We start from the raw sequence: 57671 nt of genomic DNA on the forward strand, positions 1-57671 counted from the left end.
GGTATTGAAGTATTTAAATTCAACATGTCACAGTAATGCTCCAGTTTAGTAAGACTAGCCCTACACTTCCCTATTCTGATCCACCACGGCTGCCCCCCATCCACAAAGCATCACTGACCAAACTCCACTCCAAGAATTACCTGCCCACGGCATATGAGTCCGCAAGAGAATACAATTTGAAACAAATATCTTAGTCATTAAATGGAAGTGAAGAGGAATTAAATAAGGACAGTTATCCTCACCCACGAAGAGATTCACAAGAGTATTGGAAACGTACTAACAATAGTCAATAAAGACTCTGAGGGCAGGCTCTTCAAAGAAGAGGACAACCGGTACTCTCTCTGTAGCAGCTGAACTTTATTAGACGTCATATCGCACAAGTCTTGATTAGCACACTATCGAGCCAATCACCCAGCGATTGGTATCAAGTCCAGTATATTGGCAATCTAAGTTTCAGTTGCTTCAAGTTCTTTTAGTTGTACACCATTTGAATTTCTCCAACAAGTTAGACCATTAGAGTTACCCCCCCTAACAATACTACCTGCTGTACTCGGTGAGCCAAATTCTATGTCTTTGGTGAATATCAGATGGTCACCCCGCTCTTGCAAAAGACCCTTATCGAGAAGCTGCTCTCGTTTATCTCTCATTCGCGTTGCGGAAGGCCGATGCTCCAATACTGCCTGAGAACCTTCAAAAACTATAAACCCATTTGCTGTTCTTTTCCCTGTAGCCATTACCCCCCTAATCCTGCAATAAAGGAGTTCTTTAGTTTCACTTGTTTGATCTATTTTTTCGTTAAAATCAGAAATCCCAAGAACAGGTAATAACTGAAGACACTTTTGTAAAAATACATCCATTTCTGCTGCATCTGACTCGGGGAGTTTGGCACCGCTACTAGCCGAATTCACAACAATAGCAGAGCTATTGTCATTTGCTTTTCCAATGAACACCCCCTCCAAGTAACGAATATGAGCTTTTGTAAGGTTTTCATCTTTTGAAACAAAAACAGTTACCGAATTCCAGAAGTCTCTTGAAGAATGCCCTTTTAGCCGACTTGCAACATTCTCGGCCTCTCCAATATAGATGGCTCTGTCTCCACTCTTAGGATCAACGCCTGTGAGGAAATAAACCCCCGGGCTTGCCAGCTCGTCGCGCTTTAGCAGCTCAGATATTTCGGTTCGTGGAGCAGCTATAGCCTTCCCAGACCAATTGGAAAGCTCCGCAGTTCGCAGACCGTTAGGATTTCCATGAACAAGAAATAGCTTTATTGTTGTCGCTTGCAATGAAGCCCCCTTTGAAATTTAACATCGTGATATGTAACCCTGGACGCCTATCAAATAAAAGTATAAACCTCTTAGACTTAGGGCTGAAGAGGAAATTAATTGAAACGTTAAAAGTCAAATAGTCGAATTTGTATGAATATGGCTAAAGTAAAAATACAACTCAAAGGTTGAAGCAACCCCCCAATCTCTTGGAGCTTAATATCAATCCACCTTCACCTATTCTGCCGTACCGCCCTCGCGACCTAACCCACTCTTCCTCAACAGGAAACAACCATGTGGACCCAAAAGCGCTGAACCGACGAAAACCAATAGCTGGGATGAATGCATCAGCCACAGCTCTGGAATGTGAAAGGCAACCAACTAAAGATAGCTTCCACGCCGCAGGTCCCTCCCTACCCATCGAAGGGAGATCTATGTACGCATCAAAGGAGAACAAAAGTAGGCACTGGAAGGCAGTAGGAGCAGATTCACAATGGAGCTAGTTACACCCAAACCTCCTCCCCTATTTCATCATCATAGTAGCACCTTTGAGCGCACACTATTTCTATGATGGGCAATGTCGCAGCCATACAGTTACTTCCAAATGTATTAGAAAGCAGCTGTACACACTCTATAAGTGAAAAATCGACACTAACTGGGGAGATCAGCTGATCATCCAACACATAGCTAGCGTTGCTGCAATCTGTTTACACTAATTTTTATCAGTTACCTCTTCCCATTCATCCTCATAACCGGCTGAACGAAAATAGGCCATCAGCGTAATGATGATTTTCTCAAGGATATATCCACTACTCTCTCCTTGCTTTTCATCTTGCTTGTTAGACTCACTGACAGTTCTCCAGAAAAACTCAGCGAAGTGAATAGCCTCTTCTTTACTAGCCAAAGATCCTGAATTGATAATCTCAAGGCTTTTTTTATCATTGAGTAACTCTGCATAATGCAAAAGAAACTCTTTCTCCTCGGGCAATTTATAATTAATCATCCTATCACCTTCGTACCATCTCTTATTACACTCATACGATCAGCAACCATCTGGAGCTTTTGGACTAGTTGAGAAACCGTCATTTTCCTCGTTATGGTTAGGAAGTAGTGTCTATTATCTTTCTGATCTTGCACAAATTTCAGATCAGGCGGCAAATCTGACTTTTCCAAAACCCAAAATACGTCGATATTTTTCCCAGGATTTTTAGATGCTTTCAGTTTATATATTGATTTGAGGTGCTGCCAGTTTGCTGAAAAGCTGAGCCCCATCTGATTATGAGGAATCACCCATGCCTTACATGGACTAAAGCAATAATCACAAACTTGTATACCTTGTATTAGCTCTCTTCCTTTTGGAACATCTTGCTGCCGATAAAATACAGGACTCGCACCTTCAGGTATAGGGCGCCCAAAAACTGTTCCTTCATTCTCCGCAAGCTTCTTAATATAGTCTCTCAAATCCGTGAGTATCTTAAATTGTTCCATTATCTGCTTGAACATTCCTTTGAATTTAACATCACTAGTAGGTGAAACCCTGTACGCCCACTAAGTTAAAAGTATAAACCGCCAAGGGTATTGACTGAAGAGGAAAGTCAAACAAAAAATCATGGAGGCAGCTATTTATAGGAACTTAGCGCCACATATTCCTATTCTACCCCCACCGTTGCCGCACTCTCCATTCCTAAACAGACATCATTTGCTAATCTTCGCCACTAAGGAATGCCTACCCATAGCTTGAGTATCAATTGGAAACAAAAATGTTAACCCTATAGTACCGAATCAGCGATAACTTAATAATTGGTACAAATGTATCCCCCATAGCGCTGAAAGAGACAGACAATCAAGTAAAGGTAGGCATTCACACACCTAAATCCCTCCCCGTACATCCAAAAGAGATCTATGAGCGAACCGAAAGTTAAGCAATGAAAGGCGTTGAACGCATATTCCCAAAGAAAGGAAGCTCCAAAGAGCCGTTATTGATAGCTATCTTCGAGGTTGAGCGCTTCGAACTCATAAAACCCTCTCCCTCTCCCTCTCCCTCTCCCTCTCCCTCTCCCTCTCCACAACTATAAAAATCACTTCTCCAGAGAAAGTTAAAGACAACACAAATTAGAGTGAACAAGCAGCATAACTGCTTAGCAGAAGACTCTGATCGTTTTTCAACCTACTCTTCCTCATCACTACGATCTATTAGGCTTTCCGGCAAACCCAAGGTGCTATCTTTTTCAAGCTCTTACTTGATATCTTCAGGAAGTGGCTTGAACAACTCTTTTGCTCTCCCTTCAGCATTCCTTTTTACTTTCTCGTATCTTGGTTGGCGCATCATGAGATTCCGATCAGCAAGTTAAGGTTAATATAGTTAACCAATGAACCTGCTACGGAGCTTATAAATCAAGCAGGTAATGCAACTAACGAGCGAGTGAAATATCAACTATCTGACAGCTTTCACGGTGTATTTTCACAATCGGCTGACCACCGCCACGTCCATACTTTGATTCTTCCTTCGGAAGCACAAAATAGAAACGACCATCAATAATCAACTTGTAGTCCCCAATTTTTGCGCTTTTGGTCGGAAATTTTTTAGCAATTTCGGAAACCCCTTTTTCAAGCGCTAGTTTATCTGAACACAAGCAGGCTTTTGCAATATGGGAACAAACTGTCAATGCCATGAAAACTATTATTTTTATATTAAAATTAAAGAACACTTTAAACATAGCAAGTTACCTTGTATGTATGGCTACCCATTTAGTAATACAGCCTTCTTGTTGGAGTGAAACTGAAAGCGAATCTATCAATAAACACTCGTTAAGAGTCATTGACAGATGCCATTTCCTCTAATTTTCTTTTCGCAAACTTACCCCTTTCTGATACAGGGTGAGACTTATCTGAAGCAAACTTGTTAGCTAACTCCTTAGCAATAACTGCTTCAATTTTACCCAGCTCTCGTATCAAAATCTCAGCTGAAACTCGTCTAACAATAGATGAGCGATCATCAGATGATAATTCTAAAAAATCGAGTATAGGGATCTTGATGTCTAGTTTTCGTTCACCTACGATGGGCCTTACCCTACCTTCACAATAGCGTATATCTGTCCATTCCCATTTCCGGCCCTCCATCCATACAATACGGCCTTCAAATAAACTACGATATGCCTTAGCTCTAACCGAAGGCTGAACAGCTAGTCTCGCGATTTCCTCTAGGTTCTCATCAAGAATAAGGGTGCGCCCAAGCTGGGAAAAGAGTGACGGCATAGGCCCGGACGCTGACGAAATTAACTTACGTCGAAGCGACTCTGCTATATCCTTTTTACAAATGATTTGAAGAAGAATCTGCTTGTCTTCCTCCTTGATTCTGCCCCATGAGTTCCAATTTGATAGTGCAATACATAGTGCTTCAACTACGTATTTTGCATCAGTCAATTTTGCTATCTCAGGAAGCTTTTCCCTTGCAGCCTCACGCACTTGAGGCACCCAATCATTCAGCCTACGAACGGCAAGCGAGAAAAAGAATGTATTTGGCGCTCCTCCCGAAAGGGCTCGTAGAGCTTTCTCTCTTTTGTAACCATCCCAACTAATTAGGTCAAGCCAAGTTATTAGCTCCTTAGGTTTTGACCAAAGCTTCCACTTGGAAGGCGTGGATTCTCTTAATGCTGAAGAGAACTCTGAGCGTATAAACCGCTCCCAGTAGTCAAAACTGGAAAGCGATAACTGACTCGTCACATCAACTAATGCAGACATATCAGCAACAACTTTGCTCCCCGAATTTATCGAGTTCGCAAAGTCCTTAACTGCTGAAATAACTTTCTCTTCCATCATCTTCAACTGTTGCACCTATTTCACAGCTTGGTAACATCCAAATCAGCGGAGTTTCAGTTCCGCTGTATTATCTTATTTCATGTCCTACGCCATCTCTCTTAGCAAGTGAATGGATGTATTTTTTGGCAACCCCATTGAGCTTGCCAAACCATCTATACGATTAGCCACCATGCTAATCTCTGACTCGGCCATCCCTATCGCCTCACACACAGCAGGATAATCAACCTCAATTTTTCTATCTATGGCCGGGATGAATGGCTCGTCATCAATGCACTCAATTATTACTTTATCGCCCTTTCTAAACGCACGCGGACTTGGATGCCCCTCAATGGCTATGTAGAGATCGGTCTCTGACTTCAAGCGCACCCAGGACTCAAGATCAGCTATAGTCCCACAACATTGGGGAAGTAATTTATTTACCCCATTTAAAACTAGAGCAAAGCCGCCAAAGAACGCGCAACAATCTTTGACTTTAAAATCTGATATATGCAGCTCTATTGCGCGCGCCAAATTGTTGTCATTAAGCTTACTTAACGAATGAAATTGATGATCAGCTGAATATCCGACCAAGTCTCGATATCCACTTACTGTAAGTAGCTCGTCTCTTGCAGTCGAACTGCATTCTTTCCTAAGATCGTTAGCCTGATCTGATATTGGCAACTCTATTAATGCTTCTAATTTTACTTCCATATTAGTGCAATTCTGGATACCCACTAAATTGAAAGTATAAACCGCAAGAGCTATCAGACTGAAGAGTAGACTCAAATAAAACACCGTGGGACAGCTGGATCTAGAGGCCTAGCTTCGCATATTCTTACTCTGGACCTACCACCTCCTCACCCACCCCATTCCTCTAAGGGCTTCACTTATCAAGCTTCTCCACCAAGGAATGCCTACACTCGGCTTGAGAATCAGCACGAAATAAGCATTTTGACCATAAAGCGTCGAAACGGCGAAAACCTAAGAATCGGGACGTATATCTCAAGCACATTGCAGGAGATGGAAGGCATTCAAGTAAAGCTTGGATTCCACGCGCCCTCCCGTTCATCGCGAAGAAATCGATACTCGTATTTAAAATGGACAAAAAGTAGGCAGTGAGGAGAGTTTTCTATGGAAAGAGGCTCGACCCAATCCTCCTTTATAGGGATTTGGTCTGAACGAATACCTATCAGACTATGTGTTACTTTGAACTACACATCTACCTCCTTAGGAAAACCAGCCAAACCCAGTTTCTTAAAGGCTGAAGATAGATTCTCACGGTCCCTCTTCTTTAGAACCACTCGCGTCGAAACGAAGCGATTCATACCATGCATTATACCCACTTCTCCAGTACGCTTCTTCACCACCAACTGTTTGGTGACCTCACGTAGCGTAGAGATTTCTTCATCGGATAGATCTATTTTCATCTAATTCAGCCTCTATTCAAGGTATAAAATAATGAGATAGCTAGTTAAAGGTACCTAGCGCGGCATATTTCTATTCTACCCCCACCGTTGCCGCGCTCCCCTTCCTTATACAAGCTTCTCCACCTAGAAATACCCACCCATAGCTTAAAGCATCAGTAACAACCAAACAGGTCGATCCTACATCACCAAACCTTAAATAACCTAAAAATTGGCACGAATACCTCGATTACATTGCTGAAAATGAGTGCCAACCAAGCAAAGATAGGTACCCACGCTCTCTAATACCACTCAGTTCATTGTGAGAGATCATTTTACACATCGAAAGAGAACAAAAAATATGCAGTGGAAAGCACTAAGGACAGATTCTCAAAGGAAAGAGGCCCCAACAGAACCCCAATCTCGGTAGAGGTTCCGCCATATTAGGCAACGGTGTTTTACGCCGCGGTTATCGTACTAACTTATTTAAGTTGAGAATCTGGCTTGGGCGTCCTACTGATTTAACTTGTTAGCCGCATATCTCCCTGCCCATAGTGAAGCGTAAAAATATAACCACAATAAGCTGGGTAGAACCATCCAAAAATAAGCTTCAGCGACGCACAGAGCTACGATGACCGCAGTTATAACCAGCAAGAACAAGTAAAAATAATTAGACCCCTTAATTTTCTTGAATGAAATTATTCCGCCCACTTTAAATTTGCCATTCATGGCTAGTAAGTTAAGTAATGCCCAGCCAAACAATATAATTGCCAGGAAAGGGATACTCATAAGCGGTATTCCTATCGAGTCAGCCCACCAAGGATATGAACCACGATAAAATTCAAGGAAGATATCACCAACACTCGCTCCTACGGTTAGGGTAGCCGCACAAAAACCAATTAGCGCTACTCTTCCTTTAGAAGATGGTGCATTAACTAATTTTCCCTTTCTTAAAAGAGTAAAAATAGCTATACCTAGTATAAGAAAAGTAAACCCGTAATCTTGATACCGGTATTTCGGAGAAAGATACTCGTTTCGTAAATTATAAAACTGATTTGACGCATTTCTACCACCTAGTTCCTGCCAATCAAGTGCCATATACTTTCTGTGATACTCTTCCTCATTGGTATATGCAGGAATAGAAAATGAGTAAGCAATACTCAATAACGACAAGATTATAATTCCAATAGATATTCGCTTCATAGTAAGTTACAATTAATATATTCTTATCCAGCTACCGTGCACTTAGCGGGCCAACTGGATGTCGGTCTTAAATGCCTTAGCAAGTATTAGATACCCTCACACTTAAATTCTCTAAATTCAAACTTATTGGTTTCGAAATAAGTTTTTAAGCTAGAGATCGGTACACCGTGAGTAGGAAAATAGAATCCTCCCTCAAGTCTTACATATTTTGATTCTCGAATCTTAGGATACGTATCCTCTAGTGGTATAGCTAGCTCTCGATCTTTTTCCTGATACTTTAATGGCCTTATCTGTTCATAAATAGAGCAAGGAAACCACCACAGGTCTTCCTTTTCGTACACTGGAATTGCAAGGTCGCCGTTAATAAGCTTCGCTAATGGCATACGGTGATATCTAGGTAATATATGTGAATTCGACTGGGAGCCAATAAGTATGATTTCAGGTTTGTGTGACTTGAAATCAAAGCTCTGTAGCCCAAAATGCCCTGTTGTTGCCACCTCAATTCTTTGCGGCAACTCTTCTCCATAGATTTGATCAATAACCACATAAATAATTACTTGTGGCGGAGGATCGAGGAATACAACATTCTCCTTTGTGCACTCTTCAAACTGCTGCAAGTATCTACCCTTTAAAGGAACAGCAACAATCACTGATGGTGAAAGCTCTTCTTTTCCACTTCGGGATATTTCTGCACTTTGGAAGCACAACCCAAAAGTGAGTATTCAATGACAATTAGCAGTATAAGAATTCTTTTCATGGGCTTGCCTAGTGTATTGCTCAGCTGCCATCTAAATGACGCTGCTTTGTGTTAGCTTAGCGTACAGCACAAAGTGCGCGAAGTATTGTCGAATAAAGCAGCAATTTGTTAGGCAGAGCTGTTTTCATCAACCTCTTCCCAAACTGCTTTTGAATCCAAAAATAAATGCTTCTTTACTTTTAGCCTCTCAAAGCCAGTGTCAAGCAAGCTGACAGGAACGTACATAGCCTTATCATCGTTCTTCCCAGGTAAGGATGATCCACATTCTGAACAAAAACTTGTCTGCCAATCATGATTTGGCTTTATCCATGTTTTTATATGGTCTTTACCAGAAATCCACTCAAAATTTTCATTAGAAACCACCGTTACGGCTATTCCGCCCCCACCTGTAGCTTTGCGACAAATAGAGCAATGACATATATATACATCTTCGGGAATTACCCTAATTCTGAAATTTACGGCTCCGCAGTTGCAAGAACCTTTCGCTAATTCAGTCAACTTTATATCCTTTAGGTTTCACACACATGGCATGAGTAAAGCTGAAACATAGCGTTTACTTTCTCGTCATGCCCAAGCTTATCAAGCTCCTTACCTCACCGCATCCTTTAGTTCTTTCGTACCTGTATACATTGATTTAAAATTCTCAGCCATAGCTTGATTTACCCCTATTAATATAGTGGCACTACTGTCCCAGCAGGCTATTTCAAAAATAGCTTTTTCTAACTGAGGTTTTGGTTCAGAGGCATTCCAGTAATTAGGGTTTCCATCAACGTACGGTGGTTCAGCAATCACAAATCGGGTGCCGATAGGAAAAGCGCTGAATACTGCCCAAATGAACTGGACATCATTGCTAGTTATTATTTTCTCTAACTCAAGTCCAGGGTACCAACCCTCTGATATAACTAAACCGTTAGCTTCTATATCGCTGACAAACCAATCATAGTCATAGCATGAAATATTTAGAGCCGAGAAAATTTCCTTCATATTTGTGAAGAACTTTACCTGATCTGTTCTTTCAAGTATTAGGTTCATACGCCTTAAAGTTAACTGTCAATTCAAAAGTAACATCTATATACCACGCTTCTCCACAACTCTAAAGCTCGTCAGCCCTATAAGACAAAAAGTCAGTAGCTCAAATCAATTCACTGGGCTCCGACTGCCTAACACTCACCTTTTCCATTCTACACACTGCTGCCTCCGCACCTCGTCCTGCTCCTTCACTATTTATCACCTACCAAGCTTCCTCTCCAAGGAATGATCCTACCAACAGCGTGAGCTTCACTATAAACAAGTATGTTGACGATAAAATTCCTAACAGGTGAAAAACTAAGAGTTGAGACGGCCGTCTCGATTGCAGTACTGAAAGTGAAAGATAATCAAGTAAAGGTAGGCATCTACTCCCCAACCCCCTCCCTGTCCAGCGCTTAGAGATCTGTGTGCGTATTGAAAAAGCGCAAAAGGTAGTAATAGAAGACGTTAAGGACGGTTCCTCTAGGGCAGGAGGTTCCAACAAGGTCCTAGTCTCAATGAAGACGCCCCTTCTCAGACCACGATGCATAAGCTGTAATTATTGTATTATCGCCTGGTCCAGCCGCCACCAAAGTGGAGTACCGCTTGTTTAATAATGGAATCGCAGAGACCTTCCACAAGAAGGTGCATAGTATTGGCATCAACTAAAACCATTTATTATGTATATGCATTACAATACCGCATCTTGATTAAAAACAATGAGCGATGGTTCATCAAGGTTATTTTTACTCCGTCGAAAATACTCATGTTCCCAATGTGAACCGTACTACTCTATTTCGATTGCACACTTTTCTAGAAAATCCGAGAGTTCGAGCAGCTCGGCTGACTTTACTAAGAGGGTGATCTCAGAAAGTTCTAACGGACTCTCTTGCTTTGTATATTTCGTATATCCGTAAATCTCCATTTTTTTACGTACACTGGTTTTACCTTCATTAAAGCCCGCTGGAACCTAACCTAAGGAGGTCCAGGAGAATGCCGTAGAGCGATTTTGATATGGTCATTATGCGTGATTACTGACACATATAGCCTTGATTTTCGTCGAGAACACGAGCATTTGCGACAATAATCTCTGGGATAAAGTGAGACCAAGATTCAAACACTGAGAGCCCCGGCATGAGTGGGCAACTACTTGTGTAATGTAGCCTTCCGGAATCATCTACCATATATAGATCATATTTGATGATAGATTGTGATGAATTTTTTGCGGACATCATTGCATTTCCACCTGGTGCGGTCAGGGAAAATGACAGACTGCCAATGGACTCAGTTTCGCCAGTAATTGGTACTAAAATTTCTCCCTCTGACATCACTTCAATTTCTATTGGATTTTCAGGATAAACATTTGCTAATACCACACCTATTTCGTTTGTAGTCAGCTGGTTCGATACTGAACCACAACCAAACAAAGATAGTGAAAGAAGTGCAAAAAAGATAGAACGCATTAGGTTTCTCCCTTGAATAAATAACGCCTTTAGCTATATCGTCAATGAGCGTCAATTGCCTGAACTTATTATATTTTCTTCAATGCTTCTTCAATGGCTTTAAGGTTATAACCATGAATAACCTGATCGTTGACTATAAGCACTGGAACCCCCTTTCCATTAAGTGAATCGTACTGACGACGCCCCTCTTTGGATTTTTCAATATCGTATTCTTTATAAGATACTTTTTTCTTTGATAAAAGCTCTCTTGTTTTTTGACAATAGCCACACCAAGAAGTCGCATAGAGAACCACCTTACCTTGTGATATCGCTGAATAGTCTGGTGGTGGGCTGATAACGCTATCTATGACATCCCATTTTTGGTAAATCATCAGAGCAAAACAAATTACAAGTAGCTTTTTCATATCACTTTCTATTGATTACCACAAACAAAACACAACGCTCGCCTTTACTGCGGCTGGAGCATAGCCTAAACCGTCCGTCCGCGATAGCATTGAACACCATACGCTTGTTAAGTATTTCGCTACCAAGCGTCACTTTTGAACTTCTCGGGTATACTTTGTTCAGTGAGGTCATCAAACCCCATACTCTCTAACCTATCAAACCATTCATCTCGTTTAGAACCTGGCAGCTCTAGCCCTCACCATGGACAAAACTCGATAGAAATAGAACTGCTACCTCCATCATCGATGATCAGACCATATTCATCGGATTTTGGGACGTAGGAAACAAGGATGTCTGGCCTCTCGTAGATATTGTTATGATCCTTACAGTTAAACTCGACTCTTCTCCCCATTTCTTCGCAACAATGCTTAATCATCTTGGAAACTTAACAGTTAATTCACAAGCAGCACCTATATATCACGCGTCCCTATAATTCTAAGCTCGTTAGCCAAGCCACACAAGAATGTGCGGAGGACCAAGCACCCATCATTAACCGGTACATATATTCAAAGAAAGATATAGAGCAATATCTCTATAATTCTCTACTTTCCTTGCTCTATATCTTTTCAGGAAGGATTTATGAGTCAATGAGTTATTGCTTCTCTTCAAGAAATACGAAAAACTGCTTTTGCATTCTTGTATACATAGCAAAGCATAACCACCAAAACTGCTTTACTTACATATTTTGGATTAGAAGTCACTCCTACCATCCCGTGCACCCACCTACTTCCCCCCAAAGAGCCACTTAGTTGCCCTGTTAAGGAATACCCCCACGGCTTGATCACCAGTAGAAAGCAATGAGTTTACCCACAAGTACCGAACTGGCAAAAACCAAAAAATTGTTACGAATTCCTCACACACATTGCTGGAGGTGACGTGAAATCAAGTAAAGATATGCCTCCCACCCCAAATCCCTTGTCGTCCATTGAGGAGAGATCTACGTGCGCATCAAACATGAATAAAAAACAGGCACTAGAAGGCCCTGCTGTAGTATCTATTTGATAGATGGTACATAACTGTAAGATTTTTTGAATCTTGAGCAAAGTATGGGCTACCTCATTCATTGCTTTAACGGTTGAACCATGCAGAAAACTATTACGATTATTGGCGCCACAGGCCAGTTAGGTCGCAAGGTAGCGCGAAAACTGGATAGTAAAGGTGTCCAGGTAACTGCGGTAGTAAGGGATGCCGCTAGCGCTCGCACTACCCTTCCTGAGAGTATCCATCTTATCGAAGCAGATGTCTCGGACAAAGAGAGCCTGGTATCGGCACTGGTTGGTACCAAAACGCTTTATATTACCCTGAATACTACGTCACTTGACCCTAGCTTACCCTTTCACGCTGAACGTGAAGGTGTGATTAATACCGTGGAGGCTGCAAAGATCAATGGTGTGCAACACATCATGCAGATCGCAGGTATTGATTATCTACACCCGGAATTTGCGGACAAGGGTCTCGAGTACAAGACCAATGTAATCCGTAAACCAGGTATAGAGGCCATTAAAAATTCGGGCATTAATTTCACTTTCTTCTTCTGTTCATTCTTCCTGGATTCTTTCCCCACATTCATCGAGAACGGCCAATTTGCGATTATCGGCGACCATGTTTATCCTATCTATTACACCAATACAACAGATCTGGCAGAGATGATCGGTAGCGCTATCGGGAATGAGATGGCTTACAACCAGAGTTTTTCGGTTCAGGGCACAGAGGGGATGTCTCTACCTGAAGCAGCCAGAAAGTTTGTCGAGGCATATTCGGCAGGAACAGATATTGCCGCCTACCCTATCGCTGCAATTGTAGAAATGGGGCTGCCTGAAGAACAGGCGGCATTCATGGAGCATATGCTGACTTATGTAGAACAACTAAAGGAGCAACCGGTAAGTCAAAAAACCTGGCAGGTGCTAGGTAAGCCGAAAACAACCATCACAGATTTTGCCCGAAACCTGTCGAGCGCTTCATAACGCCTGATCCCTGTTCAGTATTGCGTCCTCTGTGCTCAGCCGCTTCATCAAGTCAGTAGCTGCGGGACCCAGTGGACGCTTACTGGACCAGATGATATCTACACCGTGTGACAGCTCCTTCTCCTGCTCAAATACCAGAGGGAGCTGTATCAGTTTTTTCGCCGCTATTCCCTTTGCGGCCACGTGTAGAGGTAATACCGCCCAGCCCAAATTGGCCTCGACAAGGTCAAGCGCATCATCGACCCGTGACACACTCCACACGTCTGGAGACACCAGCCAGCGAGTTTGGCTGGATATCTCAAACTCCTGCAATAAGATTTGTCGGTATTGTTTCAGGTCTTCCCAGGTAACTTCAGTGAGTCTCGCAATCGGGTGATCCACGCAGGCGATGCCTGTGAGCTTCAGATGGCCCAGGGCTCTGAAATCGCATCCAGCGGGCACTTCATCCAGCTGTGTGATAATCCCGAGTTGGGCTACATCCCCTTCAACCCAAGTCTGTACATCCTGAACACTTCCCGCTCTGAGCGTAATCTGAACATGTGGATATTTGGTCTGAAACCCTTGAAAGAGTCCACCCAGGTTTTTAATACGCACATGTTGGGCAATAGCTAACGTCAACCGGGCCTCGACATCCAGAGACAACCCCTGAGCGATCGCCATCAAACGCTCCCGTTGCTCAATAAGATTCCGTGCGCGTTCCAGCAGTGACTCACCAGCGTCCGTCAATCGCGGGTATCGTTGACTTCGATCAAATAGATTGACTCCCAAGTCAACTTCCAGATTCGATACCAGTGAGCTGATTACCGACTGCGCCTTTCCGCATTTACGTGCAGCCGCTGAGAACGAGCCAGCCTGCTCGGTAGCTACAAATGCTTCCAGTTGTTCAATAGAAACTGCCATACATTCAATCTATCTGTATAAGGTATAGTATCTAACTTATTCCATCTAAATTAACTGTATATCATTCAAGCATATTTTCTCAAGCAGAGTGAGTATGGTTGATGACTTATTCATTGAAGAATCGTTTAGTGCAGGCTATTTCCTACGAGTTTTTCCTGTTGCTCACGAGTGGCTTGCTGGTTGTGCCAGTACTTGGGCTGGAGGTACACCAGTCACTGGCAATTGCAGCTGGACTATCACTGTTTGCGCTGGTCTGGAATATGGTTTTCAATCACGCCTTTGACTGGTACTTATTGAATATACGTAAAAACCCGGAGAAGACATTTATCGTTAGAGCCATACATGCGTTATTGTTTGAGGGGGGTATGTTAGTACTGACGTTGCCAATAATCGCGTGGAGCTTTAATCTGACTATCCTAGAAGCATTTATGCTTGAGATAGTCATGGTGATTTACATCGTGATATATACCTATGTATTCAACTATTGGTTCGATAAGCTGCATAGCTCGTTTCGAGTTACTGAACACAAACGTTAAAGGTCTTCTCCACTTTCTGTTTTAGGTCAAATGTAGGTACCAATTAAGATACACTACGTCAAAAGCAAATGCCCATTTATTCGTCATTTTGCCTTTTCTTATTATATTTTATACCAGTTAATAAAAAAACAATAATACTAGGAATAAGCAAGGTACTTAGTTTAGTCAATAGCCTTAATCCTGGCTCCCCATTTCTGCCAGACTCAGAGTAATTGAGTCAAAACAATATCCACCCAATAGAGAGAGCTGCCACCATAAACCCAATTAAGAGAACAAATGTACTGACTAAATACTTGGCGTAACTTCCGTTTGATTTCCAAAAAATGGCAAATATAAAAATGATTGCAAATAAATTGGCATATATAAAAACAGACCGAAAATTTGAAATTATTGCTTCTATTACAACTCACCTAAAAATATAATCTAAACATGGGTCCGCCAAAGGTCGAGTACACGCGCCTTTTAAACATTATACTCAGAAATTGAACCCTAAGCTCTTCCCATTTTTTAGGTTTAGATTTTGGGAGAATAGGTATTTTTATTCCAAGATACACGCACTCAGTCCCACATGAGGAGCACAAAACCATTGAATTTTCTGTTGGACCTCACTTGAGTGCTTGCAAATACTCATAACAAACAAATTTATGAGTACTCATAATTCTCTACTATTGATGCATAATGTTCACATTTGCGGTGGCTGAAGCAAAGCGTAATCACTCCGAATTCGATAACACCGAACAATATAGGCTTGTTAATTGATTTAACCCCCAACATCACCACCTCCACCACCAAAGCTATCAGAATCACCACCTCCGAAGTCACCAGTAAAGCCAGAGCGCTGAGTCACTCCAAACTTCACAATAAACCATAGCAAACTGGATATTAGAAAAGCTGCAAATACAAATGGGGCAAAAGTAGAATTAAGCGGGTTCTCGGAAGCAAGATCAATCAAATACCATGATCCAACTAAGCCGATTAGATTAATGAGGAATGATTTCATCTACTCTCCATGGATCATTTGACGTGGTTATATAGACCTTTTGTTATGAAATGTAGTTTGAGGTACTATGGCGTGACCACCCCAAAATGAACCTTAGCAACAAAAGATACTAAGATAAATTTGTTGTGTTCTGCTAGCATATTACCACCAATATTCCGTTACCCACGTTTTTTGCGGACCGAACAAAATCGGTAAACTGAACTAGGTAGTTACTAATATCTATTTTTGGGTAATCAGCTTCATATACACCTAAGTGCCGCAAAGTGTGTGAATCATAACGCTGCATAATCGTTGACGACTCACATTCGTCTAAATACGTTGCAAGCTCACTAACAGCTTCAGGTGAGTGAGCTTCACAATGTTCACACACATTTTCACATTGCCTGCCGGTATTTAGAAATGATGCATTTTCATCTTGGGTTATCAGATAACTGATGCAACCCCAAGACCTATCAAGTGATAGAGGCGTAACAGACTCATCTATTCCATCTACATAGCTCTTACCTTGACCGGTCTCTCGATATTGTTCCTTCGCAATCTGATAAAGAGTCGCTCTTAAACCCATACTCGTAATTTACCTAAGGCACATATCTGTTAACTCAAAAGTAACATCTATATATCATGCTTCCTTATAATTCCAAAGCCCGTCAGCTTAACGACACAAAAAGTCAGCAGCTTGGAGCGATTTTCCAGGCTCCGATTGCCTAGAATTCGACTCTTTTATTCTACACACATCGCTACCCTCTATCCTTTTACCTGATATCAATTACCAAGCTTCCACACCAAGGTATGTTCACTCACAGCTTGAATGCCTTTAGTAAAGAAACATGTTGACTATAATACGTCGAACCGGCGAAAACTTAAGAATCGGAACGTATGTCTTAGTCAAATTGACAGAAGTGAAGGAAAATCAAATAAAGAGATTCATCCATGCCCCCAAATCACTCTCCATCCGCCGTGAAGAGATCTACGTGCGTATCAAAAGAGATACAAAAATAGGCTTTGAGAGTAAACTCAATAAGGACAGAGACTCCAGCCAAGCCAGCTCTATAGAAGTCATAATTTCGTTTGGCAGTAAGATACAGTTATCGCAGTAATACTACCGTAATACCCCGAAAGACACACATCGGTTTGAAGTCCTGCACAACTTTGTTGCCCTTTCGCTAATGAGCTTTTTACAATTCACTTTCGTTTCCAAATATCGAAATCACAGTTGCTGGCAACTGCGAAGTAATCGCCACACCACGAAAACCCAAAAGCTTCAATAAAATCAGTTCTTAGCTTTATGCAGCCGTCTTGGAACCTCTCAGATAGAGGGTCAGCAGATGGGTCGCAAAAGTACAAATCATGTTGTGGCCAATTAGGAGAATAACATATCAAAGATTCTCCAATACACGTGCTATTGGGAAGCCCTCCACCATTTTGGCCGGCAATCAAGATATGTTCTTCAGATAACTCTCCTATCCCCTCACAAAATATTCCTGAATCATCAATTCCTACAAATTCCTCATAATCTCGAGCTACTTTTTCAGCCGAGTCACAGTTAACAAGCGATCTACCGGAGGTTGATACGATAAGTGCTAAATTACTTTTTTCCTTAGAGAAGCCGAAGCCAATAAAGCCCCTAATCGCGATACCACCAACACGCTCCCATCCCTCTGGACAATCCGAGTTTTGGATTTTTGCCAAGAGGTTTATAAGCCTCTTTCGGTTTTCTTCAAGGTATCCAGTCATACTCATAAATTATAATGACCCCGTAATAGACACGTACTTGTGAGCAACATAATTGACACGTTTGTTAAATGTTTACTTAGTTGCACTGCTTAACACCCAAAATCCGATGGGCCAAACGGCTAACAAAGAGTAAGTGATCAGGTTGGCATTACGCACCTTAATCTTGACACTTACTGAGGGTAGCGTTTTGTTTAGCTTTTGCGAAATAAAATACTCTGACCACCATGACGCAAAGAAGAAAGGGATCAATAATATTAATCCTGCAGCTGGGATCATCCAGTTTAGGTCTTCCTCATATGGTATTAGCCATGGCGCCTGCCAAGTAACCGCTAGTATTTTACCCATGAGTGAATCAATTCCGTAGGCTCCACCGCCACCAGTAACCAGTTGAACCAAAACAAGAAGAAACCAAGTAAGAGGAATACCTATAATTGTTGAAGCTACATTAGAAATACTTACTGTCTTCAAAGATTGGGCGAGAGGAAGCCTCATGCCCTTTGATATATAAAGTGTTTCTATGGCTATGATCGGTACAAGCGAAACCAGAAATGCTGGCATAGCCAAAAATAACATCGGTACACCAGCATTAGCGTAGGCTATACCCGGAGCAAGTAGGGCTAAAAAAGCTAATAAGATTTTGCTTGATTTATGCACAGTTCCCTCTTGGCATTTAACTGGTAATTCAAAAGCAGCATCTATATATCATGCTTCTCCCTAATTCCAAAGCTCATCACCCTGATCACACAAAAAGATACAGTGGATCAAGAAGCCTTCTTTAACGGGTATACATATTTAGGGAAAGATTTTGATAGAACCCTGAACAAGGATCTGCGGCTCTAAACATTAATAATCAAGCAGGTAAATTTTGTTTCAGCAAAGTTTATGCGGGAAGTTATCGATCGAGCTTCGGGGAAAAAGCAATGCACTTACCGGGAAGGATCTTTTCGAGTCACTTCGTGTTAATACTAGCGGACAGGTGTTTTACTTTGAAAGTTTTGGTGGTGATCAAAATCATTTAGATGGGTGAAGTTGTTTTGCCGAAAAAACGACCCGGTCAGGGCTTCATAAGTACACAGAGAAATCGATTTGTCTGACTTCAGAAAGAAGCTAGCAAGTTAATAACAACCTTGATGTTTAAGATGCCGGGTAGCTAGTGCAATCCCCGAGCGTATACATTACTGCATACCCTTCTCAACCGGCGCTTCTGTTACCGCAGGCCAGACCAGTCCCGCCCTTGTTGCTACGAGCAGTAATACAAAAGACACCTCCAGTGCGAGGAAAACACCAATAGGGTGATTGGGCACACCGCGTATCATCAGGTAGAACAAGTAGCACATAGCAAGCAGATTACCCGCAAGCGTAACGTTGAGGGCGTAGCCACGTACTTGCCAGAGTGGTTTGCAGAGCAGGAAGTTCAACACCGCTGTGCCGGCGAGCATGACGCCGGGCAGTATCAAAAGCAAACGACGGGATAAACCCATTCCGTCGCTGGTTACCAGTGGCCAAACGGCAGTAAAGTGACCTTGAGCTCCGAGGGTGAGGAACAGACCCAAAATTACTGCGCCGATGGCGGCAAGCCGATACAGTGCATTGCGTTGCAAAACACGTGTTGATCTAGAAGCCGACATTGCGCTCCCCTACTGTGGCCAGGCCACATTCGTAAGCGAACACCACCGCCTGTGCGCGATCGCGCAACCCCAGTTTGGAGAGCAGGCTTGAAACGTGGGTTTTAACGGTGGCGGGTCCAATAAACAGGGCCTCCGCAATCTCGGCATTGCTCTTGCCGGCGGCGATAGCCTCAAGTACTTCGCGCTCCCGAGTAGTGAGGCGCTCCAGGCGTTCTGACAGGTTGCGTTCTGCCCCCAATTTCTGTGCGAACTGGCTGATCAGGCGTTTAGTGATGCCGGGTGCAAGCATGGCGCCGCCCTCTGCTACTGTGCGTACTGCCTGCACCAGCGCCTCTGGGGGAATATCCTTGAGCACAAAACCACTGGCCCCTGCCCGCAGCGCACGAAACACATATTCATCGGGATCGAACGTGGTCAAAATAATGACACGGCAAGCTGTATCACTAGCTTCCAGGATGCGTGCCGTGGCTTCCAGCCCGTCCATCTCCGGCATCCGGATATCCATCAGGATGATATCCGGCTGATGCGCTCGTGCGGCTTCAACTGCCTCAATGCCGGTACCGGCCTCGGCGACCACCTCAATGTCGGGTTCGTTGTCTAGGATCAGGGAAAAACCGCGCCGCACCAAAGCCTGGTCGTCCACCACCATCACTCGCAACATTATGTTTTCACCATTCCTGTAGGTAGTTGTGCATACACCTCAAAACCACCACCATCGACCGCGCCCGCATACAGATGGCCGCCGAGCAATTCCGCGCGCTCGCGCATGCCTGCAATGCCATGCCCACCGCCAGGCTGCTCGTCAATAGTTGTTTCCGCCATGGGCCGGTCGCCAGTGGTGTTGCCATCATCGGCTACATGAATCACTAGAGTGTCATGGTCTAAGCGCAGGCTCACTTGAACCCGCGCTGCAGCTCCAACGTGCTTGATGACATTAGTGAGGGATTCCTGAACGATACGATAGGCGGTAAGAGCGACGCTGGTAGGTACATTTTCCAGCGTGCCGTGGGTTTCGTAGTCGACCTCGGTTAACACCTGCCGGACCTTTTCAATCAGAGCTGGTAAATCATTGAGACCCGGTTGCGGCGTGAGGGCAGTGTCGCTGCTGGTCGGGCGCAGTACGCCCAGTAAATGGCGCATTTCTGTCATGGCCTGACGGCCAGCAGCCTCCACAGAAACCATGGCTTCACTGGCGGCTTGCGGGTTATTGCGGCTGATAGCCCTGGCGGCACCAGCCTGCACGGTCATAAGGCTCACCTGGTGCGCCACCACATCATGCATCTCGCGGGCGATTCGGGTGCGCTCGGCCGCTACCGCGCGCTCGGATTCGGCATTGCGTTCGCGCTCCAAATACTTGGCTCTCTCTTCCAGCAAGCGCAGATATTCACCGCGAAAGCGCAGCCGGCGACCGATATACCACAGCGCCCATACCAGCATCACCGTTACGGTGCCTGCCGCGGTTGGTTTAACCGGAAGACTCTGATCAATCGCCACAAAAACCAGCGTTGCGATGACTCCGATAAAACTGGCCCGGGTGTTGGCCTCGTAGCGGCCAAGGCTATACAGCGAAACCGCCATGGCAACGATGCCATCCGCCGGTAAACCCAATTCCAGCAATATTGTTGCGCCGAGAATAATGGCCTGTACCTGCCAGGGGTGTGTGCGACGCCACAACAGAGCGAAGGACCCGATGAACGCACACTGGAAAGCAATAACATCCCCCAGATTTTGCATGGCCAGCACTTCCCGCGCCTCTTCGCGCGACCACATCAGTAGCGTCAGCAAAAACATGAGCAGGGCGATGAGCAGATCAGTCAGGTGCGGCCAGCGTTCGAATGGCCCGCGGAAGGGCTGCCACACCGGAAGCTTGGGTAATTCCGAGCTGGTGTTGAGCGGGTTCGACGCAGGCGTATTTAGGGACGACGATTTCATTTCCGCATGCTAAACCAGGCGCAACCAGCTGTCATGGGACTTTCGGAGGATGCGGAAGCAGGCGCATCTCCGTCTTTTGGGGGAGGTCCGATTCCTGCCTGTGGCCGATGTGCGTGTGCCCGAAAAAGCCGAACATGCTCGGCAAGCACATTCAGACCTTATACGGACCATAATCGCCTGGAGAAACCCATGAACAACGCTGTACTCAGCCAAACATTACCGCGACCATTCGATACCCGGCGAGCAGTTAACCTGTCGGTAAAAACCTGGTTCTGCATCGCGGCCATCGGCCATGCGATCTTCTTTGCCTATATCCTGGCCGTCTTCTACCCACCCATTGCCGAATCGGGAGTGCATGGTTTAAAAGGGCTACACCTACCGGCGGGCTTTCGCGAGGGAGATACATTGGGTAATCTCGCTTCGGTGAGCCACGTGCTATTGGCCGCAATTGTGATCGGCGGTGGGCCCCTGCAGCTGATCCCTTCGGTGCGACGGCATGCCCCCAACTTCCATCGCTGGTTGGGACGCAGCTATCTGCTGACTGCAGTCATCGCCAGTATTGCGGGGCTCTACATGACCTGGACGCGGCACACCATTGGTAATCTGGTATCACAGATCAGCATCACCATGGACGGCATACTAATTTTGGCGTTTGCCTTTCTGGCGGTGCGTACCGCGATAGCCAGGCGCTTTGCTGAGCACCGTCGCTGGGCCTTACGCCTATTTATGGCTGCCAGTGCGGTGTGGTTCTTTCGTGTAGCCTTGATGGGCTGGGCAATGCTCACCGGCGGCTGGGGGGTCGACTGGGAATCTTTTACCGGGCCATTCCTGTATGCACTGGGCTTCGGCCAATACCTGCTCCCGCTGGCCATGCTGGAATGGTATTTTCACTGTCAAAAGCGTGGAACCGCACAGGGAACCCAGATTGCTTTTGTCAGTACCCTGATACCTCTGACTGTGTTTATGGCCATTGGTATTTTTGCCGCTACGATGGGAATGTGGTTGCCACGGATCTAAGCTTACATAGCCAAATTATCGTGAATGATGCTCTTCCGTTAGTTTGGCTGTAGAAGTCCAGGGTTTGTGAATCTAGCTGTTGCAGAGATACTCAAGTTACTGACTGCACTGCGAGAGCTAAACAAAACACTATGAGCCAGCTAACTAAATGGAAGTGGAGACTTACTACTAAAAACTCGCGGGGATCTCCTTATCATCCACAGTATAAGAAAGCAGCTTCAACCACCTTGTACGACAGCAAAAAAAACTGTAAGGATTGGTAGCTTAAAAGCTTGAAAAAGTAGCAACGTCAATTTTTATACTAATTCAGATAAAGCTTTATGATGAATATTAATCAGACTGTGCTATGAGACATAGTTAACTAGCAGCTTTCAAATTATCCCAATAATCTGCGCTGTTATCTGTCCAAAAGAAGCGATCTGGATTCGATTGGCTTCGCGCATATGTATAATTTTTAACCACTCTTTTATTAAATAAGAGTTTTACTGACTTTAATTCATTATGAATCCTATAATCAGCCGAATCTGGACCTGAGCATAATTTGTTATAAAATATTGACTCAAATACTTCTAAGTCTCCATCAATAATTTTAATTTCGGAGCTATCTGACTCACCAATGATTGAGGTTTGATCAACCTCCACAACACCATTCTCATCCCACAACCTTATATAGTTACTCGCTTTAAAAGTGGAGGAGATATCACACAGCAACGTATTCTCAGAGGTTAGTAAACTATCATTACACCTTTCACCAAGTAATTTCTTAATAAAACCATGTAACTTGTATATATTTCCGTTAATTAATATTTGGTTTGCAGAATATACGGCAGGCCTGTAGCTATCTTGGACATTAAGGTGAGCAAAGCAATCATGAAAACCACCTTCGTCTGACGTCAATAGCCAAACATCATTATGGCTGAGTATCTTATCCAAATTAGGAGGGTCAAAAGGTCGCCGTGAACAAAATACAAAATCAGTAAAGTTTCTGCCGGTGCAGACGGAGTATAAAGCTTTCCCGTAGCTAAAATGGTTAATTTCAAATAAAAGCATCTCAATTAAAGATTTGCTTATCTTATTGTTTTTTGGGGAAACACGTATCCGATTTGTAATAACATTTGTCAATTTAAAGCCTCCTTGACAAGCTGATAGAAAAAGACTTAAAAAAACGGCAAGGCTTAACAAGGCTAAGTAGCCAATCAACGTGGCCGATTCTTAACCTTGTACCCAGAATGCCTCGTGGTACGCAACCTCTCCCTGCGGAAAATTGCCACCAAATGACAGTACCTGGAAGTACTCTGCTGGAACCCCTGGCAAAACCAATCCATCGATCACCTTGAAGCCAAAGCGCCCATAATAATTAGGATCCCCAAGTACTACACAACCCTCTGCCCCCTTTTCTTTAAGGTCTGCAAGAGCTTTCTCCATAAGTTTCGAGCCAACTCCCCTTCCTTGATACTCTGGCAATACCGAGATCGGCCCAAGTCCAAACCAGTTGGTCGAGTTATCAGAAATGTTTACTGCTGAAATGGCAACGTGACCTACAATTTCTCCACCTGACTCAGCCACCAGAGATAAAGATAATGCACCTGCCTTGCGAAGACCCTCCACAATAAGCTGCTCAGTGTGATCACTATGTGGAGCATCCTGAAATGCTAGGGCTGTAACTCGGTGGATTGTCTCAGCATCTCCACCACTTTCATTACGAATTTTAATATTCAATTTATGATCTCTTAAAGAGGTTAATAGTTAATTCAAAAATAGCTGTACTATATTATGCATCTTTATATTTACAAAATTTATCATACCTACTATACAAAGAACACAACCCTGGCCCCAACCTTACCTTCCGGCTTTAAGCCACTTTCCAAGCGAACTCATCAAGGAATGCCCACCGCAATTTGAGCACCGCTAGAAAAGAAAGAGATTGGTCCAAAATACCGAAACGGTAAAGAATAACAATTGGGGATAATATTTCGGTTACAGAAGTGGAAGGAAAAGGGGCAAACCTTTAAAGAAGAAAGAGTAAGCTTTTTTGCGCTTGTTTTTGTCCGAGTCTCTTATAAATTCTTGAATTAAACCAGGCGGCATTTTTCATTTGTACATTTCTCACCATTAAAATCTCTCTCCTTGATATAGCCACTCATTGCTTCCTGTTCCTTACCAATTTTTTATTCACCACGATTGCAAAAGGACTACAGGATATTCTGATCCATCTCCACGCTTGACCATGAGTGAGTTCCGGCAAAAATTAGAAATAGCACCAAAGCTTCCATTGGATAAGGAGGTCTGTGGGCTTCCTAACCACAAACACGTCATATGGCGCGGAAAAGGTCAATCATCGATTTGATTTGCCCTGACATTTAAATAGGCTAAGATGGTGGAAGCATTGCAAATTGTATTGCATTTGTCGTGTTTTTTAATCTCTCTAGCTTTCGCATCTGAAGGTGAGTGCGCAGCCAAGATAAATCGCTTGCATTTAGGATATGCGTAATCATGCCGATTCGATGTATAACGAGTAAGGCAATTTGCGTCTGCGCCAGCTAATTTAGCTGCGCTTAATACCTAAATAAAAATAATTTATTGACGACGCAATACTAATGACTGAGATGATTACTTGTTAGCAAACGGCCCCAATAAAAAAGACGTTAAAACATACGCACCTCTGAGTAAGAATGAAAAAGGTGAGAATGAAAATACTCCAACATTTGGTACAGGCTGCAGGGAAGACTTTAAAATTAAAATTAACAGTTAGAATATAGCTATATAAGAGGGCGCTTATGTTTACACAAGATTCTCCACTGACAAAGAAAATACTTGTTGGTGCTCATAGCTGGGAATGGATACCTATCTTGGTGGCACGTGTGTCATTGGGATTATTCTTCTCAGTATCTGGGTATAACAAGCTATTTGTACCCGAGAGGCATGCAGATCTAATAAATTTAATGAAAGAAATAGGAGTGCCCTTTCATGAATTTATGGCTATATTTTTAGCTTCTGTAGAATTTTTTGGTGGATTACTATTAATAGTAGGGCTTTTTTCAACAATTGTTGCGATTGTATTAATTATCGTAATGATTGTCGCTATCACCACCGTTGAAATTGAGCAGGTCATTCCCAAAGACATAGGGCCATTGGATTGGCTGAGCTGGTTTATTTACTTACCCCAAGTTTTATATATTATTTTATTTGTATGGTTAATAACTACAGGTCCCGGTCGATTTAGCTTAGATTATCTAATCGCTGATAAGTTAGGCATTAATAACCACAATTAAGGAAATTGGGCTGCTGTCATAGTTAGTACAGTTATTTATTCAATCTTAATCAGAATCTGGCAACCCTATTGAAAACATGTACCCCTGGACACCTACAAAACAGAAGTACAAATCGTCTAGTCTAATGGCCGAATAGAATACTTAGAAAAATTGAGAATCAGCTACATCCTTTAATATGAAATTCGAGCACCCTGAATAAATTGAAAAGCCCCCAAGCTTTAAGAGCCTATTGCCCGCCTTCCCCATTAAAGCCCATCACTTACTCTGCCGCCAGGCACCAGGCATCGCTCACAATGCTTCCCCACCGGGAAACACCTCGAATTGATCTTCAATAAAGATAAACAGGTTGAACTTGATTAGACTGCAAGATGCATCAAGTCTGGATTGTCGAACTAACTTGCTAAGTAATACACAGCTATAGCTATTAGCTGTCTTTTTTATTTATTGTTACCAGCCACAGTGCCTGAAAAATTATTGTAGTATTTAAACTCAAGTAAATTGCCCGCCGGATCTTTAACCACAAATTTACCAGCCTCATTTTCAGAATCCTCACCTCTCACTAGTGGTTCCAGTACAAATGGGATCGAATTGTCTTTGAGTAAAGCTAATATTTCACTCCACTGTTTTTTCTCTAGTAATGGGCCAAAGTGATCTATTGGCTTGGCTACCATTCCATCCTTTTCTTGATGTATAGTAATTTGATGCCCATAGAATATTATATCAATCCATTCTCCTGTATCTCGGCCTACAGCACAGCCAAGTAGGTTTACGTAGAACTCCCTTGCCTTTTCTAGGTCTGGAACAACGAACGATAGATGAAACGGCTTGATATCTAGCTCTCCTTCCTCAAAAGTATAATCGCGGTAACCATGGACTACCCACTAGTAAAAGTATAAACCACCAAGACTATTGGCTGAAGAGGAGAGCTAAACAAAACACCAAGAGCCAGCTAGCCAAATTGGTACGACATAAAAGAGTAAAGTATATTCAACACCCCAGAACAACTCCTCAATCACCAGAAGCCTAGCTCCCACCTTTCCCTACTCTGAATCCACTGCCCTTGCGCTGACCAAACTGCGACTACAAGCATCACTTACCAAGATATCCCCACTTACTTAATACGGCTTCCGCTGCCTGGTTCAGCCTTAATATTGAAAACTTCGGCACAAACGCTGCCCGAGGAAAGTAGCAACCAAATATATAATAGAATTTTTTCATCGCCCACTCCAAACTAAAAATTAGCTCCTATTGTGTTGAAATTGGGCCGGATGAATATGTTCGATATTACCAGATTGTAGTTAAGATTTGTAATTAGAGTGCAGGAATAGCGCCATGAAATGCCAAGCCTTGAGAAACTTAAAGGACTGTGTCACTAATAGCCAGGCATGAATACATTTAAGTGGCGAAAGTAGACTATGAGTGAGCGGAGCCAAAAGTTAATACACCCCTGAAACACACGCAAGATCAATAACAAGTAAAATTATTGTGCTTGCCACTTAAATCAAACCCAACTTTAGCTGCTCAGTGGAATCGTGAAAAATATTGAAAGCAATTTTTTAGCTAGACATGCCTTACCATTAACCCAAAAACAGAATCTTCAATTGATATTAACCCATAATCTTAAAATGAAGTAAAACCTGAAAAAATATATCAACTCTACAAAGACCTAAGGGCAATGCTACATTTACTTATCTCGCTATTCTTCCCTAACTTAATATTAAAAAACAAATTCAGTCCAAACAATGGATCAGACACCCATTAAGAACTCATTATTTTTGGTGCACATTACATATGTGATTAAAGAAGCAATAGAACTTTAACAAGGTACTCTGTAGTACACATTGTCATGATCGATTTCGAAGCCTAAGGAGTGATATAACTGCCTTGCACGGCTATTTCCTATCTCTGTTTTAAGCTCAATACGAATGGCTTTTGTTTCCTTTGCAAAATTTATCGCAGTCTGAATGAGTTGCTTAGACACTCCTCTTCCTCTAAAGCGGCTTGATACTCCTAAATCATTAAGAATCCACAAGCGCGAGAGTGCAAGGGAAGAATAGCTTGGATAGAGATTTACAAAACCCATTATCCCTGCAGTCTTCAAATCTACGGCGATAAAAAGAGCGGAGGCTTTGCTAGATAACAATTTACCTAGAAATTTCTCTGTTCTCACCAAATCCGATGTGTAGCCACAAAACACTCTATATTCGTCAAAAATGGAAGCCAAATCTGATACGTAGCTTTCATCGCACTGAATAATTTTCAAAGCTTATTCCCTGTTAGAAACTCATATACCCAAAGTAAAGTATTTCTCAAGCATCCTGACGAACAACCAAGCCACCAAAACCTATGAGCAAACTCCCACTTAAGCGTAAAATCCAGCGTTGAAACTTGCCTCTGACTGAGGACTGCTTCCATTTAGACAGCACCAAAGCCATTCCTAAAAACCATAGAAATATAATAGAGGCATGAACAGAAACCAGCAGGAATGCCTGATAATAACTTGTTGTTTCCACCTGGAGAAACTGGGGGAAAGCTGCAAGATAAAACATTGATACTTTGGGATTGAGGATCTGGGTTAAAAAGCCTTCAACAAAATTTATATGGGAGCCTTGTTGAGCTGCTCCTAGCTTTGGTCTATTTGTAAGACTGTGCTTCGCCTCCTTCGAGAAAGTAGAGACAATTGTCTTTACACCCAAATAAACTAGGTATGCTGCACCGAGGTATTTTATTACAGTATAAAGCTCAGCTGACTGGACAATAATCGCCGACAAGCCGAGAATGGAAATAGCTCCGTGAGCGAAGGTGGCTGAGACCAGTCCAAGAATATTATCCAGGCCCGGCCTTAACCCCTGGCCTGTTACAGTCTTGAGTATGAGGACGCTATTTGGCCCTGGAGATATAACCAATAAAAGCGATATAACGGCAAAAGCGAGTATCTCACTCATGGTACAAGGCGTCCTTTAAAAGAATAAGTGGCTAGACAGCTTGGTTGACCAAACCTATCTCTGGCTCAGCCGCCATTCAATATAAAAAGGTTGCTGTGCCAGTAGCAATCAACTCTTCCTTATCATTACTTAGCTCCATACGTGCAACTACCAGCTTGTTGCCAGTACGTAGGATAGAACCTTCACAGAGGAAGTGCTCCCCCCTGCCTGGTTTTAGGTAGTCCACACGCATATCCACGGTACCGAGCTTAGATAAGCGATCAGCTTTTTCCTTCCAATGTACGTCACCCATACGCTGGTAAGCGGCTACCATAGCAGTAAGACCACCGACGGTATCCAGGGCGGTGGCGATTACGCCACCGTGAAGAATTTTTTTCCAGACATTGCCAATCAGTTCCGGGCGCAGATCAAACCCCGCTGAAAGTGTGAGTGCCTCCAGGTCCAGGGAGCGCATTTCAAGTCCGATTTGTTGGTTAAAAGGAATCTTTTCAAAGAACCCTTTCACCAGTTCCTGAAACTCATGTGGTGAGGGCTCTGTCATAGTCGTGCAACCCGATTAAGCCCATCCAATGCAGCACTGCGGTACGCTTCTGCCATGGTGGGGTAGTTAAAGGTGGTGTTTACGAAATAATCAATCGTATTATGCGGTGAAGGCTGCTTCATTATGGCCTGGCCAATATGCACAATTTCTGCAGCCTCAGCACCAAAGCAGTGAATACCCAGAATTTCATGGGTTTCAATATGGAACAGGATTTTGAGCATACCCACCCGCTCACCGGAGATCTGCGCACGTGCTGTGTGCTTGAAGAGAGCACGGCCGACTTCATAGGGTACTTTAGCAGCAGTCAGCTCAGATTCCGTTTTACCGACCGAGGAAATTTCTGGAAGCGTGTAAATACCTGTAGGTGCATCTTCGATTACACGGTGACCACGCCCTGCAATGGCAGCCGCCACAGCCCGCCCCTGGTCATATGAAGCACTAGCGAGGCTCGGCCAGCCAATCACATCCCCTACCGCGTAAATATTTTCCACTTCTGTACAGTAATGGTCATCAACACTTAGCTGGCCGCGGTGATTGGCTTCTAGGCCAACATTTTCCAGGCCTAAGGAGTTGGTATTACCAGTACGGCCGTTACACCAAAGCAATGCGTCAGCGTGGATACGCTTACCGGATTGCATCTCCATAATTACGCCCTGCTCGTTGGGCAGTACTTGTGCATACTCTTCCTGATGGCGAACGGTTACGCCCATATCTCGCAAGTGGTAGCTCAATGCATCTGAGATTTCATCATCCAGAAATTCCAGCAAACTGCTGCGGGTATTAATCAGGTCCACCTTTACACCCAAGCCGGCGAAAATTGAGGCGTATTCACAGCCAATCACTCCCGCACCATAAATCATGATGGAATGCGGGGTATGCTGCATATCCAAAATCATATCGCTATCGTAGACGCGCTCGTGACCAAAATTTACATCTGCCGGGCGATACGGACGGGAGCCAGTAGCAATAATAAATTTCTTTGCGGTAACAATTTCTGTGGCACCATCCGGCAGCTGCACTTCCACACTGTTAGCATCGCGGAATTTGGCTTCACCAACAATCAACTCAACACGATTACGCGCATAAAAAGAAGTGTGCATTTCCACTTGGTAGGAAATGACCTTGTTGACCGTTTGCATCACCTGCGGGAAAGTAAGGCGACGAGGCTCACCCAGTGCGCGAAACACGCTTTGAGTGTTGTAACGCATCAGCTGTTTGACCGAATGGCGCAAGGCCTTGGAAGGGATGGTGCCCTTATGAGTACAGTTGCCACCTACTACTTGGCGCTTTTCAATAACTGCTGCGCGCATGCCCTTCTTAGCGGCACTCATCGCGGCGGCCTCACCTGCAGGGCCCGAACCAATTACAACCAGATCAAACTTTTGCTCTGCCATCAAATGCTCTAAATTCTGTTTTCCAAACGGAGTGAGATACGCGAGAGCGCTGCTCACTCATTATTTAATTACGATTATCAGCAACAATATGCCAATGACATAAAACAACAAGCCCGTTGATCCCGGGCTTGGGAGGGAAGATGCTTACTTGCGCTTGGTTGCGTCATAAGCGAGATCTTCAGTAGCCATGCCTTTTTGGCGCTGGCGCTCTTGCTCTTTTTCGCACTCGTCATCGTTGCCACCACAAATGGTGCAGTCCTGCTTCATGCCGATATTATTCAGCCCGCCACAGGAACCCTTCAGGGGTTTGTTTTGAACCATGGCACCAAGGGCCATCCCTGCAACGACCAGTAGCATGGCAACAAATGCAAATATAAATATTGTCACTACTCAGACCTCTCAAGGTAAGGGGCAAAAGCGGTGCTATACCGCTCTTCAAACCCCTTGTCAGTTTTCACCAGCATAAAGACAGCCAGCTTTTCACGCTCTGCCAAAGCCATTCCCGCTTCGACCCCAAGTACATTCAGTGCAGTGGCCAAACCATCTGCCTCAGCACAGGTATCCGCTATAACAGTCACCGACGCCAATCGGTGCTTTAGCGGGCGACCAGTACGCGGATCTATGCTATGCGCATAACGTACCCCGTCGCGCTCGTAATAATTGCGATAATCACCACTGGTGGCCACTGCTTTACCACTCACAGCAATTGATTCCTGAACCATTTGACCCATTGAGTCAGGCGCCTCAATGCCAATTCGCCAAGCCTTACCTTTTGGATTCATACCAAGGGTACGCAGTTCACCACCGATTTCGACCAGATAGTTAAGAATTCCCTGCCGCTCCAACAACATCGCAACCCGATCCACGCCGTGCCCTTTGGCGATGGCCGATAGGTCAATCTCTACTGGACGATTGCGGGTGATGGTATCCGGTTCACGAGTCACCTCGAGTGCATCAGAGCCCACTACCTGCTGCAAACGGGCAATATCCGCATCGGTGGGAATCCGCTCTGGTTCTGGTTGAGGGCCAAAACCCCACAAGTTAACCAGGGGTCCCACAGTCACCTCAAAGGCGCCTTCGCTGCGACGATAGATATCCAGAGACATCTGCACAATATCGGCGAGCGGTTCGCTAACCGGAATGGCCTCACCCACAGGACTGCGATTAAAACGCATCAACTCGGAATCATTGATGTAAGTGGACATCTCCTGGTTGACCTGTTGCAGCTCACTATCGATCAGCGTCTGCAACTGGCTGTGCTCAACACCTCGGGGAACATCGACAACCGTGATGTGATAAGTGGTGCCCATGGTGCGGCCACTGAGTTGCCAGTTCTCAGGTGTCGGTGTACAAGCAGAAAAAATTACAGCCACACAAAGCAAAAACAGGGCCGGAAGAACGGGCCCTGTTTTTGCTTTTTTCGGGGCTTTGATTGCGTTTAGCAAACTAAGCTCCCCGTTTAACCACCGAAGTCATCGAGGAGGATATTTTCATCCTCCACGCCCAAGTCTTTGAGCATATTGATTACTGCGGCGTTCATCATGGGCGGCCCACACATGTAGTACTCACAATCTTCCGGAGCCGGGTGGTCTTTCAGGTAGTTTTCATACACTACGTTGTGAATGAATCCTGTGTAACCAGTCCAGTTGTCCTCAGGTTGTGGGTCGGACAGAGCCACGTGCCACTGGAAATTGTCAAACTCAGAAGCCAGGCCGTTGTAGTCATCTTCATAGAACATTTCGCGCAGGGAGCGAGCGCCATACCAGAAGCTGATCTTGCGCTTGGAGTGCAAGCGCTTGAGCTGGTCGAAGATGTGTGAACGCATCGGTGCCATACCGGCACCACCACCAATAAAGACCATCTCGTTATCGGTTTCCTTGGCGAAGAATTCACCGAAGGGTCCGTATACCTTGATCTTGTCACCCGGCTTGAGGCTGAACACGTAGGAAGACATCTGGCCAGGGGGCACACCTTCCGTGCGCGGCGGCGGAGTCGCGATACGGATGTTGAATTTAACAACACCCTTCTCTTCCGGGTAGTTGGCCATAGAGTAGGCACGTACCACAGGCTCAGTAACCTTGGACTCCAGCTTGAAGAAGCCGAAATGCTCCCAGTCACCGCGGTATTGGTCTTCTACTTCGAAGTCAGCAAATTTTACGTGGTGGGGCGGAGCCTCCAACTGCACGTAACCACCCGCACGGAAGTCAACGTTTTCACCTTCAGGCAGACGCAGGGTCAGCTCTTTAATAAAGGTGGCTACGTTTGGATTGGATTCCACAGTGCACTCCCACTGTTTCACACCAAATACCTCTTCCGGTACTTCGATTTCCATATCCTGCTTAACAGCAACTTGACAGGAAAGACGCTTACCTTCCTTTGCATCTCGCGGAGTAAAGTGTGCCGCTTCGGTGGGCAGCATATCACCACCACCCGCAGTCACTTTACATACACATTGCGCACAGCTGCCGCCGCCACCACAGGCGGAGGCCAGGAACAGGTTGTTAGCAGCCAGGGTTTGCAGCAGCTTGCCGCCGGCCGGTACGGTGAGAGTCTTCTCACCATTAACCAGGATATTGACGTTGCCGGTGTTTACCAGGCGCGAGCGGGCCGCAAGGATCACCGCTACCAGCGCCAGTACGATAACGGTAAACATCGCTACGCCGAGGATAATTTCAATACTCATTCTATTGTTTTCCCCGCTTAGATATCGATGCCGCCGAAGGACATGAAGCCCAGGGACATCAGACCAACGGTTACGAAGGTGATACCCAGGCCTTTCAGGCCATCCGGTACGTCACTGTACTTCAGCTTTTCACGAATACCGGCCAGTGCGGTAATCGCCAGTGCCCAGCCGAGGCCAGCACCGAAGCCATAGGCAACACTCTCACCAAACGCATATTCCCGTTCAACCATGAACAGAGAGGCACCCATGATGGCGCAGTTCACGGTAATCAGCGGCAGGAATACACCCAAAGCGTTGTAGAGCGCCGGTACGTATTTATCCAGGAACATCTCCAGGATCTGAACCAGTGCTGCAATTACGCCGATGTAAGACAGCAGGCCGAGGAAGCTCAGGTCCACGTCGGGGTAGCCGGCCCAGGCCAGCGCACCGTCTTTCAGCAGGTAGGTGTAGATCAGGTTGTTCACCGGTACTGTCAAAGTCAGTACCACAATAACCGCAACACCCAGGCCAATAGCGGCCTCAATCTTCTTCGATACCGCCAGGAAGGTACACATACCGAGGAAGAAGGCCAACGCCATGTTTTCAACGAAAACGGCGCGGATAATCAAAGAAATATAATGTTCCACGGATTAGGCCTCCTGCGCTTGGGAATTAGGCGCAATCTTGAACTCATCCTGCTCAACCTGGGCAGGCTTCCAGGCGCGAATTGCCCAAATGAACAAGCCGATCAGGAAGAATGCACTCGGCGGCAATAACAGTAGGCCGTTAGGGATGTACCAACCACCATTGCTCACGGTAGTCAGGATATCCACACCAAACAGTTTACCGGCACCGAAGAGTTCACGGATTACCGCGAGACCGATCAGGATTACGCTATAACCCAGACCGTTTCCAAGACCATCAAAAAAGCTGGGCAGTGGCGGGTTCTTCATAGCGAAGGCTTCCGCACGGCCCATTACGATACAGTTGGTAATGATCAGGCCAACGAATACGGACAGCTGCTTGGAGATGTCGTAAGCCAGGGCCTTGATCAGCTGGTCAACCAGGATTACCAGGGAGGCAATCACGGTCATCTGTACAATGATACGGATGCTGTTCGGGATCTGGCTGCGGATCAGAGATACCGCAACGTTGGAACAGGCCACAACCGAGGTCAGAGCGATACACATTACCAGGGTAACCTGCAGTGAGCTGGTAACAGCTAGTGCAGAACAGATACCCAGGATCTGCAGCGCGATCGGGTTGTTGTTAAAAATCGGCTCTAGCAGAGTCTCTTTGATTTTCATGCTTATGCCTCCCCTGCTTTCAGGTTTTTCAGGAAGGGACCATAACCCTGGTTACCCAACCAGAAGTTCACCAGGTTATCAACACCCTTACTGGTCAGAGTCGCACCAGACAAACCATCTACTTCGTGAATCGCATCTGGGCTGTCAGGGTTTACCTGTCCCTTGATCACGTTGATGTCAACGTTGCCATCGGTATCGAAGACCTTTTTGCCAATCCACTGGGCTTTCCAGTTGGGATTGTCCACTTCGCCACCGAGTCCGGGAGTTTCCTTATGCTCGTAGAAGCCGAGGCCTGCTACGGTGTCGAGATTGCTCTCGAGTGCGAGAAAGCCATACAGGGTGCCCCATAGGCCGTAACCACGGATAGGCAGAATGATCTTATCCAGCTTGCCGTCTTTCTCTACCAGGTATACCTCTTTAGTATTTTCCCGACGGATAATTTTGGCCGTGTCCTCATCAGCGGGCAGCTTCTCGCTGGCAGAGGCAATTTTGGAAGCGGCACGACCGCTACCACCAGCCGGAGCCTGATCGGTGAACTTGCCGGTATTCAGGTCAACATATTTGATCTGAATATCCGCGAAGGCCTTCTCAACCTCAGCTTTGCTAGCGTGGGAATCCTTTAGCAGGCCCCCTGCCATCAGTACATTGCGCTTCATGTCCAGCTCGGCATTCGCCTGCTGGGCAGGCTTCAGCATTACCGCCGCAGTGGAAACCACCACGGAGCACACCAGGCACATTACCAGCGCGACAATCAGAGTACCGGTTACGGAATCTTTATTAGCCACGTGCCAACCTCCGTTTGATATTGGACTGCACCACAAAGTGGTCAAACAGCGGAGCGAACAGGTTGGCGAACAGGATCGCCAGCATCATGCCTTCCGGGAAGGCCGGGTTCACCACACGAATCAGGACAACCATCACCCCAATCAGGATGCCGTACCACCAGCGGCCGATATTGGTCATCGCTGCAGATACAGGGTCAGTGGTCATAAAGATCAGACCGAAGGCGAAACCACCCACTACCAGGTGCCAGTACCAGGGTACCTGGAACATTGGGTTGGTTTCGGAACCGATCATGTTGAACATAAACGCAGTGGCCATCATGCCCAGCAGAGTGCCGGCTACGATGCGCCAGCTGGCGATCTTCATGCCCATCAGGATTACGCCGGCAATCAGGATGGCCAGGGTAGAAGTTTCACCAATGGAACCATGGATCTGACCGAAGAAAGCGTCGAACCAGGTTACCTGGCCAACAGCAGCATTGACGATACCGTTCTGGATACCTTCGCTGGCCATAACAGACAGCGCAGTAGCACCGGTATAGCCGTCAACCGCAGTCCATACTGCATCGCCAGACATTGCTGCCGGATAGGCAAAGAATACGAAGGCACGGCCGGTAAGAGCCGGGTTGAGGAAGTTCTTGCCGGTACCACCGAATACTTCCTTACCGATAACCACACCGAAGCTGATGCCCATAGCCACCATCCACAGAGGCAGATCCGGCGGACAGGTCAAGGCGAACAGGATGGAGGTTACGAAGAAGCCTTCGTTCACTTCGTGACCGCGCACAGCGGCGAACAACACTTCCCAGATACCACCCACAATAAAGGTGACCGCATAAATCGGCAGGAAGTACATGGCTCCGTAGACAAAGTTGTCCCACAGGCTAGCTGGGTTGTAGGAGGTCAAAGCACCAATAATGGCGTGGCGCCAGCCGGACAGATCCGGATTGGTCATACCTTCGAGAATGGTGTTGGCCTGGAAGCCGATATTCCACATACCATAGAAGGCAGGGATCATCGCACAAGCCCAAACCGTGATCATAATACGCTTCAGGTCGATACCATCGCGCACATGAGCAGTAGTTTTGGTCTTGTCTGCCGGCTGAAACAGACCGGTGTCAATCGCTTCAAACAGGGCGTAGAACTTTTCGAACTTACCGCCTTTATGAAATTTTGGTTCGATTGAATCGAGGAATTTACGCAGCATACTTACCCCTCCTTCTCAATACGGGTCAGGTTGTCCCGCAAAATGGGGCCGTATTCGTACTTGCCCGGACACACAAAGGTGCACAGCGCCAGATCTTCCTCATCCAACTCCAGAGCACCCAGTTTCTGGGCCATAGCGGTATCACCCACGATCAGGGAGCGCAGTAGCTGGGTCGGCAGTACGTCCAGCGGCATGACCTTCTCATAAGTGCCAACCGGTACCATGGCACGCTCGGAACCGTTGGTACTGGTAGTGAAATTGAACAGCCTGTTCTTGAACAGGCGCGAGAGGTAAATCGGGAATACGGAGAAACGCTTGTTACCGGCACGCAGGTAGTGCAGGAATGGGCGCTCATCGCCCTCTTCCAGAACAGAAATCTGGTTGTGGTAACGGCCCAGGTAACCCAAAGGACCTTCAGCAGTACGACCGCCAAATACCGAGCCGGAAATAACGCGGTCGTTATCACCTTTCAACTCACCGGAAGTCAAAGTTTCCAGGCTGGCGCCGAGACGAGTGCGCAGAAGACGCGGCTGCTTGACTTGAGGGCCGGCCAGGGAAACAACGCGATCGGTGAACAGTTTACCGGTGGCAAATAGTTTGCCTACGGCAATCACATCCTGGTAATTAATGGTGAATACACTGCGAGAACCGGAAACCGGGTTCAAGTAGTGGATATGGGTACCGGACAGACCTGCCGGATGGGGGCCGGCAAAAGCTTCGCGGCGAATATTCGCAGCGCTCGGTACGGGGATATCTGCATCAGGGGCGGTACAGACGTAAGTGGTTTCCGCCAGCTTGGAAAGAATCTCAACGCCCTGAGAGAAGGCTTTGGGGTTCTCGGCAATGACCACTTCTGGGTTGGCAGCCAGAGGATTGGTGTCCATCGCATTGATAAACACCGCTTCCGGTTTAGCGTCCAGGGCGGGAACGCGGCTGAACGGGCGGGTGCGCAGTGCGGTCCACATACCGGATTCAACCAGGTTCTCAACGACCTGTTCGCGCGTCAGACCAGACAGTTTATCTGCGCTGTAGCTTTGGAACTGTTCTGCTGCATCGCCGTCAATGCCAATCACAACGGATTGCAGAACACGGCGGGCACCGCGATTAATAGCAACAATACGACCAGCGGCCGGCGCTGTGTAGCGCACACCTTCGGTTTTTTTGTCACTGAACAGTAGCTGACCAAGATTGACGCGATCCCCTACAGCCACCGCCATTGTCGGTTTCATCCCGTGATAATCGGGACCGAGAACAGCAACGGTCTTGATCGCAGGCCCTTTGTGGATGACCTGCTCGGGCGCGCCGGATATGGGTAAGTCCAATCCCCGACGGATCTTTCTCATACGCCTATGCCTAAGTTTCTAGTTTATAAAATTGCAATACGGCCCACCGTTCCGGGTTCAAACTGACAAACAGTCGATCCCAGACTGGCGAGCCATACTGTGGAATTCCATGTAGCGAGGGCTTATGCCGTTTCACCCGTAGACCGGGCGGAAGGAAGCTAACTAAAAGGTTGTGCGCGCTAACTTCTCGGCGCACGGCCGCCCCGCAAAATCGCGCGCATTATAAAGATGGGACAGAGGCTTTACCAGCCTGGGAAGTCTCTAACTAACACTAAGTTGAGAAATTTTTACTGGAAAAACAGGGATTTGGAGAGATCCGGGCGGACGGCTACGAGAGCCGCCTCACCCCACTGGCCGGCCCCTGAGACCGACCTGGAGACTTTCAGCTGACGCCTCAGTCTTTCTTGGGGAACAACTCGTAACGAACGCCGGCCATATCTTCCAGGCAGCGAACCACCTGACAGCTGTAACCGAACTCATTATCGTACCAGCAGTAAAGCACCGCATTCTTACCGTCAACGATTGTTGCATTGGAATCGAATACGCAGGCACGACGGGAGCCAACAAAATCGCTGGACACTACTTCCGGAGAGTTGGTGTAGTCGATCTGCTGACGCAGCGGAGAGTGCAGAGCCACTTCGCGCATGTACTCATTCAGCTCTTCCTTGGTGGCCTCTTTGCCCAAATTCAGGTTGAGGATCGCCATGGAAACGTTCGGGGTCGGAACACGAATCGCATTACCAGTGAGCTTGCCCTTTAGCTCTGGCAGCGCCTTGGCGACAGCTTTGGCAGCGCCGGTCTCAGTCAGAACCATATTCAACGCAGCTGCGCGACCGCGACGCTCACCCTTGTGGTAGTTGTCGATCAGGTTCTGGTCGTTGGTATATGCATGCACGGTTTCCACGTGGCCATGCTCAACACCGTAGCCGTCCATCATAGCCTTCAGTACCGGCACGATAGCGTTAGTGGTACAGGATGCTGCGGAAAGGATCTTGTCTTCTGGCTTGATGTCACCGTTGTTGATACCGTAAACGATATTCTTGATATCGCCTTTACCCGGAGCGGTCAGGATCACTTTGGAAGCACCTGGGCTTTCCAGGTGCTGACTCAGGCCATCTTCGTCACGCCATACACCGGTGCTATCCACGATGATTGCATCGTTAATACCGTGCTCGGTGTAATCCACCTCCTGCGGAGAGTTGGCATAGATGACCTTGATCTCATTACCGTTGCAGATCAAGGAGCTAGTCTCCTCATCCACGCGGATAGTGCCCTGGAAGGCGCCGTGTACGGAATCGCGACGCAGCAGGGAGGCGCGCTTCACCAGATCATTCGGGGCCTTGCCCTTACGCAGCACGATTGCGCGCAGGCGCAGGACGTCGCCGCTGCCAGCTTTGTCAACCAGCAAACGAGCAACCAAGCGACCGATACGGCCAAAGCCGTAGATCACTACATCCTTGGGCTCAGGCAAAGGCTTGCCAGCACCACTGGCATCCGCCAGTTCCTCACGTACGAAATCGTCTACAGACAGATTGCGATCGTCGCGCATAAATTTATTGGTCAGGGTTCCCAGGTCAATGTGTACAGGACCCAGGTCCAATTTGCAGATAGCTTCCAACACAGGGAAGGTTTCAAACTCGGAGAGTTCATTCTCCTCAACCTGACGCACGAAACGGTGCGCTTTCATAATGCTCAGAACTGAGCGATTTACCAGGTTGCGGCCGTACATATAAATACCGACGTTTTGCTCGCGGTTGAGCTTTCCGATCATCGGGATCATGGATTCGGCCAGCGCTTCACGCTGCTTCCAGTCCTTGAAAAAGTCCGCGGGCTTCGGTCGCTTCTGAGTCACTGTCAGACACCTCTGCAAAATATTAATAGGCAGGAAATCACGGCCTGATACCTCACCAGGGCCATGTGGCTGCGCATTATCAGTATTCACCTATGCCTACGCAACTGGGCAAAAAAAAGTCAAAAAAATGTAGTAAAACTACCTTTTCGCTAGCCCGCTGCCGGATGTAGTGCAATATCAAAAAAAGCGTAGCCGTTCGCAACCCAAAGCACAGGCACGGTTAACATAGACTGCAGCCAGACCCTTTCACGGCTACAATAGCCGCCCCTGGCACTACAGCAGATGAAAGCGCGGATATATAAGGAAAGATGACCGATATACAGCCCCTGACTCCACCAAAGTTTCTCAACCGCAATGACCGGCAATTCTGGGGGCAGCTGCATGGCGCAGCGGCCGCGCTCGCCGTATTAAACGCAGCTCGCAACAGCAAATCCCCGACACTGCTGATCACTGGAGATAGCCTTGAGGCGCACCGATTAGAGGTGCAATTGAAATTTTTTAACAAACCTCAGCGAGATGACGGCCCGGAACAGCCACTTGAGATCTTTCATTTCCCTGACTGGGAGATACTTCCCTACGATACTTTCTCACCTCACCAGGACATCATTTCCGACCGCCTTGCCACCCTTTATCGAATGCCCAAAATGGGCAGCGGCATTGTGATAGTGCCGGTAAGTACCCTGATGCACCGCCTACCCCCGTGCGACTATGTTGCCGGCAACGCCCTGATCCTGAGCGAGGGGCAACAATTTGATATCGACATCCAGCGGCGCTTATTGGAGCAGGCGGGCTATCACTGCGTGGACACCGTTTATGAGCATGGTGAATTTGCCGTGCGCGGCTCCTTAATGGATATATTTCCCATGGGCAGCCCGCTGCCCTATCGCATCGATTTGTTTGACGATGAAATCGAATCCTTGCGCACTTTTGACCCAGAAACCCAGCGCACTGTGGACAAGGTGGAAACGATTCATCTGCTCCCCGCGCGGGAATTTCCCATGCACAAAGCCGGACTTTCCGGCTTCCTGCAGAACTGGCATGAGCAATTCCAGGCCGACCCCAGCCTGGTACCTATCTACCAGGATATCAGCGCGGGCATAGCCCCAGCGGGTATTGAATACTACCTGCCGCTATTCTTCGATAATAAATGCGCGAACCTCTTCGACTACCTTCCCGAGAACAGCCAGGCATTCATTCAGGGGGATATCCAAGCAGCAATAGAAAGCTTCTGGCGTGAGGTCAGCAATCGCTATGAGAGCCGCTGCGGCGACCTGACTCGCCCTATACTACAACCCCGTCACATCCTGCTCGATGTGGATGAATTCAACGGTGCCCTCAAGTCCATGCCGAGAGCCATTTTCTCCACCGATACTCTGCCGAATAGTCAGGGCAACTACAATTTTGCCACCCTGGTACCGCCGACCCTACCCGTAGATGGTAAAGCTGAACAACCCATGGCAGCTCTGGAAAGCTACCTGATGGAATGCTCTGGGCGGGTGCTTTTCTGCGCGGAAAGTGGCGGGCGCCGTGAGGCATTGCTGGAACTCCTTAAAGGCATTCACCTGGCTCCCCCAGCCTTTGCCAGCTGGGAGGCGTTCCTGTACAGCGATGAAGCCATCGGCATCACCGTCGCCCCCCTTGACCAAGGGCTGCTACTTACTGACCCCTCCATTAATTTAATCGCTGAGCCGCAGCTATTCGGCGAACGGGTACTACAGCAGCGTCGCCGCAAGAAAGCTAAGGACGACGCAGACAATGCAGTTAAAAACCTGGCGGAACTGCGTATAGGCGCCCCGGTAGTACATATTGATCATGGCGTGGGTCGCTATCGCGGCTTGCAACACCTGGAGATCGACGGCCAACCCGCTGAATTCCTAACCTTGGAGTATGCCAATGAGGCCAAGCTCTATGTGCCCGTAGCCAGCCTGCATCTGATCAGCCGCTACTCTGGCGCTGATGAAGCCCTGGCTCCATTACACAAAATGGGCAGTGAACAGTGGCAGAAAGCCAAGCGCAAAGCCGCTGAAAAAGTGCGCGATGCCGCCGCCGAACTCCTGGATATTTACGCTCGCCGGGAGGCACGTGTCGGCCATGCCTTTGCCGATCCCAAGCTGGCTTACCGAGAGTTCTCTGCGGCCTTCCCCTTCGAGGAAACGCCAGACCAGCAGCAGGCCATTGAATCCGTGATTGGCGATATGCTGTCGAAGAAACCCATGGACCGACTGGTCTGTGGCGACGTGGGCTTTGGCAAAACCGAAGTCGCCATGCGTGCGGCATTTGTCGCCGCTCATGCAGGCAAGCAAGTGGCCATGCTGGTGCCAACGACCCTACTCGCTCAGCAGCATTTTCAATCTTTCCAGGACCGATTTGCAGACTGGCCTATCAATATTGAAGTGATCTCACGCTTCCGATCAGGCAAGGAAGTGGACAGCGTGAAAGAAAAAGTAGCCAGTGGCAAAGTGGACATCCTGGTCGGCACCCATAAGCTGCTACAGAGTGACCTGGACTTTAAAAATCTGGGACTGCTGATTATTGATGAAGAACACCGCTTTGGCGTACGCCAGAAAGAACGCCTCAAGAGTTTGCGTGCAGAAGTCGATATTCTCAACCTGACTGCCACACCAATTCCTCGCACTTTAAATATGGCAATGGCCGGTATTCGCGACCTCTCGGTGATTGCCACTCCTCCGGCGCGCCGCCTATCGGTAAAGACCTTTGTACGTGAGCGCGATGACGCCCTGGTAAAGGAGGCCATACTCCGGGAAATTCTGCGTGGTGGCCAGGTATATTTCCTGCACAACGAAGTCAAGAGCATCGAGCGTATTGCCCGGGAACTGCAAGAGCTGATTCCTGAAGCGCGTATCGGTATTGGCCACGGGCAAATGCGCGAGCGCGAGCTGGAACAGGTCATGAGTGACTTCTACCACAAACGCTTTAACGTGCTGGTTTGTACCACCATAATTGAGACCGGTATCGACGTCCCCACCGCCAATACCATCCTGATTGAGCGCGCAGATAAGTTCGGGCTGGCTCAGCTTCATCAGCTGCGCGGCCGAGTAGGACGCTCCCACCACCAGGCCTACGCTTACCTGTTGACACCCAACAAGCGCTCCATGACCAGCGATGCTGTAAAGCGACTGGAAGCAATCAGTGAAGCCCAGGATCTGGGGGCAGGCTTTACTCTGGCCACTCACGATCTGGAAATTCGCGGTGCCGGTGAGCTACTTGGTGAAGAACAGAGCGGGCAGATCCAAAGTGTAGGCTTCAACCTGTATATGGAGATGCTCGACCGAGCAGTAAAGGCAATTCGCGAGGGGCGCACACCCAATATCGATGAACCTCTGGAGTCTCCTGCGGTTGATGTCAATCTGCGAGTGCCGGCACTCATCCCTGAAGACTACCTACCCGATGTGCACGGCCGCCTGATGATGTACAAGCGCATTGCCAACGCTGTCGATCGCCAACAACTCAAGGAGCTGCAAGTAGAGATGATAGATCGTTTTGGCCTGCTGCCGGAGTCGGTAAAGCACCTGTTCCGCACCACTGAAATCAAACTGAAGGCGGATAAAATGGGCATTCGCAAGCTGGAAGCCTCTGCCGCCCGCGGCAGAATAGAGTTTGCTGACACAACCCAGGTAGACCCTCTCACCCTGGTAAAGCTGGTTCAAACCCAACCTGGCCGCTATCAATTGGCAGGCGCCAACCAACTAAACTTCAGCCTTGATGAGGAAGGTCCAGATCGCAAGCTGCAGGAAATCAATGAAGTTTTGGAGCGGCTAGCGCAATGATAATATCTCGCAGCCAGTGAGGTGATCGATCGACACCAGCAATTCCTGCTGCCAAAATTACCGACACCAAAAACTGGCTTCGGCCGCTCCTCCAGGCACCGACCATAGAAAGATGAAAAGTGGTAACTCCATGACCGTGAAAAGGATAACTCGCCTCTGCTCCACCCTAGCCCTGGCGCTCGCTGCTGCAGGCACGCAAGCCGCCAACTATGCAGGGAACACTTTCGAAATCGAGATGATCATTTTCGAGCGCCCCCAAGGCATGGCGCAGACTAGTGAAAACTGGCCAGCAAATCCACGCCTGGAGTACCCTTCCAACTGGGTGGACTTCGAGACCCGCCAGGAAAACCCACAACCGACCCCCTCTCCAGAAGCGGTATCTCTAACAGAGCTGGCCGGGGAAGAAGTCAGCACCGATGAGCCGTTGGGATTTGAGCCGCTGGAAACCAATGGCGATAAGGTAGAGTCAGGAAGTCACTCCAGTTTACTCCTCTCGCCCACAGCAACCCTACTGGGCAACAAGGCTACTGCCCTTGCAAGAGGTGGTGACCGGATTCTGTTTCACAAGGCATGGCGCCAAATATTGAAGCAAAAGCGAAACTCCCCCGCCATTCTGATCGACGGCGGCGACACCTTCCAAGGCCACAGCCAACTGGGAGGCTCGATCACCCTGAGCGTCTCCCGCTATCTCCACATCAGCACAGACCTCTGGCTAAATGATTTTTCCACCCCAGCTTCCGTTGATGGCGTATTGTTGCCACAACGGCCAAGGGTCGCCGTCGAAGCTCCACTGGAAATAAAAAGCAGGGCACAGTCTGAAGAAAACTATAAGAGCGTTGCGCTACAGGATGTCCCAAATTCCTTGTCAGACTATGAACCTGTAACGCTAAGCGAGCCCCAGCTGGAAACTGAGCATATGGTTTATGCCGCTCACACTGCCCGCTTGCAACATGAACGCCGCTTACGTAGCGGACAATTACACTATATCGACCACCCCGCCTTCGGTATTCTGATTGAAGTCCGCACCGTAGCTAAACCGACAGAAGAAGATATAAAAGCAAGCAATACCATAGAGAATAATATTTCGAATACTGGAAACTGACTAATAAAACCTTAAGCTAGCCAACTTATCCCCCACAACAATGGGGGGTATTACTTTAATCCTTTACCTCGCCAATCTACACTCCCCAAGATACAACCAAATTTAAAGTCAGTTAATAAATTTCGAATTAAGTACATTGCATGCAAAAAGACTAAAGAATAATTTTTTATAAACTAAATGCAGAAATCAGCTCTTATAACAAACCACTTTTTTCAACATACGCTTAATTATCAATTTTCTTTCCTTACATCCTTTTGATTGGACAATACATTTTCACTAACCGCAGAATTTTGGGGCACAATTGGGAAAGAAGCCTATAACATTAAACAGGTTTCAAATTGATTAATTCTAAAAATTAATGAGAGGTTAATTCAACTGGATTAAGCAAGAGAATAAAACGAGAATCAAAATATACTGGCGGCGGGCATTTAGACCGTAGCAATATCAACAGTCACAAAATAGCCAACCTCTTAACCTACGGAAAAAAGGAACCAATCCAATGAAGGAAACGGAATAGAAAAGCGGACCTTTCAGCCCACTTTTCCAGAGGCGCTGGCAGAGCTGGCAGCAGGTATCTGCACAACCCTACACGACAACAGTTCTTTCAACGAGCGATCCGTAAATCACTCACAGGGAACAACATCTTCCGCCAGCAGTCCTTTGTCACCTTGTTGCATTTCGAACTCTACCGCCTGCCCCTCGTTAAGGGTTTTATAACCCTCGCCGCGAATGCTGCGATAATGAACAAAAATGTCTTCAGTTCCTTCTCCACAGGTGATGAAGCCATAACCCCGTGCGTTATTAAACCACTTCACAGTACCTGTAACGCGATCACTCATTGAGAAAACCTCATTATTGTTATTGCGCCTACCTCAATTACCTCAATACTACTTTCGGCAAGAGGGGCAAACGCCACCCCATTGTTAACAGACTGCTTCATGCAGAATGCTATCTTGCTTAATCCTTTAGGTAGATACCCAAAGGACGTACCCTGATTCTTAGATAAAACAGCGCCAGTGTCTAGGTTTCTATGTGAAATAAATACTACGTTTTTACCAGTATGGGTAATTAACCGTCAAAATATCACTTAGAGACCATATATAAACTAATCATTTGTACCTTATTGCACTCCCTATACTCAACTGTCTAACGCGGCCTCACGGGCTAATGAAGGAATATCGGCAATATGAATAGTCGAAGTCGGAAACGCACAGGAGGCACCGTGTTTTTCGACAATTTTTAGGATAGTTAACAGAACGTCCTGTTTGATTTCGTGATATCTCACCCAATCTGTTGTTCTGGTAAAGGTATATATAAAGAAATCCAACGACGATGCAGCAAAACTATTGAAATTGACTATAAGGGTTCGATTAGAGTCAATTTCAGGATGCTGCTGTAACATTTCTTTAACATCCGCCACTATTGAAGCCATTGAATGGGCATCTTCATAACGGATGCCGATGGTCTCAAAGATCCTGCGATTGAGCATTCGCGAGGGGTTCTCCACAGAAATCTGAGTGAAGATGCTATTGGGAACATACACAGGGCGCATATCAAAGGTGCGGATGCGTGTCAGGCGCCAGCCAATATCCTCAACGGTACCCTCAATTTCCTTATCCGGAGAGCGTATCCAGTCGCCCACGGCAAATGGACGATCCAAGTAAATCATCAGCCCGCCAAAGAAGTTGGCCAACAGGTCCTTGGCTGCAAAACCCACTGCCAACCCACCAATGCCGCCAAACGCTAACACGCCACTGACGCTATAGCCAAGAAACTGCATGATGACTATGCCGGCAGTGATAGCGATGGAGGCCCGCACCAACTTTCCGATTGCCCGCACTGTAGTGGCATCCATCGGCTTGCCAATATAGCGAGGGTTACACAGGTTGTGCTCAGCACTATGGGAAAATCGCCAGGCAAACCAGGATAGAACCAGGATAAGCCCTATCTCCCGTATTGGTTCAGCCAGAGAGAAAATCTCAGCCCCGGTAGCCTGTCCTGCCCGCTGCGCGGCAACAGTCAATCCCACAAGCCAAACAAGCACTGGTCCAGGTGGTGACATGGCCCCAACAAGAGCATCATCCCACGGATTAACCGTCTTCTCGGCTCTTGCCGCTAATCGCTGTACAAAGCGCCCAAAGGCCCAGGCTCCCAAAGCTGAAGCCAGCACAATAAGGAAAACCCATACTATCCAAACCCGGTTCTCACCGAGCCAAGACATTAGAATGCTATCTACGGATTCCACGAATACCCCCTCCGCTCATCTAAATCTGAGCTCGACAATCTTTCTGATACTCCCAGATAATTTGGGCGGGCATCAAAATTTCGAGCCCTTAATGCATTATCGACGCCAACCAGCCACGGGTTCTATGCCAACGCGCACTCTTTTCAAGTTCCGACCAGGATGTTATCAAGGGCCTGCCACGCATAGCTTTCAAGCGCTCGCTGGATTCTCCCTGGGGTATGTAGTCCTGCAGGGCGGCCAACGCCTCCAAGGCGCCGTCTCGGTTGTTACAAATAACCCCCATATCACATCCCGCCTCCAGCGCTGCACGAACTCTCCCTCCATAACCGCCTGCAGCACCAGCCCCCTCCATCGACAGGTCGTCACTAAAGATAACACCGCCAAAACCCAATCGCCCTCGCAAGATGTCTTGTAGCCAGTAACGGGAAAATCCGACCGGCTGACTGTCAATATTCACGAAACGAATATGTGCTGGCATTATTGCATCCAATTGAGAGGAGGCGATGCAGTCCACAAAAGGTAAGGCATCGGACTCCATTACCTGCTCCAGTGAACGCTTGTCTTCAGGAAGCTCTACATGGCTATCTTCTAGTACATGGCCATGACCAGGGAAATGCTTACCCGTTGTCGCCATGCCTGCTTCGTGCATTCCTCGCATAAATGGACGTGCGAATAGCTCCAAACGCTTGGGATCTGCACAAAAGCTGCGGTCGCCGATCACTCGGCTGTGTTGATCATCAGCATCCAATACCGGGGCGAAGCTGAAGTCCACCCCTACCGCCAGCAATTCAGTGGCCAATAGCCAACCCACGTCCTGCAACTGCTCCTCGCTGGCCTTCGCTGCCAATACTTGCATAGATGGCAAACGGGTAAACTCGCAACGAAAGCGTTGAACCCTGCCCCCCTCCTGATCAACAGCCACTAAAATCTCAGGGCGTACAGCTCTAATATCCGCTATCAAGCCTTGCAGCTGCGCGCGATCCCGGTAATTACGTGCGAAGAAAATCAACCCGCCAACAAGGGGATGACGCAGAAGCTCGCAGTCCGCATCGGTAAGCTCTAATCCCTCAATATCAACCATGACCGGTCCCAAGGGTGCAGACATATTCTATTCCTCTGTTATCAGCCAATAAGAGCCACTTAAAACTAGATAGCCTCCACCTTCAACATTGCAGAGGCCGCCGGAACCAACCGCTCAAGGGTCTCCGGCAGGCTGCTCTGTGCACCAAAATCCTCTCTCAGGATAGCTTCTATGGCATCGTAACTCGACAGGGTGAAGATCGTAGCCCCCAGCATAAAGTACAGGCGCCAATAAAAGGTTACAGGGTCCACACCCGGTAAGGCCTCAGCCAACAAGCCTGCAAAACGGCGATAACTATCCCCGTATCGAGACACTATAAAGCGACGTAAGTGCCCCTGGAACTGCGTATAGGCCAGCCCCAATAGGCGCATAAAACGCTGTGGATCGAGCCCTCTGTCACTCAAACCACCGAGGCCCACTCGATAGAGGCTCTCTAATAATCCCTCCACGTGCAGCTCTTGGCCGGTGGCGATACGACGATCTAACTCGGCCTCAAGGTCTTCGGTAAAGGGGGTCAAGAATCGCTCAAAAACCGCCTGGATCAACTCTTTCTTTGAACCAAAGTGATAGTTAACCGCAGCCAGGTTAACCCCTGCAGTACTCGTAATTGTGCGCAGGGAAGTCTCAGTAAAACCACGTTCTGCAAACAGGGCCTCGGCTGCATCCAGAATGCGGCTGACAGTATCCGTCTGGCTCATATCTCTCAAACCATCATTTAAAACAGTTGTTTAACTCTGGCCAGAGTAGCACATTCCATTGCTCAGCCAACGGCACTCATCTCCTTCATCAGCTGGAAGCGGTTACAGTGCTTCACCCTAAGTCACATTACCCAGGTATATAGAGGACGGCTCGGAAAAATATCGGAGGGCTTCTCGATTCATCCTATAGAGCAAAAAAGCCAGATCTGAGATTTTGATTTGCTGGAAGCACAAATACGGAGGTGCCTTCGCCTGTGACACTAGGCCCCAAATATATTCACTTTTCCTTGCCTTGAACCAACTGGGCTTCGGCAAGCCTCTTTAAGGCCACCCTGTCAATTTTTCCCGTTGGATTAATTGGCATATCCGCCAGAATTTCGACTACCTCCGGAGCCTTGTATCCAATACGTTTTTTTGCAAAACGAATAACTTCACTGACACTTGGCATAGGTACATTTTTTTTCAAGGTGATAAAAGCCCAAACGCTCTCCCCGTGCGTGTCATCACGAATACCGATTACGCCTGCTAGATTTACAGACGGGTGCTCCATGAGAGCTTCCTCTACTTCCTGAGGCGATATATTTGAGCCATCGTGGACAATAATTTGCTTCTTTCGACCGCGAAACCAAAAACAACCATCAGAGTCGACACGCATAACATCGCCCGTATCAAACCAACCATCAGATAACGCCTCCCTATTTGCCTGGGGGTTTTTCCAGTAGCCAGTCATAACTGGCGACCCACGGAGCCAGAGATTGCCATCAACATTAGGTGCCACTTCTTGGCCTTTCTCATCGCGCAGGCTAGCAACGTAGCCTGGAGCAACAGTACCTACAGATCCAGATTTATCTGGTGAGAGCGATTGATTGAAAAGACAGTCGGGAGCTTCTGTCAGTCCATATCCTTCCTGGATCATTTGGCCGGTTTTGTTGGTAAATTCTTTAGCAATATTTACTGGAAATTTATCTCCGCCGGTGAAGCACACTCGAAGAGATTCAAAATCTTCACGCCTGGCTCCCGGATTGCGTTCCATTGCAATAAATACTGCCGGAACCATAACCAAAATAGTTGGCCGGCTACTCCGCAATATCGACAGAATTTCCTCACCATCAAAACTTTGTGGAATAACTGTCTTCGCACCCACGGAGAGAGCTGCCAGGGCCGTTGAAAGCGACCCGACATGTGCGATTGAACCTCCAGGCAGAACGATATCGTCCCGAGTTAACTTCAGGGCAGCAACGAAACCAGCTACGATAGAACCAAAGGATAGCAAGCTGTGCACAACGGCTTTTGGCTTGCCAGTACTTCCAGATGTAAAAAATAAAAATGCAGGATCACTGATACTGGATACAGGAATTTCAGCAGGCTGCCCACCGGCATTGATTAGACCTTCATAACTTCTTGTATCTTCGAACACACCACCAAAGTAAAGAAACCCTCTTTTTAATTTACCAATAAATTTACTATCCTGAATATCCTCACTCCGCTCTGCACCTATAATTAGCGCAACTGCGCCACTCTTTTCAAGAGCGTAGTCAATCTCCAGAGTTGTGTACCTGTAGTTTAGCGGGACAACCACCAGCCCCACTTTCAAGCATGCGAGATAAAAAACGAGTATTTCACCCCGGTTAGGCATCAGGGTTGCGACCCGATCACTTTTGTGTAATCCCATTGTGATCAACCCCTTGGCCAGAGCATCAATATCCCTCTGCAACCCCCTCCAAGTCCATTCTCGACTTCCTGAAACTAATGCCTTTGTATCCGGCCTGCTATTCAGGGGCAGAGATAGCAGATCCCCCAAGTTCACAGGCCTCGACAATCGGGGGCCGAAAATTGGCATAATTCAATCTCCCAAAAAATAACCTTAAATAATCTAAGAAGCTGGAAGGAACTGAATAAAGAATAGACTCTATGGAAGTTCCAACGCTTTAAGAACTAACTTTGCACAATGAAAGAATTTGAATTATTGCAACTTCAACGAAAAGGCTACCGGGACCTTGCTTAAAGCAGCTACCATTTTTAGCAATAAAAACGCAAAGAGGGTTTATCTCTTATCAAGAAAATTTGAATTGAGCTGACTAGACTACAAAACCCATTAGATCACTGGCCAACTCATTGTGGAGCTTTCAGTATCAGATGTTGGCATTTATAGAGTCGCGTTTGATCAGTCCCTGGTCCGCATATATTTCATAATCAGGTCCGCTGTCTCTTCGACGGTATCCACGATATGAAATAAATCCAGGTCACTGGCATCAATACAATTTCGTTCAAGTACTGTATCTACCAACCAGTTGTAGAGTCCTGCCCAATAGCGCTTACCCACAAGCACGATGGGGAAGCGACGGACCTTTTGTGTCTGCACCAATGTCAGCGCTTCAAACAGTTCATCCAGCGTTCCGTAGCCACCAGGCAAGCCCACAAAGCCTACTGCATGCTTAACAAACATAAATTTACGAACAAAGAAATAACGAAAATTTAAACTGATATCCTGGTATGGATTCGCCGCCTGCTCGAAGGGCAGCTCTATGTTTAACCCAATGGAGGTGCCTGGCTGATCGAAGGCTCCTCTATTACAGGCTTCCATAAGGCCGGGCCCTCCACCTGTAATCACGGGCACCCCCTCCGCAGCCAACAGCTCTCCCAGCTTTACCCCCTGTTGATATTCAGGGCTATCCTCGGTAAACCTCGCCCCTCCAAAAACTGTTACTGCTCCACTGAGCGCTACCAGGCGCTCTATTCCATCAACCAACTCGGACTGAATCCGCAGAACCCGCCATGCCTCTGGCATTTTCACATCTAACATTATTTTTTTCCCTCGTTGTCAGATCTTTCAACGATTACTCTCATTACTTGTTTTCATAAACAATGTAGCAGCTTATGAAGAGGCGGGTGTTAGGATTGCGTGAAGCTTAATTCTGTATATAATCCCAGCAACTGTATATAAATACAGAAAAGCTAGGTAAATCTATGACCAATCTCACCGCACGCCAGGCTCAGGTATTAGAGCTCATCAAAGCCTATCTCGATGATACTGGCTACCCTCCCACTCGAGCGGAAATCGCTCAGGAACTGGGGTTCCGCTCACCAAATGCAGCAGAAGAGCACCTGAAAGCACTGGCGCGAAAAGGGGCCATTGAGATGGTTGCCGGCGCCTCACGTGGAATTCGTATCCCCGATCACCAGTCGGGGCTTCCCATTATCGGGCGTGTAGCCGCAGGCAACCCAATTCTTGCTACAGAGCATATTGAGGATTACTGCGATCTTCCTGCCAGCTTCTTTCACCCCCCTGCAGACTTCCTATTGCGGGTTCATGGAATGAGTATGCGCGATGCGGGGATTCTGGATGGGGATTTGCTTGCAGTACAGAAAACTGAGCAAGTCAGGAATGGACAGATTGTCGTAGCGAGAATTGACGAGGAAGTAACTGTTAAGCGTTTCCGCCGCAAAGGTAATCAAGCGACTGTTCAACTGCTGCCAGAGAATGAAGACTTTGAAACTATCCAGGTGGATATGCGGGATAAGAACTTTGTGATCGAAGGCTTGGCAGTAGGCGTCATTCGTCAAACACCATAACCTGTATTAATCTCAAAGCTAAAACAACAACAGCGGCCAATGGCCGCTGTTGAATCATATCTCTATTAACCATTCAATCAATGGATAGTATGGTTAACCGGCATCGACTCATCTTCTTCTTCAAAGTAACCAGGCTCCAGATCATCCAAATTCTGTACAGTTTCTATACCTGCTTCCAGCATTGCACGCGCAACAGCCACTTTGTGTTTTCTCAGGAATTGTAGACTCTCAGCTGAGAAATGAATACTCACCAGAGGGTCCTCCTTGTGACCAGCACGACGCAATGCCACATCGCCATTGGCCAGCTCAATAATTTCGAAAGTTTCGGAGGACATTCGCTTTTCCTTCACTGCACATCAGTTTGCGCACAGTGTACCACAGGCAAATTAGAAGTATCAGGGGCCTAAAAGCTGAGAAACATGGTACGAAAGTACCTGCAACTAACACTCTTCCAGATTGGCCCGCTGCCTACGAATCAACTCAACCATAGATTTATGCCATTGCGTGAGCCCTTGAACGGTAATTGTTACCGGTTCCCGACCAACATTATGTATCGGTATCAAATTGGGCGCTTCGCGCTTAACCTCAGTATTTGACGGCAAAGACAATAGCAAAGTCCAGGCTTGCAGCAGCTGATTTAGCCAACTATCGGGCTGCTCATTCAATTGCTGTAACTCTTTCACCTCATTACTGGCCCTGCCCTGAGTCTCAAGGCTGTCAGCTATCATCTGAAGGGACTCCGGCTCAAAACCCAGCTGCAGCTGATGCGAAAGCTCAACAAGAAAAGCTCTGTATGCTTTCCAGAGCTGCAACACAACCGCCTCCTCAAGTGCGGCACTTTGCAGCGGTGACACATCACTGGTCAGCTGCAGTAACAGCTGGGCTTTGCGCAGAGCCGAGGCAACCTGCCCTGTAAAAGGATTACTCATTTACTTTTTTGCAGCTATTTTTTTACGCACTGGCTTGCGCTTCGCTGTGGTAGCCTTACTGCCGGCCTCAACCTGCCAATTACCATCGCGGTAGAAGGCTCGCCACCCCGTTGCCTTGCCCTCCTCCTCAGACTGTACATACTGCTCTTGGGTCTTGCGGCTAAAACGAATTACTGTATCCCGTCCCTGATCATCCTCAACAGGAGCAGAGAACAGAAAAGTGTATTTAGGATCAATCTCACTCTTATGCGGGAGCAACTCCCTCACCAGTGGTGCGCGAGTTTCACGATTTTTAGGGAACTGGCTGGCAGCAAGGAACAAACCCGAAGCCCCATCACGCAGGATATAGTGATCCTCCACTTTTAAGCAGGCCAACTCTGGCATAGATACCGGATCCATTTTCGGGGGAGCCGGTTGGCCATTTTTCAAAAGCTTACGGGTATTCTTACAAGCTTCATTGGTACAACCGAAGTATTTTCCATAGCGACCGGACTTTAGCTGCATATCACTGCCGCATTTATCACACTCGATAATTGGGCCATCATAACCCTTGATTTTGAAAGTTCCCTGCTCCACTTCATAGCCACTGCAATCCGGATTGTTACCACAGATATGCAGCTTGCGGTGTTCATCGACAAGGTAACTATCCATCGCTGTACCACATATGGCACAACGGCGCTTCTCACGCAGCAGCCGGGATTCTGCTTCTTCATCTTTATCTGCATCCACCGCTTCATCACCAGAAACCAGATTCATGGTATTGGTGCAACGCTCCTTGGGTGGTAAAGCATAACCGGAGCACCCCAGGAAAACTCCTGTGGAGCCGGTTCGAATCTGCATATGGCGGCCGCACTTTGAGCACTCAATGTCCGTATCTGTCGGGGTATTGCGGCGCATGCCCTCGTCAGTTGACTGTGCCTTCTCAAGGCGCGAGGAAAAGTCCTGATAAAACTCATCAAGTAACTGTTTCCAACCCTTATCTCCATCGGCCACCGCATCCAAGGATTCCTCAAGATTCGCGGTAAACCCATAATCCATCAGGTTCTTGAAGCTCTCACTAAGGCGATCGGTAACGATATCGCCCATTTTTTCTGCATAAAAGCGACGGTTCTCCAACCGTACATATCCGCGATCCTGGATGGTGGAGATAATCGAAGCATACGTAGAGGGGCGGCCAATACCACGTTTTTCCAGCTCTTTTACCAGGGCTGCTTCGCTGAAACGGGCTGGGGGCTTGGTGAAGTGCTGTTTCGGGTCCAGCTTTTCCAAAGCCAACTTATCCCCGACCTTCACATCCGGCAACACAAGGTCTTCGTCTTTTTTGCCAGCGGGAGGAGCCACTTTAAGGAAGCCATCAAAGCGAATAACACGGCCTCGTGCGCGAAGCTCAAACTCCCCTGCTGTCACCACTATCGAGGTGGAGGTAAATTGAGCGGGTGTCATCTGGCAAGCAACAAACTGTTGCCAAATCAGGTTATAGAGTCGCTCCGCATCCCGTTCAGCTCCGGAAAGCATATTTGGCGCAATACGAACATCAGATGGACGAATTGCCTCGTGAGCTTCCTGGGCACCTTCCTTGCTGCTGTAGCTGTTCGGTGTGTCAGGAAGATACTTACCACCGTAATTTTCACCAATATATTCACGCGCCGATTCAACCGCCTCCTTACTGAGGTTGGTTGAATCAGTACGCATATAGGTGATGTGGCCGGCTTCATACAAGCGCTGGGCCAAGGTCATGGTCTTTTTGACACTAAAGCCCAGGCGATTACTCGCAGCCTGCTGCAGTGTCGAAGTAATAAAGGGAGCGCCAGGCTTGGAACTGGTTGGCTTATCATCACGACCACTGACTACAAACTCACTGGATTGCAGCTTCTGCGCAGCACTACTGGCATCAGTCTCGTTAGTGGGACGGAATACCTCGCCAGCCTGTTTTTTTACTTCAAGGCGCAGTTTGTTTGCTTTATGTGTCGCCGTATCTGCAAATAGGGTCCAATACTCTTCAGGAATAAATGCACGAATTTCACGTTCACGCTCAACTACCAAGCGCACAGCAACAGACTGTACGCGTCCAGCGGAGAGCCCCCGCGCTACCTTTTCCCAAAGCAGGGGCGACACCATATACCCAACTATACGATCGAGAAAGCGGCGAGCTTGCTGGGCATTAACCCGGTTGATATTTAAACGCCCAGGGTCTTTAAAAGCCTCCTGGATTGCCGACTTGGTAATCTCATTAAAAACTACACGTCGGTAGCGATCATCATTGCCGCCTATCGCCTCGCGCAAATGCCAGGCAATAGCCTCCCCTTCGCGATCCAAATCCGTCGCGAGGTAGATGTGGTCGGCACTCTCAGCAAGCTTCTGCAGCTCACTTACGACTTTTTCTTTGCCCGGTAGAATCTCATAGTGCGCCTGCCAACCGTGATCGGGATCGATGCCCATACGCTTGATAAGTTGCTCGCGGTTTTTCTTGCGCTTGTAAGCTTCCTTTGCCTCAGGGGAGAGCTTGCGAGTTTCAGCTGCACGCCGCGCACGCTCCTTCGCGTCTACGGGTTGCTTGTTACCCCCACCGGTTGGCAAATCGCGAATATGACCGACACTGGACTTCACAACGAAGTCCTTACCGAGGTATTTGTTGATCGTTTTCGCTTTGGCCGGTGATTCGACGATGACCAGTGATTTACCCATAAGCCTTTGATTTCAAATGAAAATTTTACTGCTATCCGAAGCCTTTCAGGTCCCTTCATCGGACCTGTGCTGCGCGAATATATAAGCCTCACTTCCTGCGGGGTCAAGCAAAGCTGACAATTTTCCGTACCAAGTCAGGATTAATTGCCCCTCAAAACCACTTGTGAGAGTGCCTTCCGACGCCAAATTTCGGCAGCCGTACCCCCCTTGAAGACCTAGTCTTCCGGGAGTTTTATCTGGCTCACTTTACGTATTGCTTCTTCTATATGGGGGGTGTATTCCGCCAAAGAGGTAGAGAGCTTTTCAAAGGCTTTATCACCTCCATTTTCACTCCACTGCACCCCCAATCCGATATCTGTAGCAATAACTGCATAGCTTCCGGAGGGTATCGCGTCGAGTAATTTGTGCAGATATTTCCATGCCGCCTTGGGTGCAGCACGACCATTACTCCAATCCCAACTCCCGGCAAAGTTCAGCTCATGCTCCACCCGCTGGCGCTGGAGGGTCCAACCAATTTGCAACCTCTTGCGGTCATTCCACCGGTAGTAATAAACCGCAGCAGTGCCTTTATCAAGCGCGGGGGGAAGTGCCTGGATCTGCACTGTAATCCCCTTCTGCGCCGCTCGACCGCGCAGATCAGCCAAGCGGGAGTCACGTTGATTGGGTTTTAGCCACATCACCGGCCCCAATACCAGCGCGATGGCAAAGCCAATAATAATCACCGGCAACCACTGGGACATAACGGCTCCTTAGAGGTAGAAATAAATGACTATTGTGCGGTGCCTTGTGTGATCTATGTCAATCAGTTTTTTTTACGGTAGACTGAAAATGTCTGTCGAAAAGTGCACCCAAAGAGCACGTATAAGGGACAGGAGTAAAAATTATGGCGAAATACCAACAAATTTTGGTTGGACTGGACCTCTCGGAGGAATCCTCCCAAGTACTGGATAAGGCCGCCGCACTGGCCGGAGCATTTGGAGCTGAGCTCAGTTTGGTTCATGCCATTGAGCCGCTGACTTTTGCCTATGGCGGGGATATCCCCATGGACCTGTCTGAAGTTCAGGACCAACTTCAAAGCCAAGCCAAGGAACAGCTACAAAAAGCCGCACAACCGCTCAACATTCCCTCCGAAAGACAGCATGTGATCCTGGGACAACCCTCGACTGAAATTCACCGCCTAGCCAAAGACCTGGAAGCAGACTTGATTATTATCGGCAGCCACGGCCGCCATGGGCTAGCACTCTTACTTGGCTCAACCGCTAACGGGGTTTTGCATGGTGCCAAGTGCGATGTGCTGGCTGTAAGAGTGCATATAGATGACGAGTAATTAAATAATGGGCTGTATCAAAAACAGCCCATTCCCTCGCTTATTCTTCACCACCTTCAAGTTCAGACCAACGCTCAAAAGCAGCTTCCAGCTCCGATTGCTTCTCTGCGAGCAAGTTGAGGCGCGCCTGAACCAGGGTTTGCTCCTGTTGATAAAATTGAGGTTCGGCCACCTCCATCTCAATAGCGCTAATTTCATCTTCAAGCTGGTCAATCAGAGCGGGCAGGCTATCCAACTCCCGTTGTAATTTATAACTCAGCTTCTTTTTCTTTGCTGGCGCCTTTTCCCTTACTGCAGACTTCGAGTCGGTCTCTACTGGCTTTGTCTCTTGTTTATCTACTTTTGCATCCGCCGCAAAATTGCCTCCCTGACGAATAAAATCTCCATAGCCACCCACATATTCACAAATTCGCCCATCACCTTCAAAAGCCAGGCAGGAATTCACCACATTATCCAGGAAAGCACGATCATGGCTCACCAGTAACACGGTACCACTGAACTCCAGCAACAACTTCTCCAGCAGCTCCAGGGTTTCTACATCCAAATCATTGGTAGGCTCATCAAGTACCAAGATATTGGCAGGCTGACTAAACAATTTTGCAAGAAGGGCTCGATTACGCTCTCCTCCACTTAAAGCGCCAACCTTTGTTCTGGCCTTAACTCCACTAAAGAGAAAATCCGACAAATAGGACATAACGTGACGACTTTTGCCGCCAACAGTTACGGAGTCCCGCCCCTCAGCAATGTTATCCAATACCGTAAGTTCAGGGTTGAGCTGATCACGGCGCTGATCAAAGTAAGCCACCTGCTGCTTGGTACCCAGGCGTACATGACCGGATTGCGGTTTCAAATCCCCTAGCAACACGCGAATCAAGGTACTCTTGCCGAC

General features: G+C 47.2%; 60 protein-coding genes and 1 pseudogene (1 of these 61 only partly in view). 12 read left to right on the forward strand and 49 right to left on the reverse strand.

Annotated elements, in window-relative coordinates:
• Window positions 1–446: 446 nt before the first annotated feature.
• The 3 genes from G367_RS0110295 to G367_RS0110305 form a co-directional block, all read right to left on the reverse strand.
• On the reverse strand, window positions 447–1283 hold the full coding sequence (locus tag G367_RS0110295) for a GIY-YIG nuclease family protein (RefSeq protein ID WP_020413048.1): 837 nt from the start codon (window positions 1281–1283) through the stop codon (window positions 447–449).
• A gap of 691 nt (window positions 1284–1974) precedes the next feature.
• Window positions 1975–2265 (reverse strand): hypothetical protein, encoded by a 291-nt coding sequence (locus tag G367_RS0110300; protein WP_020413049.1) that lies wholly within the window; start codon window positions 2263–2265, stop codon window positions 1975–1977.
• A complete protein-coding gene (locus G367_RS0110305) occupies window positions 2262–2750 on the reverse strand; it encodes a hypothetical protein (protein WP_026305052.1) in 489 nt (162 codons plus the stop codon). The genes G367_RS0110300 and G367_RS0110305 overlap by 4 nt, the downstream gene beginning before the upstream one ends.
• Before the next feature lie 293 nt (window positions 2751–3043).
• Here G367_RS0110305 and G367_RS25625 point away from each other — a divergent pair, with 293 nt between their 5' ends.
• On the forward strand, window positions 3044–3184 hold the full coding sequence (locus G367_RS25625) for a carbon storage regulator (protein ID WP_245556685.1): 141 nt from the start codon (window positions 3044–3046) through the stop codon (window positions 3182–3184).
• A 3-nt stretch (window positions 3185–3187) separates the two neighbouring features.
• Window positions 3188–3337: a hypothetical protein gene (locus tag G367_RS26125; RefSeq protein ID WP_157533453.1), complete on the forward strand. Its 150-nt coding sequence runs from the start codon at window positions 3188–3190 to the stop codon at window positions 3335–3337.
• 336 nt (window positions 3338–3673) lie between these two features.
• Here G367_RS26125 and G367_RS0110310 read toward each other — a convergent pair whose 3' ends face one another.
• The 8 genes from G367_RS0110310 to G367_RS0110345 form a co-directional block, all read right to left on the reverse strand.
• Window positions 3674–3979 (reverse strand): hypothetical protein, encoded by a 306-nt coding sequence (locus G367_RS0110310; RefSeq protein ID WP_020413051.1) that lies wholly within the window; start codon window positions 3977–3979, stop codon window positions 3674–3676.
• A 91-nt stretch (window positions 3980–4070) separates the two neighbouring features.
• A complete protein-coding gene (locus G367_RS0110315) occupies window positions 4071–5081 on the reverse strand; it encodes a hypothetical protein (RefSeq protein WP_020413052.1) in 1011 nt (336 codons plus the stop codon).
• 84 nt (window positions 5082–5165) lie between these two features.
• Entirely contained in the window at window positions 5166–5771 is a 606-nt protein-coding gene (locus G367_RS0110320) for a hypothetical protein (RefSeq protein WP_026305054.1), read from the reverse strand.
• Between the two features lie 500 nt (window positions 5772–6271).
• The gene (locus G367_RS0110325) at window positions 6272–6487 is read right to left on the reverse strand and encodes a hypothetical protein (RefSeq protein WP_020413054.1); all 216 of its coding nucleotides are present in this window, start codon (window positions 6485–6487) and stop codon (window positions 6272–6274) included.
• Between the two features lie 489 nt (window positions 6488–6976).
• Window positions 6977–7636: a hypothetical protein gene (locus tag G367_RS0110330; RefSeq protein ID WP_245556682.1), complete on the reverse strand. Its 660-nt coding sequence runs from the start codon at window positions 7634–7636 to the stop codon at window positions 6977–6979.
• 116 nt (window positions 7637–7752) lie between these two features.
• Window positions 7753–8316, reverse strand: a complete 564-nt coding sequence (locus G367_RS0110335) for a hypothetical protein (RefSeq protein ID WP_020413056.1) — start codon at window positions 8314–8316, stop codon at window positions 7753–7755.
• 215 nt (window positions 8317–8531) lie between these two features.
• Window positions 8532–8921 carry a GFA family protein gene (locus G367_RS23575; protein WP_211214923.1) on the reverse strand — a complete coding sequence of 130 codons (390 nt, stop codon included), beginning with the start codon at window positions 8919–8921 and terminating at the stop codon, window positions 8532–8534.
• 90 nt (window positions 8922–9011) lie between these two features.
• The gene (locus tag G367_RS0110345; RefSeq protein WP_211214924.1) at window positions 9012–9407 is read right to left on the reverse strand and encodes a hypothetical protein; all 396 of its coding nucleotides are present in this window, start codon (window positions 9405–9407) and stop codon (window positions 9012–9014) included.
• A 309-nt stretch (window positions 9408–9716) separates the two neighbouring features.
• On the opposite strand from G367_RS0110345, the gene G367_RS26780 reads away from it, so the two are divergent.
• On the forward strand, window positions 9717–9851 hold the full coding sequence (locus G367_RS26780; protein ID WP_083922709.1) for a carbon storage regulator: 135 nt from the start codon (window positions 9717–9719) through the stop codon (window positions 9849–9851).
• Between the two features lie 611 nt (window positions 9852–10462).
• On the opposite strand, the gene G367_RS0110355 is transcribed toward G367_RS26780, so the two are convergent.
• The 3 genes and pseudogenes from G367_RS0110355 to G367_RS27110 form a co-directional block, all read right to left on the reverse strand.
• Window positions 10463–10894: a hypothetical protein gene (locus tag G367_RS0110355; protein ID WP_020413061.1), complete on the reverse strand. Its 432-nt coding sequence runs from the start codon at window positions 10892–10894 to the stop codon at window positions 10463–10465.
• A gap of 68 nt (window positions 10895–10962) precedes the next feature.
• Window positions 10963–11298, reverse strand: a complete 336-nt coding sequence (locus tag G367_RS0110360) for a glutaredoxin family protein (protein ID WP_020413062.1) — start codon at window positions 11296–11298, stop codon at window positions 10963–10965.
• 119 nt (window positions 11299–11417) lie between these two features.
• A pseudogene (locus G367_RS27110) lies at window positions 11418–11714 on the reverse strand (DUF6980 family protein).
• Between the two features lie 706 nt (window positions 11715–12420).
• Between G367_RS27110 and G367_RS0110365 the strand changes: the two are divergent.
• Window positions 12421–13302 (forward strand): SDR family oxidoreductase, encoded by an 882-nt coding sequence (locus G367_RS0110365; protein WP_020413063.1) that lies wholly within the window; start codon window positions 12421–12423, stop codon window positions 13300–13302.
• Here G367_RS0110365 and G367_RS23580 read toward each other — a convergent pair.
• Entirely contained in the window at window positions 13297–14202 is a 906-nt protein-coding gene (locus G367_RS23580) for a LysR family transcriptional regulator (protein ID WP_020413064.1), read from the reverse strand. The genes G367_RS0110365 and G367_RS23580 overlap by 6 nt on opposite strands.
• Before the next feature lie 101 nt (window positions 14203–14303).
• On the opposite strand from G367_RS23580, the gene G367_RS0110375 reads away from it, so the two are divergent.
• Complete coding sequence (locus G367_RS0110375) at window positions 14304–14738, forward strand: PACE efflux transporter (protein WP_020413065.1); 435 nt, start codon at window positions 14304–14306, stop codon at window positions 14736–14738.
• A 760-nt stretch (window positions 14739–15498) separates the two neighbouring features.
• Here G367_RS0110375 and G367_RS0110380 read toward each other — a convergent pair.
• Both G367_RS0110380 and G367_RS27115 read right to left on the reverse strand, forming a co-directional pair.
• Window positions 15499–15738 (reverse strand): hypothetical protein, encoded by a 240-nt coding sequence (locus G367_RS0110380; RefSeq protein WP_020413066.1) that lies wholly within the window; start codon window positions 15736–15738, stop codon window positions 15499–15501.
• Between the two features lie 133 nt (window positions 15739–15871).
• Complete coding sequence (locus tag G367_RS27115) at window positions 15872–16303, reverse strand: DUF1877 family protein (RefSeq protein WP_020413067.1); 432 nt, start codon at window positions 16301–16303, stop codon at window positions 15872–15874.
• Between the two features lie 262 nt (window positions 16304–16565).
• Between G367_RS27115 and G367_RS26995 the strand changes: the two genes are divergently transcribed.
• Window positions 16566–16835 carry a carbon storage regulator gene (locus G367_RS26995; protein ID WP_020413068.1) on the forward strand — a complete coding sequence of 90 codons (270 nt, stop codon included), beginning with the start codon at window positions 16566–16568 and terminating at the stop codon, window positions 16833–16835.
• A gap of 85 nt (window positions 16836–16920) precedes the next feature.
• On the opposite strand, the gene G367_RS23590 is transcribed toward G367_RS26995, so the two are convergent.
• The 5 genes from G367_RS23590 to G367_RS0110415 form a co-directional block, all read right to left on the reverse strand.
• Window positions 16921–17478: a hypothetical protein gene (locus G367_RS23590; RefSeq protein WP_020413069.1), complete on the reverse strand. Its 558-nt coding sequence runs from the start codon at window positions 17476–17478 to the stop codon at window positions 16921–16923.
• Window positions 17479–17544: 66 nt separating this feature from the next.
• Window positions 17545–18126 carry a hypothetical protein gene (locus G367_RS0110400; protein ID WP_020413070.1) on the reverse strand — a complete coding sequence of 194 codons (582 nt, stop codon included), beginning with the start codon at window positions 18124–18126 and terminating at the stop codon, window positions 17545–17547.
• Window positions 18127–18647: 521 nt separating this feature from the next.
• Window positions 18648–19100: a hypothetical protein gene (locus G367_RS0110405; RefSeq protein WP_020413071.1), complete on the reverse strand. Its 453-nt coding sequence runs from the start codon at window positions 19098–19100 to the stop codon at window positions 18648–18650.
• Window positions 19087–19761: a response regulator gene (locus G367_RS0110410; protein WP_020413072.1), complete on the reverse strand. Its 675-nt coding sequence runs from the start codon at window positions 19759–19761 to the stop codon at window positions 19087–19089. The genes G367_RS0110405 and G367_RS0110410 overlap by 14 nt, the downstream gene beginning before the upstream one ends.
• Window positions 19761–21032 carry a sensor histidine kinase gene (locus tag G367_RS0110415; protein WP_157533455.1) on the reverse strand — a complete coding sequence of 424 codons (1272 nt, stop codon included), beginning with the start codon at window positions 21030–21032 and terminating at the stop codon, window positions 19761–19763. Before G367_RS0110415 ends, G367_RS0110410 begins: the two co-directional genes overlap by 1 nt.
• Window positions 21033–21221: 189 nt before the next feature.
• On the opposite strand from G367_RS0110415, the gene G367_RS0110420 reads away from it, so the two are divergent.
• Window positions 21222–22049: a DUF2306 domain-containing protein gene (locus tag G367_RS0110420; RefSeq protein WP_020413074.1), complete on the forward strand. Its 828-nt coding sequence runs from the start codon at window positions 21222–21224 to the stop codon at window positions 22047–22049.
• Between the two features lie 357 nt (window positions 22050–22406).
• Here the strand turns inward: G367_RS0110420 and G367_RS0110425 are convergent, their stop codons facing one another.
• Window positions 22407–23171, reverse strand: coding sequence for a hypothetical protein (locus tag G367_RS0110425; RefSeq protein WP_020413075.1), 765 nt, complete (start codon window positions 23169–23171; stop codon window positions 22407–22409).
• A gap of 90 nt (window positions 23172–23261) precedes the next feature.
• Window positions 23262–23768, reverse strand: a complete 507-nt coding sequence (locus G367_RS0110430; RefSeq protein WP_020413076.1) for a GNAT family N-acetyltransferase — start codon at window positions 23766–23768, stop codon at window positions 23262–23264.
• A 1058-nt stretch (window positions 23769–24826) separates the two neighbouring features.
• On the opposite strand from G367_RS0110430, the gene G367_RS23595 reads away from it, so the two are divergent.
• Complete coding sequence (locus tag G367_RS23595) at window positions 24827–25321, forward strand: DoxX family protein (protein ID WP_020413077.1); 495 nt, start codon at window positions 24827–24829, stop codon at window positions 25319–25321.
• Window positions 25322–25758: 437 nt separating this feature from the next.
• Here G367_RS23595 and G367_RS27000 read toward each other — a convergent pair whose 3' ends face one another.
• The 14 genes from G367_RS27000 to G367_RS0110505 form a co-directional block, all read right to left on the reverse strand.
• Window positions 25759–26151, reverse strand: a complete 393-nt coding sequence (locus tag G367_RS27000) for a VOC family protein (RefSeq protein ID WP_026305057.1) — start codon at window positions 26149–26151, stop codon at window positions 25759–25761.
• 986 nt (window positions 26152–27137) lie between these two features.
• Window positions 27138–27584, reverse strand: coding sequence for a GNAT family N-acetyltransferase (locus G367_RS0110445; RefSeq protein ID WP_020413079.1), 447 nt, complete (start codon window positions 27582–27584; stop codon window positions 27138–27140).
• 46 nt (window positions 27585–27630) lie between these two features.
• On the reverse strand, window positions 27631–28266 hold the full coding sequence (locus tag G367_RS0110450; RefSeq protein ID WP_020413080.1) for a LysE family translocator: 636 nt from the start codon (window positions 28264–28266) through the stop codon (window positions 27631–27633).
• 76 nt (window positions 28267–28342) lie between these two features.
• Window positions 28343–28807, reverse strand: coding sequence for a thioesterase family protein (locus tag G367_RS0110455; RefSeq protein WP_020413081.1), 465 nt, complete (start codon window positions 28805–28807; stop codon window positions 28343–28345).
• Window positions 28804–30201: a Si-specific NAD(P)(+) transhydrogenase gene (sthA, locus tag G367_RS0110460; protein ID WP_020413082.1), complete on the reverse strand. Its 1398-nt coding sequence runs from the start codon at window positions 30199–30201 to the stop codon at window positions 28804–28806. Before sthA ends, G367_RS0110455 begins: the two co-directional genes overlap by 4 nt.
• Window positions 30202–30345: 144 nt before the next feature.
• Window positions 30346–30588 (reverse strand): (Na+)-NQR maturation NqrM, encoded by a 243-nt coding sequence (gene nqrM, locus G367_RS0110465; RefSeq protein ID WP_020413083.1) that lies wholly within the window; start codon window positions 30586–30588, stop codon window positions 30346–30348.
• Window positions 30588–31646: an FAD:protein FMN transferase gene (locus G367_RS0110470; RefSeq protein WP_020413084.1), complete on the reverse strand. Its 1059-nt coding sequence runs from the start codon at window positions 31644–31646 to the stop codon at window positions 30588–30590. The genes nqrM and G367_RS0110470 overlap by 1 nt, the downstream gene beginning before the upstream one ends.
• Before the next feature lie 14 nt (window positions 31647–31660).
• The gene (gene nqrF / locus G367_RS0110475) at window positions 31661–32884 is read right to left on the reverse strand and encodes an NADH:ubiquinone reductase (Na(+)-transporting) subunit F (RefSeq protein ID WP_020413085.1); all 1224 of its coding nucleotides are present in this window, start codon (window positions 32882–32884) and stop codon (window positions 31661–31663) included.
• Window positions 32885–32901: 17 nt separating this feature from the next.
• Window positions 32902–33510: an NADH:ubiquinone reductase (Na(+)-transporting) subunit E gene (gene nqrE, locus G367_RS0110480; RefSeq protein ID WP_020413086.1), complete on the reverse strand. Its 609-nt coding sequence runs from the start codon at window positions 33508–33510 to the stop codon at window positions 32902–32904.
• A gap of 3 nt (window positions 33511–33513) precedes the next feature.
• Window positions 33514–34170, reverse strand: coding sequence for an NADH:ubiquinone reductase (Na(+)-transporting) subunit D (locus G367_RS0110485; protein ID WP_020413087.1), 657 nt, complete (start codon window positions 34168–34170; stop codon window positions 33514–33516).
• Between the two features lie 2 nt (window positions 34171–34172).
• The gene (locus G367_RS0110490) at window positions 34173–34955 is read right to left on the reverse strand and encodes a Na(+)-translocating NADH-quinone reductase subunit C (protein ID WP_020413088.1); all 783 of its coding nucleotides are present in this window, start codon (window positions 34953–34955) and stop codon (window positions 34173–34175) included.
• Window positions 34948–36159 carry an NADH:ubiquinone reductase (Na(+)-transporting) subunit B gene (locus G367_RS0110495; RefSeq protein ID WP_020413089.1) on the reverse strand — a complete coding sequence of 404 codons (1212 nt, stop codon included), beginning with the start codon at window positions 36157–36159 and terminating at the stop codon, window positions 34948–34950. Before G367_RS0110495 ends, G367_RS0110490 begins: the two co-directional genes overlap by 8 nt.
• 2 nt (window positions 36160–36161) lie before the next feature.
• Window positions 36162–37502, reverse strand: a complete 1341-nt coding sequence (locus G367_RS0110500) for a Na(+)-translocating NADH-quinone reductase subunit A (protein ID WP_026305059.1) — start codon at window positions 37500–37502, stop codon at window positions 36162–36164.
• A 394-nt stretch (window positions 37503–37896) separates the two neighbouring features.
• On the reverse strand, window positions 37897–39360 hold the full coding sequence (locus G367_RS0110505; RefSeq protein WP_040628710.1) for a glyceraldehyde-3-phosphate dehydrogenase: 1464 nt from the start codon (window positions 39358–39360) through the stop codon (window positions 37897–37899).
• A gap of 302 nt (window positions 39361–39662) precedes the next feature.
• Here G367_RS0110505 and mfd point away from each other — a divergent pair, with 302 nt between their 5' ends.
• Together mfd and G367_RS0110515 are read left to right on the forward strand one after the other, a co-directional pair.
• On the forward strand, window positions 39663–43142 hold the full coding sequence (gene mfd / locus G367_RS0110510; RefSeq protein ID WP_020413092.1) for a transcription-repair coupling factor: 3480 nt from the start codon (window positions 39663–39665) through the stop codon (window positions 43140–43142).
• A 130-nt stretch (window positions 43143–43272) separates the two neighbouring features.
• Window positions 43273–44244 (forward strand): CsiV family protein, encoded by a 972-nt coding sequence (locus tag G367_RS0110515; protein ID WP_169337107.1) that lies wholly within the window; start codon window positions 43273–43275, stop codon window positions 44242–44244.
• 623 nt (window positions 44245–44867) lie between these two features.
• Here G367_RS0110515 and G367_RS0110520 read toward each other — a convergent pair.
• The 6 genes from G367_RS0110520 to G367_RS0110545 all read right to left on the reverse strand — a co-directional run bounded on the left by G367_RS0110520 (window position 44868) and on the right by G367_RS0110545 (window position 51071).
• Complete coding sequence (locus G367_RS0110520) at window positions 44868–45083, reverse strand: cold-shock protein (RefSeq protein WP_020413094.1); 216 nt, start codon at window positions 45081–45083, stop codon at window positions 44868–44870.
• 299 nt (window positions 45084–45382) lie between these two features.
• Window positions 45383–46465, reverse strand: coding sequence for a mechanosensitive ion channel family protein (locus G367_RS0110525; RefSeq protein WP_020413095.1), 1083 nt, complete (start codon window positions 46463–46465; stop codon window positions 45383–45385).
• A gap of 112 nt (window positions 46466–46577) precedes the next feature.
• Complete coding sequence (nagZ, locus tag G367_RS0110530) at window positions 46578–47594, reverse strand: beta-N-acetylhexosaminidase (protein WP_020413096.1); 1017 nt, start codon at window positions 47592–47594, stop codon at window positions 46578–46580.
• Between the two features lie 41 nt (window positions 47595–47635).
• A complete protein-coding gene (locus tag G367_RS0110535; protein ID WP_020413097.1) occupies window positions 47636–48268 on the reverse strand; it encodes a TetR/AcrR family transcriptional regulator in 633 nt (210 codons plus the stop codon).
• 277 nt (window positions 48269–48545) lie between these two features.
• Window positions 48546–50108, reverse strand: coding sequence for a class I adenylate-forming enzyme family protein (locus G367_RS0110540; protein WP_026305063.1), 1563 nt, complete (start codon window positions 50106–50108; stop codon window positions 48546–48548).
• A gap of 324 nt (window positions 50109–50432) precedes the next feature.
• The gene (locus G367_RS0110545; RefSeq protein WP_020413099.1) at window positions 50433–51071 is read right to left on the reverse strand and encodes an LOG family protein; all 639 of its coding nucleotides are present in this window, start codon (window positions 51069–51071) and stop codon (window positions 50433–50435) included.
• A gap of 164 nt (window positions 51072–51235) precedes the next feature.
• Here G367_RS0110545 and lexA point away from each other — a divergent pair, with 164 nt between their 5' ends.
• The gene (gene lexA / locus G367_RS0110550; RefSeq protein WP_026305064.1) at window positions 51236–51841 is read left to right on the forward strand and encodes a transcriptional repressor LexA; all 606 of its coding nucleotides are present in this window, start codon (window positions 51236–51238) and stop codon (window positions 51839–51841) included.
• Between the two features lie 77 nt (window positions 51842–51918).
• Here lexA and G367_RS0110555 read toward each other — a convergent pair whose 3' ends face one another.
• The 4 genes from G367_RS0110555 to G367_RS0110570 all read right to left on the reverse strand — a co-directional run bounded on the left by G367_RS0110555 (window position 51919) and on the right by G367_RS0110570 (window position 56195).
• Window positions 51919–52176: a hypothetical protein gene (locus G367_RS0110555; protein ID WP_020413100.1), complete on the reverse strand. Its 258-nt coding sequence runs from the start codon at window positions 52174–52176 to the stop codon at window positions 51919–51921.
• Window positions 52177–52281: 105 nt separating this feature from the next.
• The gene (locus G367_RS0110560) at window positions 52282–52770 is read right to left on the reverse strand and encodes a DUF6586 family protein (RefSeq protein ID WP_020413101.1); all 489 of its coding nucleotides are present in this window, start codon (window positions 52768–52770) and stop codon (window positions 52282–52284) included.
• Complete coding sequence (topA, locus tag G367_RS0110565; protein WP_020413102.1) at window positions 52771–55455, reverse strand: type I DNA topoisomerase; 2685 nt, start codon at window positions 55453–55455, stop codon at window positions 52771–52773. It lies immediately after the preceding gene.
• Between the two features lie 215 nt (window positions 55456–55670).
• Complete coding sequence (locus G367_RS0110570; RefSeq protein WP_020413103.1) at window positions 55671–56195, reverse strand: hypothetical protein; 525 nt, start codon at window positions 56193–56195, stop codon at window positions 55671–55673.
• A 143-nt stretch (window positions 56196–56338) separates the two neighbouring features.
• Between G367_RS0110570 and G367_RS0110575 the strand changes: the two genes are divergently transcribed.
• Complete coding sequence (locus tag G367_RS0110575; RefSeq protein WP_020413104.1) at window positions 56339–56782, forward strand: universal stress protein; 444 nt, start codon at window positions 56339–56341, stop codon at window positions 56780–56782.
• 40 nt (window positions 56783–56822) lie between these two features.
• Here G367_RS0110575 and G367_RS0110580 read toward each other — a convergent pair whose 3' ends face one another.
• Window positions 56823–57671, reverse strand: partial view of an ATP-binding cassette domain-containing protein gene (locus G367_RS0110580; protein WP_020413105.1) — the 3' end only. The gene runs 1023 nt beyond the window's last position; only the last 849 of its 1872 coding nucleotides appear in the window; its start codon lies off the right edge, out of view — the gene reads right to left on this strand; it ends in the stop codon at window positions 56823–56825.

The sequence above is a fragment of the Microbulbifer variabilis ATCC 700307 genome, assembly GCF_000380565.1.
Classification (GTDB): domain Bacteria; phylum Pseudomonadota; class Gammaproteobacteria; order Pseudomonadales; family Cellvibrionaceae; genus Microbulbifer; species Microbulbifer variabilis.

Coding starts and splice junctions, on each gene's coding strand:
- G367_RS0110300 (WP_020413049.1), bottom strand. CDS start 2,265: ATGATTAATTATAAATTGCCCGAGGAGAAAGAGTTTCTTTTGCATTAT.
- G367_RS0110305 (WP_026305052.1), bottom strand. CDS start 2,750: ATGGAACAATTTAAGATACTCACGGATTTGAGAGACTATATTAAGAAG.
- G367_RS26125 (WP_157533453.1), top strand. CDS start 3,188: ATGAAAGGCGTTGAACGCATATTCCCAAAGAAAGGAAGCTCCAAAGAG.
- G367_RS0110310 (WP_020413051.1), bottom strand. CDS start 3,979: ATGTTTAAAGTGTTCTTTAATTTTAATATAAAAATAATAGTTTTCATG.
- G367_RS0110315 (WP_020413052.1), bottom strand. CDS start 5,081: ATGATGGAAGAGAAAGTTATTTCAGCAGTTAAGGACTTTGCGAACTCG.
- G367_RS0110320 (WP_026305054.1), bottom strand. CDS start 5,771: ATGGAAGTAAAATTAGAAGCATTAATAGAGTTGCCAATATCAGATCAG.
- G367_RS0110325 (WP_020413054.1), bottom strand. CDS start 6,487: ATGAAAATAGATCTATCCGATGAAGAAATCTCTACGCTACGTGAGGTC.
- G367_RS0110345 (WP_211214924.1), bottom strand. CDS start 9,407: ATGAAGGAAATTTTCTCGGCTCTAAATATTTCATGCTATGACTATGAT.
- G367_RS26780 (WP_083922709.1), top strand. CDS start 9,717: ATGTTGACGATAAAATTCCTAACAGGTGAAAAACTAAGAGTTGAGACG.
- G367_RS0110355 (WP_020413061.1), bottom strand. CDS start 10,894: ATGCGTTCTATCTTTTTTGCACTTCTTTCACTATCTTTGTTTGGTTGT.
- G367_RS0110360 (WP_020413062.1), bottom strand. CDS start 11,298: ATGAAAAAGCTACTTGTAATTTGTTTTGCTCTGATGATTTACCAAAAA.
- G367_RS0110365 (WP_020413063.1), top strand. CDS start 12,421: ATGCAGAAAACTATTACGATTATTGGCGCCACAGGCCAGTTAGGTCGC.
- G367_RS23580 (WP_020413064.1), bottom strand. CDS start 14,202: ATGGCAGTTTCTATTGAACAACTGGAAGCATTTGTAGCTACCGAGCAG.
- G367_RS0110375 (WP_020413065.1), top strand. CDS start 14,304: ATGACTTATTCATTGAAGAATCGTTTAGTGCAGGCTATTTCCTACGAG.
- G367_RS0110380 (WP_020413066.1), bottom strand. CDS start 15,738: ATGAAATCATTCCTCATTAATCTAATCGGCTTAGTTGGATCATGGTAT.
- G367_RS27115 (WP_020413067.1), bottom strand. CDS start 16,303: ATGGGTTTAAGAGCGACTCTTTATCAGATTGCGAAGGAACAATATCGA.
- G367_RS26995 (WP_020413068.1), top strand. CDS start 16,566: ATGTTGACTATAATACGTCGAACCGGCGAAAACTTAAGAATCGGAACG.
- G367_RS23590 (WP_020413069.1), bottom strand. CDS start 17,478: ATGAGTATGACTGGATACCTTGAAGAAAACCGAAAGAGGCTTATAAAC.
- G367_RS0110405 (WP_020413071.1), bottom strand. CDS start 19,100: ATGTCGGCTTCTAGATCAACACGTGTTTTGCAACGCAATGCACTGTAT.
- G367_RS0110410 (WP_020413072.1), bottom strand. CDS start 19,761: ATGTTGCGAGTGATGGTGGTGGACGACCAGGCTTTGGTGCGGCGCGGT.
- G367_RS0110415 (WP_157533455.1), bottom strand. CDS start 21,032: ATGAAATCGTCGTCCCTAAATACGCCTGCGTCGAACCCGCTCAACACC.
- G367_RS0110420 (WP_020413074.1), top strand. CDS start 21,222: ATGAACAACGCTGTACTCAGCCAAACATTACCGCGACCATTCGATACC.
- G367_RS23595 (WP_020413077.1), top strand. CDS start 24,827: ATGTTTACACAAGATTCTCCACTGACAAAGAAAATACTTGTTGGTGCT.
- G367_RS0110450 (WP_020413080.1), bottom strand. CDS start 28,266: ATGAGTGAGATACTCGCTTTTGCCGTTATATCGCTTTTATTGGTTATA.
- G367_RS0110455 (WP_020413081.1), bottom strand. CDS start 28,807: ATGACAGAGCCCTCACCACATGAGTTTCAGGAACTGGTGAAAGGGTTC.
- sthA (WP_020413082.1), bottom strand. CDS start 30,201: ATGGCAGAGCAAAAGTTTGATCTGGTTGTAATTGGTTCGGGCCCTGCA.
- nqrF (WP_020413085.1), bottom strand. CDS start 32,884: ATGAGTATTGAAATTATCCTCGGCGTAGCGATGTTTACCGTTATCGTA.
- G367_RS0110485 (WP_020413087.1), bottom strand. CDS start 34,170: ATGAAAATCAAAGAGACTCTGCTAGAGCCGATTTTTAACAACAACCCG.
- G367_RS0110495 (WP_020413089.1), bottom strand. CDS start 36,159: ATGCTGCGTAAATTCCTCGATTCAATCGAACCAAAATTTCATAAAGGC.
- G367_RS0110500 (WP_026305059.1), bottom strand. CDS start 37,502: ATGAGAAAGATCCGTCGGGGATTGGACTTACCCATATCCGGCGCGCCC.
- mfd (WP_020413092.1), top strand. CDS start 39,663: ATGACCGATATACAGCCCCTGACTCCACCAAAGTTTCTCAACCGCAAT.
- G367_RS0110515 (WP_169337107.1), top strand. CDS start 43,273: ATGACCGTGAAAAGGATAACTCGCCTCTGCTCCACCCTAGCCCTGGCG.
- G367_RS0110520 (WP_020413094.1), bottom strand. CDS start 45,083: ATGAGTGATCGCGTTACAGGTACTGTGAAGTGGTTTAATAACGCACGG.
- G367_RS0110525 (WP_020413095.1), bottom strand. CDS start 46,465: ATGTCTTGGCTCGGTGAGAACCGGGTTTGGATAGTATGGGTTTTCCTT.
- nagZ (WP_020413096.1), bottom strand. CDS start 47,594: ATGTCTGCACCCTTGGGACCGGTCATGGTTGATATTGAGGGATTAGAG.
- G367_RS0110535 (WP_020413097.1), bottom strand. CDS start 48,268: ATGAGCCAGACGGATACTGTCAGCCGCATTCTGGATGCAGCCGAGGCC.
- G367_RS0110540 (WP_026305063.1), bottom strand. CDS start 50,108: ATGCCAATTTTCGGCCCCCGATTGTCGAGGCCTGTGAACTTGGGGGAT.
- G367_RS0110545 (WP_020413099.1), bottom strand. CDS start 51,071: ATGTTAGATGTGAAAATGCCAGAGGCATGGCGGGTTCTGCGGATTCAG.
- lexA (WP_026305064.1), top strand. CDS start 51,236: ATGACCAATCTCACCGCACGCCAGGCTCAGGTATTAGAGCTCATCAAA.
- G367_RS0110555 (WP_020413100.1), bottom strand. CDS start 52,176: ATGTCCTCCGAAACTTTCGAAATTATTGAGCTGGCCAATGGCGATGTG.
- G367_RS0110560 (WP_020413101.1), bottom strand. CDS start 52,770: ATGAGTAATCCTTTTACAGGGCAGGTTGCCTCGGCTCTGCGCAAAGCC.
- topA (WP_020413102.1), bottom strand. CDS start 55,455: ATGGGTAAATCACTGGTCATCGTCGAATCACCGGCCAAAGCGAAAACG.
- G367_RS0110570 (WP_020413103.1), bottom strand. CDS start 56,195: ATGTCCCAGTGGTTGCCGGTGATTATTATTGGCTTTGCCATCGCGCTG.
- G367_RS0110575 (WP_020413104.1), top strand. CDS start 56,339: ATGGCGAAATACCAACAAATTTTGGTTGGACTGGACCTCTCGGAGGAA.